This window comes from Chryseobacterium sp. DT-167 (genome assembly GCF_058310155.1).
In genome coordinates, this window is the sequence record NZ_JBZEEQ010000008.1 from 115,344 (window position 1) to 173,014 (window position 57,671).

The 57,671-nt window shown below is 34.2% G+C and carries 56 protein-coding genes (2 of these 56 cut by a window edge); 30 read left to right on the forward strand and 26 right to left on the reverse strand.

The window, feature by feature from the left end:
• Positions 1-561 carry the start of a BamG family beta-barrel-assembly machinery protein gene (gene bamG / locus AC4FQ5_RS12055; RefSeq protein ID WP_491143610.1) on the reverse strand. It extends 732 nt beyond the left edge of the window, so the window shows 561 of its 1,293 coding nt (coding positions 1-561); it begins with the start codon at positions 559-561; its stop codon lies off the left edge, out of view.
• Between the two features lie 226 nt (positions 562-787).
• Here bamG and AC4FQ5_RS12060 point away from each other — a divergent pair, with 226 nt between their 5' ends.
• The 5 genes from AC4FQ5_RS12060 (at position 788) to AC4FQ5_RS12080 (ending at position 7,328) form a co-directional block, all read left to right on the forward strand.
• The gene (locus AC4FQ5_RS12060) at positions 788-1,906 is read left to right on the forward strand and encodes a DNA polymerase III subunit (RefSeq protein ID WP_491143612.1); all 1,119 of its coding nucleotides are present in this window, start codon (positions 788-790) and stop codon (positions 1,904-1,906) included.
• Between the two features lie 680 nt (positions 1,907-2,586).
• Complete coding sequence (locus tag AC4FQ5_RS12065; RefSeq protein WP_491143614.1) at positions 2,587-3,213, forward strand: TetR/AcrR family transcriptional regulator; 627 nt, start codon at positions 2,587-2,589, stop codon at positions 3,211-3,213.
• The gene (locus tag AC4FQ5_RS12070; RefSeq protein WP_491143616.1) at positions 3,197-4,510 is read left to right on the forward strand and encodes a TolC family protein; all 1,314 of its coding nucleotides are present in this window, start codon (positions 3,197-3,199) and stop codon (positions 4,508-4,510) included. Before AC4FQ5_RS12065 ends, AC4FQ5_RS12070 begins: the two co-directional genes overlap by 17 nt.
• 19 nt (positions 4,511-4,529) lie before the next feature.
• On the forward strand, positions 4,530-5,633 hold the full coding sequence (locus tag AC4FQ5_RS12075; RefSeq protein ID WP_491143617.1) for an HlyD family secretion protein: 1,104 nt from the start codon (positions 4,530-4,532) through the stop codon (positions 5,631-5,633).
• A gap of 117 nt (positions 5,634-5,750) precedes the next feature.
• Entirely contained in the window at positions 5,751-7,328 is a 1,578-nt protein-coding gene (locus AC4FQ5_RS12080) for a DHA2 family efflux MFS transporter permease subunit (RefSeq protein WP_491143618.1), read from the forward strand.
• A gap of 74 nt (positions 7,329-7,402) precedes the next feature.
• On the opposite strand, the gene AC4FQ5_RS12085 is transcribed toward AC4FQ5_RS12080, so the two are convergent.
• Positions 7,403-7,912: a hypothetical protein gene (locus tag AC4FQ5_RS12085; protein ID WP_491143620.1), complete on the reverse strand. Its 510-nt coding sequence runs from the start codon at positions 7,910-7,912 to the stop codon at positions 7,403-7,405.
• A 180-nt stretch (positions 7,913-8,092) separates the two neighbouring features.
• On the opposite strand from AC4FQ5_RS12085, the gene AC4FQ5_RS12090 reads away from it, so the two are divergent.
• Complete coding sequence (locus tag AC4FQ5_RS12090) at positions 8,093-8,644, forward strand: DNA-3-methyladenine glycosylase I (protein WP_491143622.1); 552 nt, start codon at positions 8,093-8,095, stop codon at positions 8,642-8,644.
• 30 nt (positions 8,645-8,674) lie between these two features.
• On the opposite strand, the gene AC4FQ5_RS12095 is transcribed toward AC4FQ5_RS12090, so the two are convergent.
• The 5 genes from AC4FQ5_RS12095 to AC4FQ5_RS12115 form a co-directional block, all read right to left on the reverse strand.
• Complete coding sequence (locus AC4FQ5_RS12095) at positions 8,675-8,914, reverse strand: hypothetical protein (protein WP_491143624.1); 240 nt, start codon at positions 8,912-8,914, stop codon at positions 8,675-8,677.
• A gap of 20 nt (positions 8,915-8,934) precedes the next feature.
• A complete protein-coding gene (locus AC4FQ5_RS12100; protein ID WP_491143626.1) occupies positions 8,935-9,300 on the reverse strand; it encodes a glyoxalase in 366 nt (121 codons plus the stop codon).
• Between the two features lie 61 nt (positions 9,301-9,361).
• On the reverse strand, positions 9,362-9,907 hold the full coding sequence (locus AC4FQ5_RS12105; RefSeq protein ID WP_491143628.1) for a hypothetical protein: 546 nt from the start codon (positions 9,905-9,907) through the stop codon (positions 9,362-9,364).
• A gap of 61 nt (positions 9,908-9,968) precedes the next feature.
• Positions 9,969-11,555: a patatin-like phospholipase family protein gene (locus AC4FQ5_RS12110; RefSeq protein ID WP_491143630.1), complete on the reverse strand. Its 1,587-nt coding sequence runs from the start codon at positions 11,553-11,555 to the stop codon at positions 9,969-9,971.
• Positions 11,556-11,717: 162 nt separating this feature from the next.
• Entirely contained in the window at positions 11,718-12,617 is a 900-nt protein-coding gene (locus AC4FQ5_RS12115) for a magnesium transporter CorA family protein (RefSeq protein WP_491143632.1), read from the reverse strand.
• Positions 12,618-12,695: 78 nt separating this feature from the next.
• Here AC4FQ5_RS12115 and AC4FQ5_RS12120 point away from each other — a divergent pair, with 78 nt between their 5' ends.
• A complete protein-coding gene (locus AC4FQ5_RS12120; protein ID WP_491143633.1) occupies positions 12,696-13,718 on the forward strand; it encodes a 3-oxoacyl-ACP synthase III family protein in 1,023 nt (340 codons plus the stop codon).
• Positions 13,719-13,976: 258 nt separating this feature from the next.
• On the opposite strand, the gene AC4FQ5_RS12125 is transcribed toward AC4FQ5_RS12120, so the two are convergent.
• From AC4FQ5_RS12125 to pruA, 4 genes are all read right to left on the reverse strand, one after another.
• Complete coding sequence (locus AC4FQ5_RS12125; protein ID WP_491143635.1) at positions 13,977-15,137, reverse strand: thioredoxin family protein; 1,161 nt, start codon at positions 15,135-15,137, stop codon at positions 13,977-13,979.
• Positions 15,138-15,294: 157 nt separating this feature from the next.
• Positions 15,295-15,552 (reverse strand): hypothetical protein, encoded by a 258-nt coding sequence (locus tag AC4FQ5_RS12130; protein WP_491143637.1) that lies wholly within the window; start codon positions 15,550-15,552, stop codon positions 15,295-15,297.
• Positions 15,553-15,636: 84 nt separating this feature from the next.
• Entirely contained in the window at positions 15,637-15,849 is a 213-nt protein-coding gene (locus tag AC4FQ5_RS12135) for a cytochrome C551 (protein ID WP_491143638.1), read from the reverse strand.
• 177 nt (positions 15,850-16,026) lie between these two features.
• On the reverse strand, positions 16,027-17,652 hold the full coding sequence (gene pruA / locus AC4FQ5_RS12140) for an L-glutamate gamma-semialdehyde dehydrogenase (protein ID WP_491143640.1): 1,626 nt from the start codon (positions 17,650-17,652) through the stop codon (positions 16,027-16,029).
• Positions 17,653-18,014: 362 nt separating this feature from the next.
• On the opposite strand from pruA, the gene AC4FQ5_RS12145 reads away from it, so the two are divergent.
• Positions 18,015-19,043: a L,D-transpeptidase gene (locus tag AC4FQ5_RS12145; RefSeq protein WP_491143642.1), complete on the forward strand. Its 1,029-nt coding sequence runs from the start codon at positions 18,015-18,017 to the stop codon at positions 19,041-19,043.
• Here AC4FQ5_RS12145 and AC4FQ5_RS12150 read toward each other — a convergent pair.
• The 3 genes from AC4FQ5_RS12150 to AC4FQ5_RS12160 all read right to left on the reverse strand — a co-directional run bounded on the left by AC4FQ5_RS12150 (position 19,040) and on the right by AC4FQ5_RS12160 (position 21,618).
• A complete protein-coding gene (locus AC4FQ5_RS12150; RefSeq protein ID WP_491143644.1) occupies positions 19,040-19,564 on the reverse strand; it encodes a hypothetical protein in 525 nt (174 codons plus the stop codon). The two genes, AC4FQ5_RS12145 and AC4FQ5_RS12150, sit on opposite strands and share 4 nt — an antisense overlap.
• 1 nt (position 19,565) lies before the next feature.
• The gene (locus AC4FQ5_RS12155; RefSeq protein ID WP_491143645.1) at positions 19,566-20,891 is read right to left on the reverse strand and encodes a PDZ domain-containing protein; all 1,326 of its coding nucleotides are present in this window, start codon (positions 20,889-20,891) and stop codon (positions 19,566-19,568) included.
• Between the two features lie 88 nt (positions 20,892-20,979).
• On the reverse strand, positions 20,980-21,618 hold the full coding sequence (locus AC4FQ5_RS12160) for an alpha/beta hydrolase (RefSeq protein WP_491143647.1): 639 nt from the start codon (positions 21,616-21,618) through the stop codon (positions 20,980-20,982).
• Between the two features lie 281 nt (positions 21,619-21,899).
• On the opposite strand from AC4FQ5_RS12160, the gene AC4FQ5_RS12165 reads away from it, so the two are divergent.
• Positions 21,900-22,334 (forward strand): hypothetical protein, encoded by a 435-nt coding sequence (locus tag AC4FQ5_RS12165; RefSeq protein WP_491143649.1) that lies wholly within the window; start codon positions 21,900-21,902, stop codon positions 22,332-22,334.
• A gap of 66 nt (positions 22,335-22,400) precedes the next feature.
• Here AC4FQ5_RS12165 and tyrS read toward each other — a convergent pair whose 3' ends face one another.
• Positions 22,401-23,681, reverse strand: a complete 1,281-nt coding sequence (gene tyrS, locus AC4FQ5_RS12170) for a tyrosine--tRNA ligase (protein WP_491143651.1) — start codon at positions 23,679-23,681, stop codon at positions 22,401-22,403.
• A gap of 150 nt (positions 23,682-23,831) precedes the next feature.
• Here tyrS and AC4FQ5_RS12175 point away from each other — a divergent pair, with 150 nt between their 5' ends.
• Complete coding sequence (locus AC4FQ5_RS12175) at positions 23,832-24,392, forward strand: RNA polymerase sigma factor (protein WP_491143652.1); 561 nt, start codon at positions 23,832-23,834, stop codon at positions 24,390-24,392.
• A gap of 102 nt (positions 24,393-24,494) precedes the next feature.
• Here AC4FQ5_RS12175 and AC4FQ5_RS12180 read toward each other — a convergent pair whose 3' ends face one another.
• Positions 24,495-25,127, reverse strand: a complete 633-nt coding sequence (locus AC4FQ5_RS12180) for a hypothetical protein (RefSeq protein ID WP_491143654.1) — start codon at positions 25,125-25,127, stop codon at positions 24,495-24,497.
• 108 nt (positions 25,128-25,235) lie between these two features.
• Between AC4FQ5_RS12180 and lipA the strand changes: the two genes are divergently transcribed.
• The gene (gene lipA, locus AC4FQ5_RS12185) at positions 25,236-26,102 is read left to right on the forward strand and encodes a lipoyl synthase (protein WP_047445627.1); all 867 of its coding nucleotides are present in this window, start codon (positions 25,236-25,238) and stop codon (positions 26,100-26,102) included.
• Between the two features lie 177 nt (positions 26,103-26,279).
• Here lipA and AC4FQ5_RS12190 read toward each other — a convergent pair whose 3' ends face one another.
• A complete protein-coding gene (locus AC4FQ5_RS12190) occupies positions 26,280-27,134 on the reverse strand; it encodes an AraC family transcriptional regulator (RefSeq protein WP_491143656.1) in 855 nt (284 codons plus the stop codon).
• A 131-nt stretch (positions 27,135-27,265) separates the two neighbouring features.
• Here AC4FQ5_RS12190 and AC4FQ5_RS12195 point away from each other — a divergent pair, with 131 nt between their 5' ends.
• Positions 27,266-28,459: an MFS transporter gene (locus AC4FQ5_RS12195; protein WP_491143658.1), complete on the forward strand. Its 1,194-nt coding sequence runs from the start codon at positions 27,266-27,268 to the stop codon at positions 28,457-28,459.
• Positions 28,460-28,491: 32 nt separating this feature from the next.
• Here AC4FQ5_RS12195 and AC4FQ5_RS12200 read toward each other — a convergent pair whose 3' ends face one another.
• Positions 28,492-28,872, reverse strand: a complete 381-nt coding sequence (locus AC4FQ5_RS12200; protein ID WP_491143660.1) for a SpoIIAA family protein — start codon at positions 28,870-28,872, stop codon at positions 28,492-28,494.
• 109 nt (positions 28,873-28,981) lie between these two features.
• Between AC4FQ5_RS12200 and AC4FQ5_RS12205 the strand changes: the two genes are divergently transcribed.
• Positions 28,982-30,187, forward strand: coding sequence for an NAD(P)/FAD-dependent oxidoreductase (locus tag AC4FQ5_RS12205; protein WP_491143662.1), 1,206 nt, complete (start codon positions 28,982-28,984; stop codon positions 30,185-30,187).
• Between the two features lie 224 nt (positions 30,188-30,411).
• On the opposite strand, the gene AC4FQ5_RS12210 is transcribed toward AC4FQ5_RS12205, so the two are convergent.
• From AC4FQ5_RS12210 to AC4FQ5_RS12225, 4 genes are all read right to left on the reverse strand, one after another.
• Positions 30,412-31,605: a vWA domain-containing protein gene (locus AC4FQ5_RS12210; RefSeq protein ID WP_491143663.1), complete on the reverse strand. Its 1,194-nt coding sequence runs from the start codon at positions 31,603-31,605 to the stop codon at positions 30,412-30,414.
• A gap of 58 nt (positions 31,606-31,663) precedes the next feature.
• Positions 31,664-33,259 (reverse strand): mucoidy inhibitor MuiA family protein, encoded by a 1,596-nt coding sequence (locus AC4FQ5_RS12215; protein WP_491143664.1) that lies wholly within the window; start codon positions 33,257-33,259, stop codon positions 31,664-31,666.
• A gap of 117 nt (positions 33,260-33,376) precedes the next feature.
• Positions 33,377-34,516 carry a hypothetical protein gene (locus AC4FQ5_RS12220; protein WP_491143666.1) on the reverse strand — a complete coding sequence of 380 codons (1,140 nt, stop codon included), beginning with the start codon at positions 34,514-34,516 and terminating at the stop codon, positions 33,377-33,379.
• 11 nt (positions 34,517-34,527) lie between these two features.
• Entirely contained in the window at positions 34,528-35,103 is a 576-nt protein-coding gene (locus AC4FQ5_RS12225; RefSeq protein ID WP_491143668.1) for a hypothetical protein, read from the reverse strand.
• A 130-nt stretch (positions 35,104-35,233) separates the two neighbouring features.
• Between AC4FQ5_RS12225 and AC4FQ5_RS12230 the strand changes: the two genes are divergently transcribed.
• From AC4FQ5_RS12230 to AC4FQ5_RS12240, 3 genes are all read left to right on the forward strand, one after another.
• Positions 35,234-37,009: a tetratricopeptide repeat-containing sensor histidine kinase gene (locus tag AC4FQ5_RS12230; protein WP_491143670.1), complete on the forward strand. Its 1,776-nt coding sequence runs from the start codon at positions 35,234-35,236 to the stop codon at positions 37,007-37,009.
• A gap of 51 nt (positions 37,010-37,060) precedes the next feature.
• On the forward strand, positions 37,061-37,795 hold the full coding sequence (locus tag AC4FQ5_RS12235; protein ID WP_491143672.1) for a LytR/AlgR family response regulator transcription factor: 735 nt from the start codon (positions 37,061-37,063) through the stop codon (positions 37,793-37,795).
• 201 nt (positions 37,796-37,996) lie between these two features.
• A complete protein-coding gene (locus AC4FQ5_RS12240) occupies positions 37,997-38,536 on the forward strand; it encodes a lipocalin family protein (RefSeq protein WP_491143673.1) in 540 nt (179 codons plus the stop codon).
• Positions 38,537-38,660: 124 nt separating this feature from the next.
• On the opposite strand, the gene AC4FQ5_RS12245 is transcribed toward AC4FQ5_RS12240, so the two are convergent.
• Positions 38,661-39,137, reverse strand: coding sequence for a DUF7832 domain-containing protein (locus AC4FQ5_RS12245; RefSeq protein ID WP_491143674.1), 477 nt, complete (start codon positions 39,135-39,137; stop codon positions 38,661-38,663).
• A gap of 113 nt (positions 39,138-39,250) precedes the next feature.
• Here AC4FQ5_RS12245 and AC4FQ5_RS12250 point away from each other — a divergent pair, with 113 nt between their 5' ends.
• The 10 genes from AC4FQ5_RS12250 to AC4FQ5_RS12295 all read left to right on the forward strand — a co-directional run bounded on the left by AC4FQ5_RS12250 (position 39,251) and on the right by AC4FQ5_RS12295 (position 52,987).
• Positions 39,251-40,501, forward strand: coding sequence for a CinA family nicotinamide mononucleotide deamidase-related protein (locus AC4FQ5_RS12250; protein WP_491143676.1), 1,251 nt, complete (start codon positions 39,251-39,253; stop codon positions 40,499-40,501).
• Between the two features lie 189 nt (positions 40,502-40,690).
• Positions 40,691-42,745 (forward strand): M13 family metallopeptidase, encoded by a 2,055-nt coding sequence (locus AC4FQ5_RS12255; RefSeq protein ID WP_491143678.1) that lies wholly within the window; start codon positions 40,691-40,693, stop codon positions 42,743-42,745.
• A gap of 361 nt (positions 42,746-43,106) precedes the next feature.
• A complete protein-coding gene (locus AC4FQ5_RS12260) occupies positions 43,107-45,200 on the forward strand; it encodes a M13 family metallopeptidase (protein ID WP_491143680.1) in 2,094 nt (697 codons plus the stop codon).
• A 150-nt stretch (positions 45,201-45,350) separates the two neighbouring features.
• The gene (locus AC4FQ5_RS12265; protein WP_491143682.1) at positions 45,351-45,887 is read left to right on the forward strand and encodes a type VI secretion system contractile sheath small subunit; all 537 of its coding nucleotides are present in this window, start codon (positions 45,351-45,353) and stop codon (positions 45,885-45,887) included.
• Positions 45,888-45,907: 20 nt separating this feature from the next.
• Positions 45,908-47,269, forward strand: a complete 1,362-nt coding sequence (locus tag AC4FQ5_RS12270) for a DUF5458 family protein (RefSeq protein WP_491143684.1) — start codon at positions 45,908-45,910, stop codon at positions 47,267-47,269.
• 221 nt (positions 47,270-47,490) lie between these two features.
• Positions 47,491-48,537 carry an A/G-specific adenine glycosylase gene (gene mutY, locus AC4FQ5_RS12275; RefSeq protein WP_491143685.1) on the forward strand — a complete coding sequence of 349 codons (1,047 nt, stop codon included), beginning with the start codon at positions 47,491-47,493 and terminating at the stop codon, positions 48,535-48,537.
• 310 nt (positions 48,538-48,847) lie between these two features.
• Positions 48,848-49,405 (forward strand): gliding motility lipoprotein GldD, encoded by a 558-nt coding sequence (gldD, locus tag AC4FQ5_RS12280; RefSeq protein WP_491143687.1) that lies wholly within the window; start codon positions 48,848-48,850, stop codon positions 49,403-49,405.
• Between the two features lie 124 nt (positions 49,406-49,529).
• Positions 49,530-50,450, forward strand: coding sequence for a PfkB family carbohydrate kinase (locus AC4FQ5_RS12285; RefSeq protein WP_491143689.1), 921 nt, complete (start codon positions 49,530-49,532; stop codon positions 50,448-50,450).
• Between the two features lie 91 nt (positions 50,451-50,541).
• Entirely contained in the window at positions 50,542-51,909 is a 1,368-nt protein-coding gene (locus tag AC4FQ5_RS12290) for a peptidylprolyl isomerase (RefSeq protein WP_491143691.1), read from the forward strand.
• An 88-nt stretch (positions 51,910-51,997) separates the two neighbouring features.
• The gene (locus AC4FQ5_RS12295) at positions 51,998-52,987 is read left to right on the forward strand and encodes an NAD(P)H-dependent flavin oxidoreductase (RefSeq protein ID WP_491143693.1); all 990 of its coding nucleotides are present in this window, start codon (positions 51,998-52,000) and stop codon (positions 52,985-52,987) included.
• A 156-nt stretch (positions 52,988-53,143) separates the two neighbouring features.
• Here the strand turns inward: AC4FQ5_RS12295 and AC4FQ5_RS12300 are convergent, their stop codons facing one another.
• Complete coding sequence (locus AC4FQ5_RS12300) at positions 53,144-53,509, reverse strand: helix-turn-helix transcriptional regulator (protein ID WP_491143695.1); 366 nt, start codon at positions 53,507-53,509, stop codon at positions 53,144-53,146.
• Between the two features lie 222 nt (positions 53,510-53,731).
• Between AC4FQ5_RS12300 and AC4FQ5_RS12305 the strand changes: the two genes are divergently transcribed.
• Both AC4FQ5_RS12305 and AC4FQ5_RS12310 read left to right on the forward strand, forming a co-directional pair.
• Positions 53,732-53,926: a bacteriocin-like protein gene (locus tag AC4FQ5_RS12305; protein ID WP_491143697.1), complete on the forward strand. Its 195-nt coding sequence runs from the start codon at positions 53,732-53,734 to the stop codon at positions 53,924-53,926.
• A 1-nt stretch (position 53,927) separates the two neighbouring features.
• On the forward strand, positions 53,928-54,971 hold the full coding sequence (locus tag AC4FQ5_RS12310) for a peroxiredoxin family protein (protein WP_491143699.1): 1,044 nt from the start codon (positions 53,928-53,930) through the stop codon (positions 54,969-54,971).
• Between the two features lie 13 nt (positions 54,972-54,984).
• Here AC4FQ5_RS12310 and AC4FQ5_RS12315 read toward each other — a convergent pair whose 3' ends face one another.
• Positions 54,985-55,602 (reverse strand): HD domain-containing protein, encoded by a 618-nt coding sequence (locus tag AC4FQ5_RS12315; RefSeq protein WP_491143700.1) that lies wholly within the window; start codon positions 55,600-55,602, stop codon positions 54,985-54,987.
• Between the two features lie 31 nt (positions 55,603-55,633).
• Positions 55,634-55,933, reverse strand: coding sequence for a rhodanese-like domain-containing protein (locus tag AC4FQ5_RS12320; RefSeq protein ID WP_491143702.1), 300 nt, complete (start codon positions 55,931-55,933; stop codon positions 55,634-55,636).
• Positions 55,934-56,039: 106 nt separating this feature from the next.
• Between AC4FQ5_RS12320 and queG the strand changes: the two genes are divergently transcribed.
• Both queG and AC4FQ5_RS12330 read left to right on the forward strand, forming a co-directional pair.
• Positions 56,040-56,966: a tRNA epoxyqueuosine(34) reductase QueG gene (gene queG, locus AC4FQ5_RS12325; RefSeq protein ID WP_491143704.1), complete on the forward strand. Its 927-nt coding sequence runs from the start codon at positions 56,040-56,042 to the stop codon at positions 56,964-56,966.
• Between the two features lie 382 nt (positions 56,967-57,348).
• Positions 57,349-57,671, forward strand: the beginning of a protein-coding gene (locus tag AC4FQ5_RS12330; RefSeq protein WP_491143706.1) for a TIGR02117 family protein. Its footprint extends 361 nt past the window's final position; only the first 323 of its 684 coding nucleotides appear in the window; it begins with the start codon at positions 57,349-57,351; its stop codon lies off the right edge, out of view.

The following is a 57,671-nucleotide window of genomic DNA, read 5'->3' on the forward strand; positions in this document are numbered from 1 at the left end:
CAGATTTCCAAAATAGTAATTGGCACGTGCACCAACAGCAAATTGAGAGTTTATTTTGTATGATATGGCAGCCTGTGCAGTATTCAATGTTCCACTCCCTGTAAAACGGTTACCGTAAATGGTTTCTTGACCCGTTATTGCATCTGTTCTCGTTTCTGTATTAACGATGTCATAGCTCTTTGAACTGTATGGCTGATACAAAAATCCCATTTTTATTTTCGAAGAAATAGGAAAAGCCAATGAGATATTAGATAAATACGTAGAATGTTTTGTAGACTTTGTATTGTTATAATCAGTTTTAAAGTAATTATTCTCGTTTGTAGCTTCAAGTTTGATACTTGTAAGTTCGAAATTGCTGTTGTTGGCAGGGTTTCCGAAATTAAAGTTACTTGTGAAGTCACTGATATAAGCAGTTGAGATGCCTCCCATAGAGGAAGTTTCAATCGTATTATCATATTTTACATCACCAATTCCATAAGTCGCATAGGGCGAATTGCTCAAACTTTGCGCGTTAAGGAAATACCCAACAGAAATGAATGATAGTACAAAAATTTTTTTCATTCTAGATTTTTAAAATAATGCGCAAATATCTTAAATATTAATGAATTGTAAAAATTTACCGAGGTTAAAGTTTGTTAAGGGGATTTTATGGTGAATAATCAATTGCGAATTGCCAACCGCTTTACTGTCAAATTTTTTAAATTCATAATTTGCTTATGATGTTTTGTATTGCAAAATTCACAATTCATCAATTCCCATTTCCGTAAAATTCTTTTATCTTTGAAACATGAATTGGGAAAACATCGCCGGACAGGAAAATCTTAAAAAACTTCTTCGAGACAGCATTGCCGAAAACAGAGTAAGCCACGCCCAGCTTTTCATAGGAAAAGAAGGTTACGGAACGATGCCGTTGGTTTTAGCGTATGCGAGAGAAATCCTGAAGGGCGAAAATGAACATGCAGCTTCAAAGGTTGAGCACCTTAATCATTTGGATTTACATTTCAGCTTTCCGGTATTTACCGACAACAAAAATTCTTTAAGTAAAAATAAATTTGATCAGTTCCGGGAAATGATGTTGGAGTCGCCGTACGCAAGTTATGATGATTGGACAGCATTTTTAGATTCAGAAAATAAGCAGCTCTTTATTTCTGCAGATGAAATTGATGATCAGAATCAGAAATTTGCCCTGAAAAGTTTTGAAGGCGGAACCAAAATTCTCATCGTTTGGCGAGCTGATAAAATGAATATTGCAGCTTCAAACAAATTCCTGAAATTTCTGGAAGAGCCACCGGCAAAAACAATTATTCTTCTAACGGCAGAAAATACCGACGATATTCTCCCAACAATTATTTCAAGAACACAGATCATTGAAGTGCCCAGAATTGCGGATGAAGATTTGATGAATCATCTGAAAAATCAATTTGCAGCTTCTGACGATCAGGCAAAAGCGATTGCTCATGAAGCACAGGGAAATCTCAACGAAGCAATAAAACTTCTGAATGCCGAGATCAAAAATCCGGAGTTTGAAAGACTTTTTGTACAATGGGTTCGTGATGCGTTTCAGGTAAAAAAGAAACCTGAATTTCTTAAAAATATTATTGTCTGGGCAAAAGAAATTGCAGGATGGAACAGAGAGAAACAGAAGAATTTTCTGAATTACGCTTCCGAGATTTTCAGATTGGCTTTGCTTCAGAATTATCAGTCGGAAGAACTGGTGTACAAAAAAATAGATGCAAACGGCTTTAACTGGGCTGGTTTTTCAAAATTTATCAGTGGTACAAATATCATCAGTATTTTAGAAGAAATCAATGCTGCAGATCTTCATTTGACCAGAAACGGAAATCCCAAAATTGTCTGGACAGATCTCGGGATCAAATTATCGAGGTACATTCATAAGAATTCATAAAAATCTTTGACACACAATTATCGGAGTTTTGTTTTATTTTTTTTTAATTTAACCGTAGATTTTTCAAATTATTCTCAAAGTTTGTCATTCCGTCAGTAATCTAAGTTTACTTCGTAAAAATGCAATTTTTAGCCGCTAATATCACGAATCTTTTTATAATCAAATCTGAAACAAAGTTTGTCATTCCGCTAGAATCTAAGTTTACTTTGTAAAATGCAATTTTTAGCCGCTAATATCACGAATCTTTTTTAATCAAGTCTGAAACAAAGTTGTCATTCCGCTAGAATCTAAGTTTACTTTGTAAAAATGCAATTTTTAGGTGCTAATATTACGGATATTTTTATAATCAAGTCTGAAACAAAGTTTGTCATTCCGTTAGGAATCTAAATCTACTTTTGTAGAGATTCCTCCGGAATGACAAAGATTATATTATTTCAAATACTCATTATTTTCAATTTTTTTCAAATAATTCTCAAAGTTTGATATTCCAGAGGAATTTGGATTATCCTGTTTTATGCTGTTGAGATTCCTCTGGAATGACAAAAATTGTGTTTAACGCTTATACAAGAATAATTTTCAAAATTAAATTAACCAATATTAAAATTAAATTAAAAAATCAATCAATCGTTTGATTTTTTCAAAATCTTGTGTATCTTTGCCCCTTCAAAAATGAAAACATAATGATTTCAAAAGAAGAAAATATATTATTTGCCGCTGAAAAGCTTTTTGCTGAGCATGGTTTTCAGGGAACTTCCACGAGGGAAATTTCTAAAGCGGCAAACGTCAATATCTCGATGATCTCTTATTATTTCGGTTCTAAAGAGAAACTTTATGAGAAATTGGTTGAATACAGGATGAGTGAAGGGCAGTTTTTCTCAAAAGATATCTTAGAACGAACAGATATTAACGAATGGGAAAAAATAGAAAAGATTGTTGATCAGTTTGCAGGTAGAGTAAGGCATCAGAAATGTTTTTACAGAATCATGCAGAGAGAGCAGCTTCATACAGAAAATCCACAGATTGTAGAATTTCTTAAGCAGACAAAACTCGGATTTATCTCTATGTATTCAAAAATTCTGGAAAGTGGTCTCCAAAAAGGAATTTTCACTAAAAATCCACCGATTTATTTACTGCATTCTACGGTAAGCGGAACCTTGTTCTATGCATCCAATGCAAAAGAGATGTACAAAGAATTCCTGAATAATACAGAAGATGATGAAGCTTTTGAGGAGAAATATTATACAGAACTCAATAAACATATAAAATATATTTTAAAAGACCTTTTAGGTTATGAAGAGAATAAATAACTCAGTTATTGCTCTTTCCTTATTTATAGGAATCGCAAGTGCAAATGCTCAGGAAAAAAAACAACTCAGCCTCGATGAAGCCGTACAGTTGGGAATCCAGAACAGCAAAAGTTTAAAAATAGATGCTGCCAGAATAGAAGAAGCTACGGCTGATCTTTTGGCTGCAAAGAACAGACAGCTTCCGGATTTGTCTGTTTCGGGAAGTTATCTTTACCTTCCGCTAAAACCAACGATCGATTTAAAGATTCCCGGAGTTTCATCTGCGGGAGGACCGGAAGTTCATCAGGTTGCTTATGGATCAGCGAATTTAAGTGTTCCGATTTATAGTGGTGGAAGAATCAAATATGGAATTCAGTCTGCAAAATATTTGGTGGAAGCCTCAAAATTAAGCACAGAAAATGACAAAGTAGCCATTGCTTATAATGTTGCACAGGCTTATAATAATTTATTTAAAGCCAATCAGTCGATCAAAGTTTTAGAAGAAAACTTAAGTGCTTCTCAAAAAAGAGACGAAACTTTTCTTAAGCTTGAAAACAACGGAGTGATCGCAAGAAATGACCGTTTAAAGGCAAATCTTCAGACTTCAAACATTGAATTACAATTATTAGAAGCTAAAAACAATTACAATATTGCCAACATCAATATGGATTTGCTTTTAGGACTTCCCGAAGCAACCGAAATTGAAGTTGACCAGCAATATATCGATGAAGCGGATGATGTAAAACCTGTTGATTTTTATCTGAATGCAGCCAGAGAAAACCGAAAAGATCTTCAGGCTTTGGAGCAGCAGAGAAAAGCAGCAGAGCTTGGAACAAAATCTGCAAAAGCCGAAAACCTTCCTTCAATAGCATTTACAAGTGGTTATGTTGCAGCAGATATTCCGAAATTTCTGACAATTTATAATGCAGTAAATGTAGGAGTAGGAGTTTCTTACAATTTATCAAATCTCTGGAAAGAAAATTCTGCATTGAAGCAGTCGAAAGCAAGAGAAATGCAGTTGTCGGCAACCAATGAACTGTTGAATGACAATATCAAATTAGACATCAACAGAGAATTCCAAAATACCGATTATTCTAAAAAGAGAATCGCAGTTTTCGAAAAAGCGGCTGTTCAGGCTAATGAAAATTATAGAATTACCAAAAATAAATATGATAACGGTTTGGCAACAATGACAGAATTGTTGGATGCAGATGCGGCTCAGATTTCTGCAAACGTCGGAGTGATCAATGCTAAAGCAGACGCAGCATTGGCTTACAGAAAACTTTTACAGACTACAGGAACTTTAACAATTAAATAAACAAAGAACTATACCAACAATGGAAAATAATACCACACAAGCGACTGAACCTAAAAAGAAAAAAAGTTTAGTTTTCCCGGTCATATTAGCGGTAATCGTTATCGTAGGAGGGATTTACGGTTACAGAACGTATTCTTACGGACAGATTCACGAAGAAACTGATGATGCACAGATTGCCTCTAACATGAATCCTGTAATTTCTAAAATCTCAGGTTATGTGGCAGAAGTAAAAGTAAAGGATAACCAATTTGTAAAAAAAGGAGATACTTTGGTTATTTTGGATAATAAAGATCAAAAAATGGCTTTAGAACAAGCTGAGGCAGCTTTATCAACTGCAAAAAGTAATATTTCATCAGCTAAATCATCTACCAATGCAACTTCAAAAAATATCAACAGTTCTCAGGCAGCTGTAGCAACTGCAAATGCACAAATTGAAGCAGCAAAAGTAAATGTCTGGAAAACTTCTCAGGATTTAAAAAGATATTCTATTCTTGTGAAAGATCATTCGATTACAGAACAACAATATGAGCAGGCTTTAGCAGCAAAACAGTCTGCAGATAAGCAATTACAGGTTTTGGTTGATACAAGAAATCAGATTGCACAGCAAACAGGTATTGCTTCTTCTCAGACTGAAGCAAGTTCTCAGCAGATTTCTGTTGCAGGTTCTGTGGCTAAACAGAGAGAAGTAGATGTAGAAAGTGCAAGATTAAATCTTTCTTACACTGTAATTGTTGCTCCTGAAGATGGTTTCGTAGGAAAAGTTCCGATTCAGGCAGGTCAGTTTTTACAGGCAGGTTCTCAATTGTTCAGCTTGGTTAAAAATGATCAGAAATGGGTCATTGCCAATTTTAAGGAAACTCAGGTTGCCAAAATGGTAGAAGGTCAGAAAGTGAAAATCGAGATCGATGCTTTTCCTGATACCGATTTTGAAGGAGTTGTAAGTTCATTCTCTCCGGCTACAGGTTCTACATTTTCAATTTTGCCTCCGGATAACGCAAGTGGAAACTTCGTAAAAGTAGTACAGAGACTTCCTATAAAAATCGATTTTGTGAAATTGGATCCAAAGATTGCAAAAAGATTAAGAACAGGAATGAATGTGAAGGCAGAGGTTTCTTTAAAGTAGATTAAATAATTAAAAGATTCAAATATTAAAAGATTACAGGACAGATAAAAATAATAATTATGCGGGTCAGTAATCTTTTAATCCTTTAATTTTTTTAATCTTTAAATTAAATATCAAATGCAAGATTCATTAGTAGAATACGGAGCCCGAAGAGTGATCATTACGATCACGGCTATTCTTTGTGCTTTGCTTGAAATTGTGGATTCCACGATTGTAAACGTTGCCCTCAATGAAATGAAAGGTAACCTTGGAGCCACACTTTCTGAAGTGGGGTGGGTAATCACTGCTTATGCAATTGGTAACGTAATCGTTGTACCAATGACGAGCTGGCTTTCCCAGCAGTTCGGAAGAAGAAATTACTTTGCAGCATCCATCATTATATTTACCATTTTCTCGTTTCTCTGCGGAAATGCAGATAATATCTGGGAACTGGTATTTTTCAGATTGATGCAGGGAATAGGAGGTGGAGCATTGCTCGTAACCTCACAGACCATTATCACTGAATCTTATCCCGTTGAAAAACGAAGCATGGCTCAGGCGATCTACGGTTTAGGAGTCATTATTGGTCCCACTTTAGGTCCGCCTTTGGGAGGTTATATTGTAGATAATTTCAGTTGGCCGTATATTTTCTATATTAATATTCCGATTGGGATTGCAGCTACTTTAATGACTTTACAATTTGTAAAAAGTCCGAAATTCTCTGAAAAAAGGAAAGCTTCTGATGTTGACTGGTTGGGAATTATGCTGTTGGCTTTGACCGTTGGTTCTTTACAGTTTATTTTAGAAAGAGGTCATGAAGAAGACTGGTTTGAAAGCGGAATGATCGTAACCTTTACTACAACGGCCGTTTTAGGATTTATTTTATTCCTTTGGCGCGAATTGACATTTAAATATCCTATCGTAGAGCTTCGTGTTTTAAAGAACGGAAACCTGAGAATCGGAACCGTAATGTCTTTTGTGTTAGGATTTGGTTTGTATGGTTCTACGTTTATTGTTCCGTTGTATACGCAGAGTATTTTGGGTTGGACGGCACTTCAGTCAGGAGCTTTGATGATTCCGGCAGCTTTGACGACCGCATTTATGATGCCGATTATCGGAAGATTACTTTCAAAAGGAGCAAAGCAGCAGATTTTAGTTTCGTTAGGATTATTTATATTCTTTGTTTACAGTTTCTGGGGATATAAAATCTTAACGCCGGACACGAGTAAAGATGCATTCTTCTGGATGCTGATCGTAAGAGGAATGGGATTAGGATTATTATTTATCCCAATTACTTCTTTGTCATTAAGCACCTTAAAGGGTCAGGAGATCGGACAGGGAGCAGCATTTACAGGAATGATGAGACAGCTTGGAGGATCTTTCGGAATCGCTGCCATTACTACATTTATTGCCAATGCAAGCCAAAAATACAGGGTGAATTTAATTTCACACTTAGATGCAGACAGTTTTGATGTTCAGCAAAGATTGGCAGGACTGAAAGCCAGTTTCATAGCAAAAGGAATGACTCCCGATGCAGCCATGAACGCAGCCTACAAAGTTATGGATATGACCGTAACGAAACAGGCAACCGTACTTTCATATATGGATGTTTTCTTATATTTGGGAATTGCATTTTTAGTTTGTATTCCATTTATTCTCTTCATCAGAGAGCGGAAAAGCAAAGAAAAAATAGACCTGAGTGAAGCAATGCACTAAAAATATAAACCTCTGAAAATTTTCAGAGGTTTTTTTGTTAGTCTTTAAAAAAAAGGTTGTCTGATTTGACAATTTTATCTTAAACTTCTCACATTCACTTCAGGTTTTTCTCCTGCGGGAACGATAAAAATTGCATTGTCGCTGATCGTATCTCCGGAATCAAAATAATAACTTCCGATCACAGGAAGAATATTAGTAACCGACTTTCCTGATTTATCATAGGCAGAGTAGCTCACATTGATCATTTGGGTTTTCATTTTAAGCTGAACCTTTTTTGACGTCAGTTTTGCTCCGGTTGCATTTACACAGTCTAGTTCTACAATTCCTGTATCTAAAACCATTTGCGGATAAGAAGTCAATCGGATGTTATAAGATTTGTCTGATGTGTTTTTTACTGAAGCAGAAACCTTGTAGCGGTCAAAATTTTTTCCGCCAACCTGTACGCTTTCTTTATTGGCGATATTAAAACTGACTTTCATACCATTGACATCAACAGTTTCTCCGTCAGCAATTTTCTGAGCGTGCAAGAATGTTCCGAAGCTCACGACTTGTAATACAAAAAATAAAATGATTAAGTTTTTCATACTGATTTTTTTTGGTGATTTATGTTAAACGAAATTAAGTAAATTCGTTTTAAATCAAAATGTATTGTTTAAAATTAATTATTAAATTCAAATAAATTTTACTGCTGACTAACAGTTGTCACAATCACATCTTATCTTTGTGCTTTAAATAAATTTTAGCTAAAACAAAAATCTATTCTCATGAGTTATTGTTCAGTAATCGAAAAAATGCAACCCGAAAGCCGAAAAGAACTGCACAAAAAGTATCACGACAACCATTATGGTTATCCGATTCACGATGATAATGAGTTGTTTGGAAGACTGATTATGGAAATCAATCAGGCAGGGCTAAGCTGGGAAACGATCCTGAAAAAAGAAGAAGGCTTCAGAAAAGCATATGATCATTTTAATATTAAAAAAATAGCTGCTTATAACCAGGAAGACCGTGAGAGATTACTGGCTGATCCCGGAATTATCAGGAATAAACTGAAAGTAAACGCCGCTATAGAAAATGCTAAAACCATTATCGAACTGCAAAAAGAATTCGGCTCATTTGAAAAATGGCTGGAACATCACCATCCTAAAACTTTACAGGATTGGATGAAACTTTTCAAAAAAACATTCAAATTCACTGGCGGAGAAATCGTGAATGAATTTCTGATGAGCATCGGTTTTCTGAAAGGTGCTCATGCTGAAGATTGTGTGGTGAATGAACAGATTTTAAAGAGTGATCCGATGTGGATGAAAAAGTAAAGTAAATTATTTAGGACTTTCTTAATAAAATCATGATGTTTTATTGGCTTTGTAAACCGTTAGGATGATTCCTACGATCAAGAAAATAATGCCAAATATTAAAAATGGAAACCAAAAGACAAAGCAAAATTCGCCTAATGTTATCATGACTTGCGGATAATTACCCGTTGCTGAAAATGTTTTCGCAATGAAAATCAACATCAAAACTGACAAAATCATTAACGACAATCCTGCAAAGAAGAAATATCTGTTAAGTAATTTTTTCTTCATATTTATTACTTGTTTGTCTTTTATATATGACTTTTCAATCTCTCAATCACCATCGTGATGATTCTTTTATTAAAAACTTTACTGTCAGAATGATAGGTTTCCAATTCTTCTAAAGTGAACATTCCGATGGTCATTCCAATGAAAGTGTTTTTCAACACCGTATCTTTTTGCAGACTCTGTTCGATAAACATTTGTTTTTTTAAAGTCGATAATGTACTGAAATCAGCTTTTTGTCGCAATGCATAGTTTGTAAACAGCGACAGATAAAGATCGTTCTGTAATTTTAAAATGGGACGCAGGGTTTGGTTTTGAAATATTTCTGCGGGAGTGGTTGTTTCTGAGTTTTGAATGTTTAAATCTTTTCTCAAATCTAATTTGGTGGTCATGTTTTGTGTTGATTAGTTGCGGTTAATATTTTGGAAAATGGTTTTTGTTTCATGGTGAACATTATTCTGTTAATTTATTTCTTATCTCTACACTATCAATATTAAATGGAACTTCATTGTATTTCCAGCCATTATCAGGAACTTTCAAATCAATCAGATAATTTTCGATGTTATAAAATCCAAGTACTTTGTTGTTTTTAGGTTTAAGAGAATCAAAAATTATTAAAAATGAATCTCCTTTTTTATATGAATAGCTTGTAGTACGTAAATATTCGACTTTTTTAAAATAATATTTATAATCAGTACCAACACCATTATTGTTTTTCTGATGCCAATCTGTAGTTGCAACTCCGATTGTATATCTCGGGTTTTTTAACATTTTTGTAACCCACATTTTTTCATCTATGAATCCAAAAATGATAAATGAAGGTATCAAAAGAAGTATTAAATAATATTTTTCTGTTAAGAATTTTATAACTTTATTTTTTATAGCCATCTGTTTTTTTAGTTTTTTAAATGATGTATTGGATTTGCTATCATTGATTAAATTTTTCCTTTTTAAACGATGATAGTTTTTTAAATAAGCAAAGATTGCAAATCCCCACATCGAAAACTTTATAACGCCAACACGCTCCAACTCTCGAACTCTGTAACTCTCCAACCCAAAATCACCCTACCGTCTTCGTATCTTCCTCCTTCAGAATCTTTTTCTCTTTCATCGCAACCATCATTCTTTCGCACTTATATTTTGCCCAGTCAAATTGATTGAGAAAATCGAGGGCTGCGAGAAATCCGGCGTTGAAGAGCTGTTCTTTTTCATCTTTTTTCATAAAGAAATTGAGCCAGCTGCTTGTTCCGCAATTCACGGTTTTGATGCTGTAAAGATTGTAGAAAGAGTATTTGGTCAGAAATGTTTTATCATTAAAACCTTTTAAAGTACCAATGATATTTCCGGCGTAGGAGAGGGGAGTTTTCAAGATTTGTTCACTTGTTTTTCCTTTTTCGCCTAAAATTTCAGAATCGCTGGTAAGCTGAACTCCAAACAATGGAAGTCTGGGATAGAAAATATCATTCATATGAAAAAGATCAATCGGAAAATTGGAGAGTGTACCGCCATCAATGAAGATCCCGACAGGATAAATGTCTTCTTTTTGAGTATTCATCCAGAATTTCCAGGCATATTTTACCGAATCATCGTCTTTATTGATGAGCTTTTGCATCGGTTCAAAAAAGAAAGGCACAGACATCGAAGCCCGCACAAATTCTGCCGGACTGATGTGTTTCAGCTCTTCTTCCGACCAATAGAGATTGGCCATTGTCGGGAGCTCAACTTTTATTTTGGCATTAATATCTGTCGTGATCACAACATATTCCGTCTGCAAACCATAAAACGGATTGTTCTTGTAATAATCATTGTTTTCGGCACTCTCAAAAAATATTCGGTAACGGGTTTGGTCGATGTGTTCGAGATTATTCATTTTGATATCTTCAATTCCGTTGAGCGCATTGGTATAATATTCCATGCCGTTTCCGTAACGGTAATTGAGATTCATCTGATGTTCTTTCTGAATAAATTTCTGGTTGAGTTCAGCGACGGTTTTAATGCCGAATCCATTCATCACGTCGGTCATTTGTTTCAGAAAAACATTTCCGGGATTCAGTCCGCTGTTGCTTTTCCTGAAATCATTATAAAACTTTTTAAAACAGATAAATCCAAGAATGATGGGAATCAGCGGAACTAAAAATAGAAGCTTTGCATTTAGAATGGTTTCAGACGAAATGACAAACGGCAGCGCAATAAGAATCAGCATGACTATAGAAACAATAATAACATTGATCTTGATGAAATTTTTATTGTTGAGCATCGCATGAATAGTAGTTCTTACATACGGTTTACCATCCATAAAATCAGAAAAATCCCAGTTGAAGAGAATGTTTTTAATGATTTCACCTTTTGCTTCTTCTTTGGTTCTACAGGCAGCAATAAGCATGGTATTGATGGCTCCTGCACTCGTTCCGGCAACTTTAAGGAAACGAATTCCAAAGATTTCAAGTGCATAGAGATATCCGACTAAAGCACTTCCCCAAACACCGCCACCTTCCTGTACAAATTCTACATACTGATTGCCTTCTGCATCGAGAATGTCTGAAAATTCTTTAGTGGAAATGTTTTCATGTAAAGCACTCAGCTTTTCTTTTGATTCCTGAGAAAGTACGTCGTCCTCAAGGATTTTTTGAAGGATTTCGGTTTTCATGATTTTGGTTTGGTGTTTTTATTTAGTTTTCTCTCGCTGATTTAACTGATTTAGCAGATTAATTATTAAAAAATCTGCGCCGCTATCTGTAAAATCTGCGAGAGATAATTTATTTATAACCGCTTACATTTTTAAAGATCGTCTAAACTATTAATAAAATTGTTACCATTGTTTTCTCCTCGCATAAATAAATGTACAAATCACAATGGCAGCCATTAGACCAAGCGTATAATAATATCCGTGCTGTGTACGAAGTTCGGGCATATTATCAAAGTTCATTCCGTACAAACCGGCAATAAAAGTGATTGGTAAAAAATAAACCGAATAGATTGCTAATACTTTCATCACTTGGTTCGCTTTCTGGTCAGACAATGCCAGAAACATCGAAATTAAGTTGGTAATCTGAATATTCAAATGATCAAAATCGGCTACGACATCTTTTTGTTTATCCTTTAAATCAACGACTTCAGAGTCTTCAAGGTTTAGTAATCTAAACTTATCAATTGCGTCATTTGAAATCGTTAAAACCCTTGAGTTTAATCCTGATTTTCTTTTCAATTTATAGAGTCTTCTGATTTGGATGGTATGATTGGTATTTTTAAGGAAAATTTCGTTTTCGATATTATCCATCGTTTCAAAAAGACTTAGGGCTTCATCATCAAAACTTTTCATAATGACCAAAGAAATCATCAGTGCTATTTTATGGGTATGTACTTTATCCTGGCTTTCTGTAAGTGCTTTTTTAGTTTCCGTGATACTTTTTGCTTTCATCCTATGTACCGTGATGATGGTTTTTTCTAAAAGGAAAATCCCGATTTTTGTACTGATGTCGCTGATGCTGTTGAGGTTTTTGCGTTCGAGCTCTGTACTTTCGCGCAGAAGAAAGAATTTCACATTTCCGTCTTCCTCATATTTGGGCAAATGATTGGGATCTAAAGTGTCTTCCAAAAGGAGATTATTGATCTCATATCTCTCATGAAGGTACTTCATATCTTCGTCCGTAGGTGCTTCTACGTCTATCCATTCGCATCCCGAATCTCTGTAAATTGTATTGATAGGCATAAAGTAAAAATACTATAAATTTTAAAAAAACCTATGTGTAAAATAAAGTTTTATCTTTACCAAAATTAAACAAACTATATGATTAAAAGTACAATAAAAGGAATCGGATTTCACGTTCCGGATCATGTTGTCACCAATGATGATTTAGCAAAATTAATGACCACCAATGATGAGTGGATTACAGAGCGAACGGGCATCAAAGAGCGCAGACACAGAATCAACAGAAATGATGCTCAGGAAACAACAGCATTTCTTGGTTTTAAAGCTTCTGAAAAAGCACTTCAACAGGCTGATTTAACGGCAAAAGATATTGATTACATTGTTTTTGCAACGCTTTCACCGGATTATTATTTCCCTGGTTGCGGCGTTTTGCTTCAGGATATGTTGGGCTGTGATACGATCGGAGCTTTGGATGTGAGAAATCAGTGTTCAGGTTTTGTATATGCGATGAGTGTTGCCAATGCTTTCATAAAATCAGGAACGTATAAAAATATTCTGGTTGTAGGAGCTGAAGTTCATTCTTTCGGACTTGATTTTTCGGATGAAGGAAGAGGAGTTTCTGTAATTTTCGGAGATGGAGCAGGAGCCATTGTGCTTTCTGCATCTGAAGATGAAAACGCAGGAGATATTTTAGCCATGAATATGCATTCTGAAGGCAAATATGCCGATGAATTGTGTACACAGTTTCCCGGATCTAAATACGGATGGAGTGACAGAATGAGAAAGGAGCCTGAAAATGTAACCGACAAAGAAGTTTATCCGATCATGAACGGAAATTTTGTATTCAAACATGCAGTTACAAGATTCCCGGAAACAATGATGGAAGCGTTAGATAAAGCAGGGAAGACGGTTGAAGATCTTGATATGTTTATTCCGCATCAGGCGAACTTGAGAATTGCTCAGTTTGTTCAGCAGAAATTTGGTTTACCGGATGAAAAGATTCACAATAACATTCAGAAATACGGAAATACAACGGCGGCTTCTATTCCGATTGCTTTGAGTGAAGCGATAGAACTTGGCAAGGTCAAAAGAGGAGATCTGGTGCTTTTGTCTGCTTTTGGAAGTGGATTTACCTGGGGAAGTATTTTGTTTGAATACTAATTCTCTTCTTTTGTCTTGAAACAAAAGTTCAAGACTGGAAACTCAGGCTAAAAATAAATTTACTCACTAAAAATTCTAAAACTTGCGCAAATTTTAAGTTAGTTCTTCAGTTTAAGATTTGTGTCGCGCTTCAAACAGCAGAATTTTCTTAACGCTTATAAAGTTTATTTTTTTAACGCCTTCGCTTCCTAGGTCAATAAAATAAAAAAATCCGCTGAAATTTATTTCAGCGGATTTTTTTATGATTTAAATTAAAGCTTATAAACTCTTCAATATTTTTTCTGTGTCTGCAGTATCTTGACCTGACGCTTTTCCTAGCGCGATAGACTTTTCAGCCCAAAGTTTAGCATTTTTCTTGTCACCAACTTTGTTGTAAAGATTAGCTAACGTATCTGTGTTAGCATAATTTTCATTTTTCTTTACAGATTCCTGAGCCCATTTTACAGCAGTTTCAAGAGAAGATTTTGTGTTGACGTTTTCAAAGAAATTCCATGCTAATGAATTTAATTCTTCTGAGCTTGCTGCAGAATAATCCTTGTAAAGATCAAGAGTCATTTTCTCATAGGTTGCAAAATCTTTGTCTTTTAGAGCTCTGTTTGATTTTGCTTTCTTCAATAGTTTTTCAGATTCTTCTTTTGTCAAAAACTTCTGAGTTTCAGCATAAAAATAAGCATCGTTCCATTTTTTTGTATCTGCGCTGTACGTTTTTTTCATGATCGTAGTCAGCTTGATATTTTTATCAACCATCTCGTAACGTTCAGCCGGGAAAACTTTGATGATTTCTTCCTTTTTATTCTGGAATATCTTATACAGAGGACTTTCTGTACTTTGAGTACCTGATAGAATCATCTGCACATCATCTGTGTCTAAAGTTGATTTTGCACTGAAATAGCGCTCTAAAACTCTTCCTGCAAAATCTGCATCATTGTAAATCGTAAGACCTGCAAGGTTTTTCAAAAATTCAGGATCGTTTTCTCCTTTCTCGAATTTTTGTTTTAAAGCTGTCAGTCTTTTGTTCGGATCTCCTGCATCCATTGCAAACTGGATAAAGTCTTTCTCTTCAACGTAACCTAAAGTTCTGTGTACTTCTTCACCGTCACCATTGATAAAGAGATAAGTAGGGAAAGCTCTTACGTTATATTTTTTCGCTAGTTCAATTCCTTCACCTTTCTCCATGTCTATTTTAGCATTGATGAAATTTGCGTTGTAATAATCACCTACCGGTTTCAGTGGGAAAATATTTTTCACCATCAGTTTGCACGGTCCACACCAAACTGCATATGCATCTATAAAAATAAGTTTGTTTTCTTTTTTAGCTTTTGCTAAAAGACTTTTAAAATTGCCTTCCTCAAATTTGATTCCTTGTCCGAAAGCAATCACTGCAAAGAAAAGTAATGATAATATTGCTGTTTTTTTCATGAAATATTTTATTGAATACAAATGTAATAATTATGTCAACATAAGGCTTTATAATTATCAATAATTCAATTCATAAAGTTTAGTTAAAATCTCTGGAAATAATCTGGCTGAAATGGTTTGAAAATAATAAATCCACAGATATTCTGTGGATTCTATCTTATCTCGAACCGCCTACTTTAGTATTCGGACGTGATTCTTTGCTTTCATAATCGGTTGGCTTTTTAACGGTATCGTTTGCCAGATTTGTAGTATCAGCAGCATTTTTTTCGGAGTTTGCTACTGCCGAGTCTCCCAGATGATTTCTCATAGAATCTTTATTGTGGTCAGCTTTAAATTCTTCTCTGTTTTCTTTTTTGTCTGCACAGCTTACAAAGATCATTATTCCTACAGCTGCTCCTATCCATATTTTTTTCATAGTATATTTTTTAATGTTTGTCAATCAAATATAAAAAAATCCGCAGAACTTTCATCTGCGGATTTTCCATTTTCTGATAAGTTTTTATCTGGTTGCAGGAGCTGCCGCAGTATCAACTTTCATAGTATCTGCAGGCATTGCAGTTGTCATCGTATCAGCAGCGGGTGGTGCTGCAGCCTGCATAGTGGTATCTACCATGGTAGAATCTGTACTACTCGATGACATCTGTTTTTCTTTTGTTCCGCAGCTCGCTGCAACAAATCCTATTCCTAAGGTTAATAACAATAGCTTTTTCATAATATTTATTTTTATGGGTGTATAACGGTGTATTCAATAACTATTCCGAAATTTTCCATTTTATGATTAATTAATTATAAAAACATTAAATAATTGTTAAATTCAGACAAAGTGAAAGCCCCGAACTATTTCGAGGCTTTACTTATTCTAAAAGAAAATTTCTTATCTAAAAAATAATTATCCTAAATATGGATATTTGTAATCTTTAGGTGAGACGAAAGTTTCTTTGATGCTTCTTACAGATGTCCATCTTAGTAAGTTCATTTTAGAACCGGCTTTATCATTTGTTCCTGAAGCTCTTCCTCCACCGAAAGGTTGCTGTCCTACAACTGCACCTGTTGGTTTGTCATTGATATAGAAGTTTCCTGCTGCATTTTCCAAAGCTTTGAATGCTTCTTCTGTTGCGTATCTGTCTTGTGAAAATACAGAACCCGTCAATGAATATGGAGAAGATGAATCCACGATTTTAAGTGTTTCTTTCCAATCCTGATCTTCGTAAACATAAACCGATAAGATAGGTCCGAAAATTTCTTCAACCATACTTTCGTATTGAGGATCAGTAGTTTCAATTACTGTAGGACTTACAAACCATCCTTTCGAATCATCACATTTACCACCGATGATTACATTAGCGTTGCTTGATGCTTCCGCTCTTTCGATATACCCTTTGCATTTTTCGAATGAATTTTTGTCGATTACCGCATTCACAAAATTAGAAGGATCTTCAGGGGAACCAATTTTGATGGAAGCGATCTGTGTTTCCATTACTTTTTTCACGTCTGCCCAAAGCGATCTTGGAATATAAGCTCTTGAAGCTGCAGAACATTTCTGTCCTTGATATTCAAATGAACCTCTTACTAAACCTGTTGCTACAGCTTCTACGTTTGCGGAAGGGTGAGCGATCACGAAATCTTTACCACCAGTTTCTCCAACAATTCTCGGATATGTTCTGTAATTATGAATATTATCACCAATCATTTTCCACATTCCCTGGAAAACTTTTGTTGAACCTGTAAAGTGAAGTCCTGCAAAATCTCTGTGTGCTAAAACTTTCTCAGCAGTTTCTTTTCCGTCGGTAAAAATCATATTGATAACTCCTGCAGGAAGTCCTGCTTCGATTAAAACATCCATAATTACTTTTGCGGAATAAATCTGCTTATCTGAAGGTTTCCAAACCACAACATTTCCGAGCATTGCCATACAAGCCGGCAAGTTTCCTGAAATTGCTGTAAAATTGAATGGAGTAACTGCGAAAACGAATCCTTCCAATGGTCTGTATTCTACACGATTCCAGATTCCTGCGTCAGAAACTGGTTGCTCAGAATACATTTCTGTCATGAATTCTACGTTGAATCTTAAAAAATCAATGAACTCACAAGCCGCATCAATTTCTGCCTGATGAACATTTTTAGACTGTCCGATCATCGTTGCAGCGTTGATGACATCTCTGTAAGGTCCTGCCAAAAGATCAGCAGCTTTTAAGAAAATCGCAGCGCGGTGTTCCCAACCCAATTCGTTCCATTTTTTCTTTGCAGCTAATGCAGAATTGATGGCATCGTCTACGTGCTGCATTGTTCCTCTGTGATAAAATCCGAAATCGTGAGCGTGATCCTGAGGAGACTGAAGCTGTACTTTATCATCAGTTTTTACTTCTTTACCATTGATAACCATTGGAATCTCAATTTTTTGTGCCCACATTTTTTTGTACTGAGCGATCAGAGATTTTACTTCCTGAGAACCAGGCTCGTAAGAATTTACCGGTTCGTTTACTGCAAATGGTACTTGCGAAATTGCTTTTGACATATTACGTTGTATTATTTTATAGTTTGCTAAGGATACAAATTTACAACTTTTATTCAAGTCTGCTGTCAATTTTGGAAAGACTGAATTGATCTTTATCCTAAAGGACTTCGGTTCCCAAATAATATAAAAAACCATTTCATTTGTTCAGAAGTAACCTGATTTAGAGAATAAAAATCGCTCAACAATATTGTAATATCTGAGTTATTGAAAAACAATAAATTTTAGGAACTAAAATCTTATTTAATCCCTAAAATTTTAAATTTCAATTAAATACATGATGCCGGGAAATATTTTTCTGTTTTGAATATTTTTAGGTCTGATATTTGTATCTCTAGTTCAAACTCAATGACCACTTTATATTTATGAAAAAATTATTTTTGAAACACTCATTCTTTTACACTCTGTTATTTTTGTTATTCATTACTTCTTGTAAGAAAGACAACGAAAAAATAAGCGACCAACAACAAAATACTTCTTCAGAAACTGTATCGGACGATGAACAGTCAGATTCCGTAGCAACAAAAGCTGAAGTGAAAGAATCTGCACCACCTGCAATACAGGAAAATGGTTTTTATAACGCATTTCCAATTCCAAAAAATAAAAAGCAAAGAGATTCTCTATATGCAATTTTCAGTAAGAAATATACTGAAAGAGAGCGTTATGCAATTTTAGCATTAAACAGATTAGACTCAAAAAGCAAATGGAATTCTGATACATTGGTTGTTCCTGCAAAAATAGATACCACTTTGATGGCTTATTCACCTTTTCCTATGCAGCTCGATGTGTTGAGTGATGTGAAGAAATTCGTGGTTTTTTCATATCCAATTCAGGCTTATGCGGTGTATTCCAACGGAGCTTTGGTGAAATGGGGACCTACAAGCATGGGTAAAAAAACAGCTCAGACAACGAGAGGTTTGATGTTTGCCAACTGGAAAAAGAAATTAGCGATCTCCACAGTAAAAAGCGAGTGGAAACTACCTTACAATTTTAATATTCACAATACAGGCGGAATCGGATGGCATCAATATGATCTTCCGGGGTATCCTGCATCACATTCTTGTTTGAGATTATTAATGAATGACGCAAAATGGTTATATAATTATGCAGATACATGGATTTTGAATCCCGGCGGAGCAACCAAAAAAGCAAATGGTACTCCGGTTATCGTTTTCGGAGATTATCCGTGGGGAAAAAGAAAACCGTGGAGAAATCTTTTAAACGACCCGAATGCAAATAATATTTCTGTTGAAGAAATGACTAATCTTATCAAACCTCACGTTGAGAAAATGGTTGCTGAGCAAACTAACCGAGAAAAAGTTGCAGATTCCATACAAGCCGCTAAAGCTATGGAAGTAAAGGCTCCGACTGAAGAACCGGAAGTTTCCAACTAAATTTTCTTTTCAAACTGAAGTGTAGATTCTTCTGCAAATTTTCTGAGTTTTTTCATCTCATCTTTTGCTTTGTTCTGTCCGAATCTTGCTGCGGCGTAGGTTGCAGCAATACAAAACAGCATAACAAAAGAAGCATTCAGAGCCCATGGATATTCGAAGCTTTTGATTTGTTTTTCGACATAATACATAGTGAAAAATGTCATCCACAAAATTGAAAAAAGGAAATAAAGAAACATAAAGAATGTCCAGACTGCAGAGCTCGGGCCAAAAACTCCGCGAATCACAGTTTGGTCGTCTTCAATTTCTGTACGAAGTGACAACCGGGGTTTCCAATAATTATCGTATTCTGTTTCTACACAAATTGTTGCCATCTCTTTGTTGATGTTTCCTGAAAATTCACCTTTGTGTTCTGCAAGATATTTTTTCAGATTTTCTGCGTAGGTTTCTTTACTCAGGTGGGTAAACATCTTGAATCTCGGGCGGTTTCTTATTTTATCTAATGTGGTTTCCTCTGTCTGCATATTATTCTTGGTAAGGGATTGGGTCTTCTAATCTAAAACTCAGGCGAAGTTCCTGATTTTTTCTCAGAATAACCATATTTATTGTTTTGCCTTCCTCAGATTTCATCATTTCCATGATTTTGTGAAGAGTCATTTCCGAAGTTTTTCTTCCGTTAATTGAGACTAATTGATCTTCTTTCTTTAAACCGGCTTTGTGAGCCGGTGAATCTTTCCGCACACCGGCAATAGAAAATAATGGTTTCAAGACAAATTTATATTGTAAACTGTTGTTGATCAATTCAACACCTTTTGTGCCATTGTCTTTTCTTTTGGTTTCCAGATTGACGAGATCTTTTTCCCACTGCATTCCATCCTGCTGAAAATCTAAACCGCTCATGTTAAAATGAAAAGGATCATCATAATTTCCGTTTTTCTTTAGATATAATTTTTGATTCGGATAATCAAAAGCTGCTGTAAATCTTCTCATAATCTCGCCTCCTACAGAACCTTTTCTCTCCCCAACCAAATTCACATGCTGGATGGAGAACTCATCAGGCATTGCTGTCAGTGGTTTCACAAATTGAAAACCGCCTAAATAAAAATTGTGAATCCTGCTTCTTTTGCCATAAATATCTCCATTAAAACCTCTTCCAAGAAAATCATCAATATTGGGACGGTTGTAAACGAAATTTTTGATCAGAGCAGGGAAGAGCCAGATCGCATCACTGTTTCCTAAGTCTATTAAAAGTTTTGAGCTTTTTCTTTCATTTGTCATCTCGACATCAGTAAAAATGTAAGGTTTATTTCTTTCAATAGAAATCGGAAGTTCATTAAACTTTTTTATTTTTTTCCTGAATATTTCTCTATCCTGATAAACCGTAATTTTTTTTGAGGTATAATCAATCACAACCGGATGATTTTTAAAGAAATGGTATCCTATAATGCCATTTACCGGAATCCCGACATGAGACGAAATATTAAAATCCTGATCCAGAATAATAAATAATGTAAAAGAATCATTAATGAAATGCTTTCCGATTTTTCCAAGATTATGATCAGATTTGAATCCTTCAATACTTTCACTTCCTCCCAATCCGGAAAATTTCATTTTTTCTAATGGTGAAAGTTTCATTTCTTTATTTTCGAGACTGAAAATAGTCGTTTCGGCAACTCCGGTATCCAGCAAAAAAGTGAGTTCAGCACCGTTTACCGTGACCGGAATAAAAATTAAATTGTTGATCAGCTTAAATGGTATAACTACTTTTTTAGCATCTTTTAATTCAAAACTATTTTGTGCACTCGTAAAAATGCTGAAGAAAAGAATGAATAAAAGCTGGAAGAATTTCATCTAATGAAAGTAGTAAAATAAATCGTACAGAAATACAAAAAATTCTCAAATTGTTGAGAATGTTTTAAAATGATGAATGAATTTGCTTTTATTTCGAAAAGAATTCCATCAAATCAATATAATTTTTTTGATTGACTCCGTGACCGCTCATGTATTCTCTGAACGTGAAATAGCAGCTTAAATCGTACAAAAGATCGGCAGCTTTTCTTCCCCATTCCATCGGAATAATGGCATCGTCAGTTCCGTGAGAAACGAAAAATCGTAGTTTTTCCAATTTCTTTTTATCTTTTACAATGTCTGTCAACAATTTTTCTTCAGGATAGCTGCTGAGACAGGCAATATAATTGAAAAGATCAGGATATTTTAGTGCTAAACTGTAACATAAAATCCCACCTTGGCTAAATCCGCAGAGATGTGTTTTGTTTTCGGTGAGTCCATATTTGTTGGTGATCGCCATGATGTTTTCCAGAATGCTTTCTAATGCTTCCTTTGCCTGATCAATATCTATAAACTGTTCAGGATTATTAAAATCGATATCAAACCACGAGTAACCTTCAAATTGAGTTGCTTTGGGAGCCCGGAAACTTACCAGAATCCAGTCAGCAGGAAGGCTTTCTCTGAAACTGAACAAATCCTGCTCATTGCTGCCATATCCATGAAGCATAAAAAGAATAGGTGTTTTTGAAGTAATATTTTCCGGTTCTCTTACGATGTAATCTAAATTCATATAATTAGGAATCTATTTTTATTATTATTTGAAATCGCTTTATTCTGAAGATATTTCTGATGGTTATCTTCGGGCGATCTTAAGGGACAAAGATAGTTAATATTGATTTATTTTAGTTTCAAAAGGCAAATGATGAAGATTCAAATTTTAGGATTAAACAGTCTCAGAATCTTTTATTGATTTGATATTGTTTGTAAATCTTTATTGGAAAATTTTCATAAAAGTTATTTTTATATTGATAAAAAACCTATATTTGAAACATTAAAAATCTATTTGGAGAAATGAAGCAAATTTACACATCAAAAAAATTACATAGACTTTCTTTTTTAGTAGTCGCATTATTTTCGGTTATTTCTGTTATGAATTCTTGTAAAGAAGATGACGAAGACGACTTTCAGGAATATTTGGTGCAATTTGAAGTAAAGGCAACAAAAGGAACAGGATCGGGAGATCCGGTTTTGAAAACGATTGTTACACAAGTAGGAGTAAGTCAGAATACGACTTTTGATCCACCGGGAGTAAGTTGGAAAAGTGACGAGTTTTTTGTGAATTCCAGCCAGTCTCAGCTTAATCTTGATGCGAATGCAGTTTTGCCAAATGCAGATTCTCAATTGATCGTTACTCTTTATGTTGATGGTGTAGTTGCTAAATCTGATACTGCTACAGGATCAGGAACACAAGATGCATCTATTGACCACAGCTTCTTAGAATTATAAAAAATAAAAACAAAAATATAAAAACCGCCGATTGGCGGTTTTTTGTTTTGTATATCTTTAAAGAAATTAAATTACTTTTACAATAAATTGGTTTCTCTTACCTTTTTGTAGTAGAAGGAATTTACCATCCACAAAATCGTTTTCACTAATAGTAAAAGAAGCATTTACTTTTTGTTTGTTCACAGAGATTGCATTTCCTTTCAATTCTCTCTGAGCTTCACTTTTAGATTTTAAGAAATTTGATTCGGACAGTAAATCAACTATATTTAAACCTATGATATTAGTCTTTTGCATTTCAGCATTAGGAATTCCGTCAAAAATTTCTGCAAATATTTGCTCATTCATATCATCCATTCCTTTACTGAATAAAATTTCAGAAGCTCTCAGAGCCTTTTCATATTCCTCTCTTCCGTGAACCCAAACAGTGATTTCTTCAGCCAATTTTTTTTGAAGTTTTTTCTCGTGTTCTGCTGTTTTATGTTCTTCGATTAGGTTTTCAATTTCTTCTTTGCTTAAAAAAGTATAAAATTTGATGAATCTTTCAGCATCGACATCAGTTGCATTTAACCAAAATTGGTAGAATTTATAAGGTGAAGTTTTCTTTTTGTCTAACCAGTAGTTTTCTCCGCTTTCAGATTTTCCGAATTTTGAACCGTCAGCTTTTGTAATCAATGGAACTGTCAATGCAAATGCTGTTCCCTGAGCTTTTCTACGGATCAATTCTGTTCCTGTAGTAATATTTCCCCATTGATCGGAACCTCCCATCTGAAGTTTTACGCCATTGCTTTGGTATAAATGTAAAAAGTCATATCCCTGAATTAATTGGTAAGTAAATTCTGTAAAACTCATTCCGTCAACACCTGCTTCTCCGGAAAGTCTTTTCTTCACAGAATCTTTTGCCATCATATAATTGACAGTGATGTTTTTACCCACATTTTTAGCAAAATCAAGAAAAGAAATATTTTTCATCCAATCGTAATTGTTCACCAATTCTGCTTTGTTGGTTTCGTCACCTTCAAAATTTAAAAATCTTGAAAGCTGGTTTTTCAGGCAGTCAACATAATGTAAAAGGGTTTCTTCATCAAGAAGATTTCTCTCTGCGGATTTCCCCGAAGGATCGCCAATCATTCCCGTTGCACCACCAACCAAAGCAATCGGTTTGTGACCGTGTTGCTGAAAGTGAGCCAGAATCTTAATCTGAATAAGACTTCCGATATGTAAAGAATCTGCGGTAGGATCAAACCCGATATAGGCAGTGGTCATCTCCTTATTCAGTTGATCATCGGTTCCGGGCATCATGTCAGAAAAAAGACCTCGCCATTTCAGTTCTTCAATAAAAGAGTTCATTATTTTTTGTTTAAAATTTAAGGTGCAAAGATAAGTAAATTATGGAATGTGAAATAAACGGACTGTTTCTGCAGGGAAGTTTAAATCTCTAATTTTAATTTCTTAAATTTTTTAATTCTTTATCTTTTAATTTTAATAAATTTGTTTATAATGAAAGACGGACAATTATTTTCGCTCATCCAAAAAGCAAAGGAAAAAGACCAAAAAGCCCAGACAAAACTCATCAATGTTTTTTGGGTAGATGTTTTCTCTTTTGTAATGAAAAAAGTACATGATGAAAATGATACTGATGAAATTACCGTCAATGTTTTTTCAAAAGTTTTATCGAAGTTGGATATGTATGATCCTCATTTCCAGTTTAAAACCTGGATTCTGACGATTGCCCAAAACACAATTATTGATTTTTGGCGAAGAAAAAGCAGGGAAAATCAGGATCCTACTGAAAATTTGGATGAAGTAAAAAATCATTATGCAAAATCTCCTGAAGAATTGATGATTTCTGACGAAGAACAGAAAAAAATTATCAAAACTATTGAGTCTTTAGATGGCAATTATCAGGATATCATTAAGTTAAGATTTTTTGAAGAAAAAAGTATCAAAGAGATTGCTGAAGAATTGGGTATTTCTGTTGCCAATACAAAAGTTCGTGTAATGCGCGCTAAAAAGGTCTTGGCTGAATTGTTGAAAGATAACGAGTTTGAGGATAATTAAAGTCAAGATATTATAGTTCTATTTATAAAGTTTGTCATTCCGGAGGAATCTCAATAAAATGTTAAAACAAAATTTAGATTCCTCCGAAATGACACATGAATGTTATAAATATACTTTTTCTTTAGTCTTAGGAAGCAAAATTTCTCTTTGTTTTCTCTGATTTCTGTTTTGAAGATTAATTTTCAATCCCTTTTTTACAAAAGTTTCCTTTTTAGATTTACCGTATTCCGATGTATTTTCAACTTCTTTTTCAAAATTAAGTTGCCCCGTCGAAAGATTAAATTCTACGTTTGAGAAATATTCTTCAGGCTTTCCATAAGTAGAATCATAACCAATTAATTCAAAACGTCCGTTTTGAAATCTGTATTTATCTGTATATCCCCATTTCCAACTGCTTCCGCCGGCTTGGGTTATCTCCAGAATTCCTTTTTTTATCTGGGTGTCCTGATAAGGATCGCCCATCATTCCGCCGCCATTGCTTTCAATAATTGCATTTCTAGATTTTTCCAGGATTGTCCATTTTCCGTTATTTATTTTCAGGATCTGAATTTCACGGATATTCCCTATGTCGGTTGTATCTTTTGTATTGTAAATAATCACTTTTTCAGGAATTTTATCGCCATCCAAATCACCGTCAATCGATTCAATTATCGTTGAACCTGCGGGTTGAAATTCTTTTTGAGCAAAAAAAAATGTACTGAAAATAACAGATAGAAAGCAGAAGGTTGTCTTCATAAGAAAAAAGTATGGTCTAAAATTACGAAATTATATGTTTCATCAATGTCTGTCTTCGATTGTTTCGATAAAAAATTCACTAACTTTGAAGCTCAATTTGAGAAATAAATGGAGAATTTAGTGCAGGATACTACCGTTCAGAAACCAAAATGGATTCGTGTAAAACTTCCTACAGGAAAGAATTACAGAGAACTTCGCACCTTGGTTGATAAATATAAATTAAATACCATTTGCCAAAGCGGAAGCTGCCCGAATATGGGAGAATGTTGGGGAGAAGGAACGGCAACTTTCATGATTTTGGGGAATATCTGTACCAGAAGCTGCGGATTTTGTGGGGTAAAAACCGGAAAACCAATGGATGTTAACTGGGACGAACCGGAAAAAGTGGCTCGTTCGATCAAATTAATGAAAATCAAACACGCAGTTTTGACTTCTGTTGACCGTGATGATTTGAAAGATATGGGTTCAATTCTTTGGGGTGAAACTGTAAATGCTGTAAGAAGAATCTCTCCCGGAACTACAATGGAAACTTTGATTCCTGATTTTCAGGGATTAACAAAGCATTTAGACAGAATGGTTGATGTAGCACCGGAAGTAATCTCTCATAACATGGAAACAGTGAAACGTCTGACTAGAGAAGTAAGAATTCAGGCAAAATATGAAAGGAGTCTTGAAGTTTTACGATATTTGAAAGAAGCCGGACAGAATAGAACGAAAACCGGATTGATGCTTGGCTTGGGAGAAAATAAAGATGAAGTTTTTCAGACCATTGAAGACATCAGAAATGCGAATGTAGATGTGATTACAATGGGGCAGTATTTGCAGCCGACTAAAAAACATTTGCCTGTGAAAAAATTCATTACTCCTGAAGAATTCGATGAGTTTGGTGATTTTGCAAGAAGTTTAGGTTTCAGACACGTTGAAAGTTCGCCTTTGGTAAGAAGTTCTTATCACGCAGAAAAACATATTCACTAAAATATAAATCGCTTCAATTTTTGGAGCGTTTTTTTTATGGTTAAAGATTAAATAGAGTCAAAGGTATGTTTGTCATTCTTTAGGAATCTAGACTCCTTTTATTCAAATTATTATTTTAAAATCATTGCTTAGATTCCTAGGGAATGACAACTAGAGAAATTATAGTTTTATTTAAAATCAACCCTCGACTTTATTCAAATGCTTTTTCTTAAAAGCTGTTGGTGTTTCTCCGATATAATTTTTAAATAATTTATTGAAATAAGAAAGACTTTCAAAACCTACCTGAAAAGAAACTTCAGAAATACATAAATTCTGCAACAGCAACATTTTTGCCTGATTGATTCTGTAATGATTTACAAAATCTGTAAATGTCATATTGGTCTGCTTTTTAAAGTACCGGCAAAATGCAGGTGTACTTAGGCTTACCATTTCGGCAATTACATTCACATTAGGATTTTTATCGTAGTTTTCATTGATGTAATCATAGATGGTTCCCATTCTTATTTTATCATTTAAAAACCATTTTACACGCGTATCTTCCTTATTCAGCTCCTTTACTTCGGTCGACTGTGAGAGAATCTGCAAGACTTCTATCAAAGCAATAAGAGATTCAAAATGATTTTTTTGTTTAATGAGATGAAGTTTTTTTGCAACATTTTTTTTCGTTTCTCCAAAAAATGATAATCCTAAGTGAGAGCGGTCTAGAAGTTTTTTAATATCATCAAATTCAGGAACCGGAAGAATGATTTCCTGCATAAAATTTTCTTTAAGCTGTAAAACGACCTGTTTGTATTCAGTTTCAATTCCATAATCAAAATTCAGGTGCGGTACATTAGATCCTACCAAAAGAAGATCACTTTGCATAAAAGCTGAAATATCTTTTCCCACATGACGGATTCCGCTGAGAGCTTCTACATAAACCAATTCAATTTCGGGATGGTAATGCCAGAAAAAACAATGCCTCATTGAAGGTTCAAAAATTTTAAAAGACTTTCCTTCTTCAAAATCAATGTTTTCTTTTTGAATTTTCATTACGTTCTATTTTGATTGATTTGATACTGTAAATTTATTCAAAATTGTCAATATAGAGCAATTATTTATCATCTCAGAACAAATAAAAACCATTATTTCTCTCGAATTTTGCATTTTGAAATAGGAAAGAGATGTTTGATAAAAGAATTTTGCCATTGGCAATTGGTGGTTTGGCGATCGGGACTACAGAATTTACAATTATGGGATTGCTTCCAGATGTAGCAAAGACTCTGCAGATCACCATTCCGCAAGCGGGACATTTGATTGCTGCATATGCTTTGGGAGTCGTTATTGGGGCGCCTGTACTGATTGGGTATTCGGTAAAGTTTCCCCCTAAAAAAGTTCTGATTGTACTTATGGTTATTTTTACCGTTTTTAATGCACTTTCAGCAATTGCTCCGGATTATCATTCGATGTTGATCATCAGATTTTTATCAGGTCTGCCTCATGGAGCATTTTTCGGAGTAGGAACTGTAGTTGCGTCAAGAATGGCAGGAAAAGGCAGAGAGGCACTCTACATTTCATTAATGTTTACCGGGCTTACTGTTGCTAATCTTGCAATGGTTCCTTTGGTTACTTATATTGGTCATGAATTTCACTGGCGCTGGTATTTTGCGATTGTGGGCGTAATTGGTCTTGTTGCTTTATTGGCTTTAAAACTCTGGCTTCCCGTAATGGAAAAAAAAGAAGACAGTCATTTCCTGGAAGAATTAAAATTCCTGAAAGGTAAACAATCGTGGTTGATTTTGATGATTACGGCAATCGGGTTTGGCGGATTGTTTACATGGTTCAGCTACATAACGCCTTTAATGACTGTCGTCTCAAAAATTGAAAGCAGTTACATGGCTTACGTAATGATTCTTGCAGGTAGTGGAATGGTTGCAGGGAATTTGGCCGGAGGTTTTCTTTCAGATAAACTTGGTCCGGAGAAAACGTGTGTACTGTTGCTTTTTCTGATGATGTGTTCTTTATCAGGGGTGTTTTTATTTTCAGAATATCAAAGTATTTCTTTGGTTTTAACCTTTATCTGTGGAGCATTGTCGATGTCTGTTGCAGCTCCTATTAACATCATGATGATGAAAGCGGCGCCAAAAAGCGAAATGATGGCAGCTGCTTTTATGCAGGCAGCATTCAATATTGCCAACGCAATTGGTGCGTTTTTGGGCGGGATACCTTTAGAATACGGTCTGTCCTACAATTATCCGGCACTTGTAGGAGTTGGTATGACGGTGATAGGATTAGTGATAAGTATTGTTTACATGAATTTATACAGGTCATCAAAAGAAAATAAGATTGCAACGGAATGCATTACCTGTGATCAATAAAAAAGAGAAGCTCTCACTTCTCTTTCTGCTAACTAACTTTCAACTTCATTTCCGTTTTGACACCAATATAAAGCATTATAAAGGTTTTCTTTCGGAAAAGATTTAAATTCTCCGGGCATCAGAACACTGAAAATGTCAGTAAAATTCTTTACGCCTTCTTTGTCTGTTACAATGGCTGCTCTGTTCCATTTGGTGATGTTTTTTATTCCCAAAAGTGCATCCTGAAGCCATGCTCCCATCGTGAAATTACTCAGATCTGTATCCAGGTAAAGCAGATAGTTCAATTCATCAAATTTTTCTACTTTGCTTTTCACATAAGGAATTACAAGATTTTCAAAATCTTCTTTGGTTACGTCACCGGTTGCATTGAATGCGGCTACATTTTCCGGAGCATCATTAATAATTGATATCATATTTTAGATTTTAAATGGTTTGGTGATTTTAATTTATCAATAATTAAACCAGAATCAAATAATTCCCTATTAAGGCGCAGTTATTGATTGTGTTTTTAAAAATATTTCTATGGACCTGAAATCTAACGAACCTTTCTGGCTTTTAAAAAATGGCCTTATTTCTTCTTATCCCTCCCTGAAATTTGATGAAGAATGTGATGTTCTTATCATTGGTGGCGGAATTACAGGAAGCCTCATTGCCCATCAAATGATAAAAGACGGATACCAAACCATTTTGATTGATAAGCGTGAAATCTGCAACGGCAGTACATCGGCAACAACTTCAATGTTGCAGTATGAGATAGACACTCCGTTATACGAATTGATTGAAATGATAGGCGAAAAAGGTGCGGTAGAAAGTTATAAAGCGTGTTCGAAATCCATAGATGATCTTGAAAAAATAACGAAAGAAATAAAGGCAAGATCAGGTTTTAAAAGAAAACAGTCTTTATATTTTGCATCGAAAAAGAAAGATGCGATCTGGCTTGAAAAAGAATATGAAATAAGAAGGAAAGCAGGATTTGATGTAAACTGGTTGGGAGATAAAGATATTGAAGAAAAATTTGGTTTTCAAAATACCTATGGAGGGATTTTATCTAAACAGGGCGCAAGTATTGATGCCTTTAAATTTGCGCATGAGCTGTTAAGATTTAATACCAATAAAGGTTTGAAAATTTTTGACAAAACAGAAATGAAATCGGTTAAATATCTTAGAGATCATAATCTTGCATTGACGACCGATGGATTTAATATCAAAGCGAAAAAAATAATTTACTGTGTAGGCTACGAAAGTAAAGCAATGATTAATGAGCATTTTGTTAACCTGAAAAGCACCTTTGCAATTGTTTCTGAAATTGATAAAAATAAATTTAAAAATATTGAGAATACTCTCGTCTGGAACACCGATGATCCTTACATCTACATGCGTTCCACAGATGATGAACGACTTTTGATAGGTGGCGGCGATGAAGACTTTTCTGATCCTGAAAAACGTGACGAAATGTTGCACAAAAAAGAAAAAGAAATTCTCAAAAATCTTAAAAGAATAAAGCCAGATTATCCGTTCTATACCGATTTTATCTGGGCAGGAACTTTTGGTGAAACTAAAGACGGACTTCCGTATATCGGCACACATGAAAAGTTTAAAAACTCCTATTTTGTTTTAGGATTTGGAGGGAACGGAATTACTTTTTCAGTAACCGGAATGGAAATGACTTCTGCTTTTATGAAAAATAAACAACACAAACTTTCTGAATATTTTAAATTTGGGAGATAATTTACTTTAAATTTTTCCGGGTTAAAAAAATCACTGAAAAAGTTTCGGGGCTAGGCGAAGCCTAGCCCCGAAACAAAAAAATAATAAACTAAGCATTTTATTTACAAATCTAAGTTTGTACCCAGTACCAGAATCGAACTGGTACATCTTACGATACTAGAGTTTGAGTCTAGCGCGTCTACCAATTCCGAGTATTCTTGGCTAAGTCGCTATTTAAGTAGAAACTAAAAACTATACCCGTTTTTCTTACCCAATTCCAAAATAGATCTCTCGATTGCCTTTCCCAAATCATCACTTTCAGTACTTCCACGCTTTTTCATTTCAGCGTCGATGAAAGATTGTCTTTGTTTAGCAAGAATTTCAATTTCTCTCTGAATTTTATCCCGGTCTGCAGATTTTTGAGCTACAATTTTATTAATTTCATCTCTGCTTTTTCCTTTCAGTTCAGAAGGTAATTCTTCCTCTTTTATTGATGAAATATAGCTTTTGTCTTTTTCAACTTTATCCACCAAATCCCAATGATCGTTTTTGTACGCATTTTTCTTAGACTTACTTACGGCTCTTTCCACAGCATTAGAAGCCGACTGAGATTCTGCATTCACGTCCTGAACAGCCTGTTTGTTTTTCATTTCAGAACCACGGTTTCCGTAAGAAATGTACGTGTCATTCAGTTTAGAATTGTATTGTGAAATTTTCACATCATAAGGTGTCTCAATATAAATTACTTTTCGATCGCTGTCAATATTGAAAAATTTTCCATCTCCGAGAATTGCCCCGTTTTGCCAGAAGGTTTGAATTCCTTCATCACGGCTTCCGCAGAAAATTGTATTGGTGTAAATATTTTTACTTTTCGCTTTGGCAATCACATCTTTGTAACTGATTTTTCCCTGATCGAAAGGCTCATTGCCTGCAATATAAATCAACTTCATGCTTTTTTCGTTTCCGTCCCAATTCAGATTCATGGAAGCGTCACGAATGACAGCACCACAATATTCATTTCCGCCATTGGTTCTTAAGGCAAAAAGTTTTTCTGAAACCAGATCTAAATCTTGAGTCAATGCTGTAACCTGTCTGATATAATTTTCATCTTTCAACCCATCATTTCCGTATTCGTAAAGAGCAATTTCTACTTGCGGAGCTTGTCCGTTGTATTTTAATGTGGTCAAAGTATTCACGATGTTCCAAAGTCTTGATTTTGCCTGATCGATCAATCCATCCATACTGTTTGACGTGTCCAAGAGCAATGCGACCTGAATTTTATTATCTTTTGAAACCGTAATTGGTGGTTGAGCAGAAATATTACTTTCTACAATTTCTCTCTCGTTGGCTTTGTTGCTACAACGGATGTCTGATATTCTTCCTGCACTTAAAAATGCGGCTACACTTGTGGTGATTGTTAAAAATTTTAAGGTATTCATAACGTATGTTTTTAATAATTGGGAAATATTTTATTTAATTTTCTCTAAAACTCTAAAACTATCTGCTGTAATACTGAATCTGTATTTCCTTCGGATATTTTACCTCATAAGAGAAATTGATTTTATCTGAAGCTCCGCTGTTAATCTTTCTATTCCAAAGAATGCTTCCTGTTTTTTCATCATAAATTCCGTTGCCGATTTCTAAAGATTTCACGGTAATTTTTGAGTTTTCACTTATAGGAAGTTGGTCAAGAATTTCCAGTTCGATGTTTTCTTTTGTATTGTTTCTCACGGTAATTTCATAAGATTCTGTTTCCCATTTGTTGGAGTTGAAAGTTTTCTGTGAAGTTTTATCCTCAAGCTTAATTCTTTTTACAACAATTCTTTCGTTAACGCCCAGAGAAATAGGAAATTCATCTTTTACATAAGTACTTGTGATATTGGTTTTTCCGATATAATTATCTTCAAAATAAATATTGGCTTCACCTGAAATCAAATTTAAATTCTGCCAGTTTTTTACAAATGCCATTAAGAAAACCTGATTGTTCAGCTTTGGAACGGTGTGATATTTATAGTTTGCATCGACTTCTTTCTTATCCAGAATCACATATTGTTCTTTTTCCTGACTGACGATGGTTTGGTTAAATTTCAGTTCGTACAAAATATTCATCTGATTATCAGAAACAGTTGCAACGGGAATCTGACTTGTTGATGCAACTTCTGCACGCATTTGGTAAGAATTGGCAAGAGCAGCTTTTTCTTTTTTCAAATAACCAACGGTTGCATCATCGTAATTGTGAGCCGTATATTCTGCAACATAAAGCGGTAATAAAATCGGCCTGTCTTGATTGTAAGACGGTCGATAAGTGGAAACAAAAAGTTTTACATTGTTCCAGTCTTGTCCGGTTTTTTGATAAATTTTTCCTTTGTAGACAATTTCAAAAGGTTTCTTTGTTGATAAAGCTCTCAAATCGTAAGAGGGAACCCATCCTGCATTAGAAACGATGTAACTTACGCCAAGATTCAGATTCATCTCGTTTTCAGCTAAAATTTCAAGAATAAGCTCTTTTTTATTTTGATTTTTATGCGTTTGTTCTTCGGTAAATTGCTTGTTGATTTTAGCAATACTTTCATCCAATACAGTTTTTTGTTCGTTTAAAAGAAAAACCTGATTGTCAATTTCCAGCATTCTTTTTCTGTAAAATTCTGTTAGTTTGATCAACTGTTCCTGCGGTGTAGATTTATCGTTGGTAGAAACTTTTAAATTATCATTAATGATATTTTGTTCACCGGAAAGATTTTTAATCTGAATAGTAAGCAAATCTACTTGTCTCTGAAATTTTTTCTTTTCATCATTCAGTTTTTTTTCTTTTTCAGAAAGCTCATCATCTTTCAGATAGTTGCTTTGCGGAGTGATCGATAAAAGAGTTGTATTCTTTTCGAGATTTATTTTGTAGGTGTTTTCGTCAAGATCATTGGGAAGGTTGATGATTTTTACAGTGTTTCTTCCTTTTTGCAGAGTCACATTTGTGCTTCCAAAAACTTTTGCACCTTGTAAGAATACAGTTGCCTGTTTTACGTCGATTTCTTTTCTGATTTCCTGAGATTTTAAAAAGGAAACCGAGAGAATTAGTATTAAAAAATAGTGTCGCATTGTTTATTATTTTTTTTGATTTCTAAAGTAAAATTACCTTCTAAATTTTTCGAAATTTTACAGACTTGGTGAAAACGAGTTTTGACTTGGTGAATGGATTATTTGCTACGATTACCATTAATCTGTCAAAATGTGAAATCTTTCTTGTAACACATTCATTTTTTTAGAATCAATCGCTTTAGCATTGATTATCTGGTTTTTAAAAGAAAATGTAATAGTGTTGTTTCTCTGATTTTTCAATAGTTCATGTTTGGAGATATTGTGTTGATCATCTTCGAGAATGATTTGGTTGTCAGCAGAAATAGCGTAATGAAAGGCGGTCATTTTTTCCGAAGATTTTTCCATGAAAATCAGGTATTGGTCTTTATGAAAAAATAAATATTGATATGGACTTTCGGAAGAAGTCACATGATAAGCTCCAGCTAAATTCAGTGATTTTTTTTTGTCTTCATTATTGAAATAGGGTATTCCTATTTTGATAAATAAAATCCCTAAAATCAGGATTTTAAAAAAAGCTTTATAAGGCAGAAATGTAGCTTGATCAAAAAAAGTTTTTTTCGGAAGACTGATAATTTTCAGAATGAGTTTCCATCCATTTTCTCTTGCAAGAAAGATGCTCATTAAAAGTAAAATCAATGAAAAGAATTTCACTGAAATATCAAACCCGATATTGATGATAAAAATTTGACTAAAACTGATTATTGCCAATAACAATCCGAAAAACTGAAAACGCTTGAATAACAATAAAATTCCCGTGAAAAACTCAATAGATCCAATAATCAAATTGTAGACTTTTGAAGTTCCTATCGTACTCCAGAATAAAATATCTTTATCTAAATTTCCAAATCTTGTAAACAAAATATTAGATTCAGGTTCAGGAAATTGGGTTTTAAAAATTTTGTCTGTACCGTATTTTATCAGAATTACAGAAATATATAAAACGCATAAATATTCTATGATCAATAAAAAATTATTTCCCCATTTCTTCTTTATAATGAAACTGAAAATGGAAGATGTGAACAACAAGATGATGATTAAAACCAACATTGAACAGCTGTCTGAACTGTAATCAATTCTGACATTATTTTTATTGAAAAAATATTCTAAAAGAAATTGAGTAAAATCTCCAAATATAAAATGAGTAATTTTTAGCTGAAAATCATTCACAAAACTCAACGGAAAAAAAAGAATAAATTGTAGAAAGAAAACACCCAAAAAAGCAGTAATCTTCTTTAAAATAATTGATTTACGGTACACTTTTTAAAATTTTAATGATGTTTTTTATAAATATAAAGAGACGCAAAAACGGCGATGCTTAAAACCAACAAATACATCATCTCCTCTTTTGATTTAGAATTTTTTATCTCAGCTGATTTTAGTGCTTTTTTAATAGAAATTGTTTTGTATTTTTTAGTTTTGCTATCATATTTAAGAAATACGGTACTGTCGATATCATTTTGAAAATTGTAATCTTTTCTAAGGATATTTTTTACACTATCTACATTATCGCTGGAAAATAGAATATGATTATAAACTGTATCTCTTCCGGCTTTCCATTTTTCGGTATTTCCGTTTCTTCTGTTTTTGCAGAATAATGAAGTTACCATTACGCTTTTTTTGTCATCGATGATAATGACGCTGTCTAATTTTGAATTGGTCACAAATCTTTCCGGTGCAACCCCAAGATTAGAATAATTGGTGTTGTAACGATCTTCAACAATACTTTTCTCAAAATATTCCATATCACCGCTATGACTTTTATAGGAAATTAATTTGGTTTGAGATTGAATTTTAAAACCCCAGAATAAAAGAACAAAATGAAATAAGTAGAATAAATTTTTCATGAGAATTAAGTTTAAATTATAATGCAAACTTAATAGCCTTTCAAGAGAAATATAAAGTCAACTGGGTAAATCATACCTTTCACTTGGTGAATCATTTTCTGACAATCAATTATATGTATATCTTTGTTTTATGAATCTAGTTCGGGTTTTTGCGTTTATTTTTTTAATTTTTGGGAGTAATTTGTATTCTCAAAGCCGAGACACGAAAGAAATTGTCGCTGCAACATCAAAGCTTAAAAAAGCAGTTGATACTAAAAACGAATCTGCCGAAGCAGACTCTTATTACAATATCGGAGAAACATTCTTCAATAACGGAAACTTTCCGAAAAGTGAAGAATATTTTATTAAATCTAAAAACATCTACGAAAAATTAGACGACAGACAGAATCTCGAAAAAGTAATTCGTAAGATTGCACAGTCTCAGGAAAATCAAAATAAATTAAAATCTGCTCTTACTAATTATGAAACTGCTTCTAAAGTGGGGTACAGCAACAGCAGCAGAGCTGTAAATTCCAATGACGCGTCCAGACTTTCATCACCATCAGTTTCTCAAAAAGCAGAAGCGATTCAAAATAATATCAACATCAGCGAAAAAGAAAATAATACAGAAGATCTCGCAGCAGGTTACAGCCAAATGGCGGACGTAAATATTGAAAATAAAAATATTCCGAAAGCCGAGGAAAATCTAAATAATGCCTACAAAATATCAAAAAAAGATGCACCGCAACAGGCTTTGGCAATCAATCAGAAACTGACCGATTTTTATATTGAAAATAAAAATTTTGATAAAGCAATTGAAGCGAAAAAATCAGTTTTAAAAGAAGATTTTGTAAAAGATAATTCTCAGAAAAAAGTTGAGCAGATTCAGGAATTGGCTGAAATTTACATCAAGAAAAATGATCCGAAAGAGGCGATTGTTTTATTAAAAAATGCCTATGATATTGCTTTAAACAAAGGCCATACATTAGAAGCCCAGAAAAGTGTGAAAAAACTCGACAGTTTATACTCGATTTCTGAAAATACAGCCGCTTCTGTGAGTCTTTATCGTGATTTTTTAGGAAAACTTCCTGATTTGGTTTCGAAAGACCGAAGTTTGGTTGATAATAAAATCCTTGAAGATACAGAACAGCGAATTTCACAGCTTGAACAAGAAAAAAAGTTGAAAGATGAGTTAATTCGCAAGAAAAATATTTTCAATTACAGTCTGATTGCGGCTTTGGTGGTTTTGTCGGCTTTAATATTTTTCATTTTTAGAACTTTAAAGAAAGTTCAGATCAAAAATAAGAAAATTGCTTTACAATCATTGAGAAGAGAAATGAATCCGCATTTTATTTTTAATAGTTTAAATTCTGTCAATCAGTTTATTGCCACAAATAATGAATTGGAAGCCAACCAATATTTAACAAAATTCTCAAAACTGATGCGTGGTGTGATGGAAAATTCTGCCGAAGATTTTATTCCGTTTCAGCAGGAATTAGATTTATTGCAGAATTATCTGGCTTTAGAAAAAACCCGTTTCGCAGACAAATTTGATTACGAAATTTTTGTTGATGAAAATTTAAACCAGCAAAATCTCCAAATTCCCGGAATGTTGGTGCAGCCGTTTTTGGAAAATGCGATTTGGCACGGATTGCGTTACAGAACTGAAAAAGGATTTTTAAAACTCAGTTTTGAAAAAGAAACTCAGTATTTAAAAATCTCCATCGAAGACAACGGAATCGGAATTGAAGAAAGTAAAAAACAGAAAACCATTCATCAAAAAAACAGAGAAGGTCGCGGAATGAAAAATACGTTGGAAAGAATCAGACTGCTCAATGATTTGTATAAAAAAGAGATTTTGTGTTCTATAAAAGATTCTGAAAATGGAGTTTTGGTCGAAATTACATATAAATTAACCAGTTATTAAATTGATTTTCTCAACAATCAGCTTTGAATTTTGAAACATAAATCTGCAAATATGAAAATAAAATCCGTAATCGTAGACGACGAAAAAATTGCGAGAGATGTTCTCAGAAATTATCTCACAAAATACTGTCCGCATATTGAGATTTTGGGTGAAGCCGAAAACATCAAAGATGCCGTTCCGTTGATTGCTGAAAAACAGCCGCAATTGGTTTTTTTGGACGTTGAAATGCCTTTCGGAAATGCTTTTGACGTGTTGGAAGCAACCAAAGAGTTTTCTTACGAAACGATTTTTATTACCGCATTTTCACAATATTCTTTACAGGCTTTAAATAAATCTGCGAGTTATTATATTTTAAAACCGATTGACATTCAGGAGTTGATTTTGGCGGTCAGTAAAGTTGCTGAAAGTATTGAAAAGAATGAAGAACTCAATCGAAATAAAATTCTCCTCGAAAATTTAAAATTAAAACCTGAAAAACAACAGTTGATTCTCCCCACTTTACAAGGTTTTGATGTGGTGAAAACAGAAGATATTGTCAGACTTCAGGCGGATGGAAATTTTACGCAGGTTTATCTCAAAGATCATTCTAAAAAGATGGTTTGCAGGTTTTTGAAACACTTTGATGATCTGCTCGAAAATCCCTTTGTACGCGTTCATCGTTCCCATATTATCAACACCACTTTTGTGAAATCTTATCACAAAAGTGGTACGGCAACATTATCTGATGACACAGAAATTGAAGTTTCCTCAAGTTTCAAAGATCAGTTTTTGAAAGTTTTTTCTTAAAATTTTTATGATAGTTTTTTTCATCTGAATTATCTTAGAATCCCCGGAAAATATCTGATCAACCTCATTAAATTTATTTCATTTACAGAATAAACATAGTCTTTGTCATTCCGGAGGAATCTAAATTTAAATTTTAAAAACCTGTAATACCAAAAGCCAAAGGCATTATTTTTGAACTTTCATTTCAATAAAAAATATAATATGAAAGCGTTTCAGAAAATAGCCATTCCAATTTCTTTAGCTGTTGTCGGTTTTTTAATTTTCAATTCCTGTTCTGTTGGAATTCCGAAAGGAGCTACGGCTGTCAAAAATTTTAATTCAGAAAAATATCTCGGTAAATGGTACGAAATAGCTCGTTTCGATTATAAATTCGAGAAAAATATGGATAATGTAACAGCAAATTATTCATTGAATTCTGATGGAACAATTAAAGTTCAGAACAGAGGGTACGATTATGTTAAAAAAGAATGGAAGGAATCAATCGGTGAAGCAAGATTCGTGAATGATAAATCTGAAGCGAGGCTTAAAGTTTCGTTTTTCAAACCGATTTGGGCTGGTTACAATGTAATTGATATTGATGATGATTACCAAAACGCATTAGTTGTAGGAAACAGCACAAAATACATCTGGATTTTATCCCGAAATAAAGAAATTCCAAACAGCATCAGAGAAAGATTTTTAGCAAAAGCTCAGAAATTGGGTTATAATACGAATAATTTAATTTGGGTAAAGCACAATTAGTCATTGCGAGAAGCGAGGCAACGAAGCAATCTCAGAAAATGTATATACAATTTGTCATTCCGGTAGGAATCTAAGCTATTACCTGGATTCGTTGTCGAGATTCCTACGGAATGACAAAATATGGTTAATTTAAACTTCGATACTCTTTCCATTCCAGAAAACGATGATCAATAATCTGTTTCATCAGATCATAATTTTCATAAGTGTCTTCAATATGATAAAAAGTTTCATATTCAAAATCGCTCTCTTCGGCTACGCTGTCAAAGATATTGATGTAATCTGTAGCAAATGAGCTGAATTTATCTCCAAAATCTGTCTCATCAACATAATAATCTGTCGCAAAAGCATTTCCTATATCATTCAGATCATATTCAGAAAATTTTCCGTCTAAGGCATCAATGACAAAATCGGCTCCGGTGATTTCACGTTTTTTTAGACTTTCAATTTCATTTTCATGGTCTTCATTGAGTTCATTAGAATGTAAATTATTGTTAATGCACCAATTGAGGAACATTCCGGTGTGTGTTGCGCTGTTTTTCTCAGGAATTCCTTCTGGGAAATCTCCGCCATAATGCCACGAAGCATCATCATATTTAGTCATATTCTTTATTATAGTTGTAGACAGTTCAAATCAAAGATATAAAAAATCATTTTCTTTTGTTCACTAACGGGATTTTTACGTCATTTGTAGGGAATTTATTCAAAATTATACACATGCAAAACGCAGTTCTTATTACTATTGGTGATGAAATTCTTTCCGGAAATACCGTTGATACCAATTCAAATTTTATTGCAGCCGAACTCAAAAATATCGGAATCAAAGTGGTGCAGATCTTCACCATTTCAGACGAAATTGAAATCATTAAAGATACTTTGAAATCAGCTTTTGAAATCGGAGATTTAGTTATTACAACCGGAGGTTTAGGACCAACAAGAGATGATAAAACCAAAAAAGCTTTAGCCGAATTTTTTGATGATGAAATTGCACTGGATGAAGTGACTTTTGAACATCTTAAAAGATATATGGAACGACGTGGACGCATCGAAATTTTAGAAAGAAACCGCGAACAGGCTTTTGTGCCGACAAAATCTACCGTTTTTCAAAATCATTACGGAACTGCACCTTGTATGATGATGGAACAAAACGGGAAATTGTCTTTCAGCTTACCCGGTGTTCCTTACGAGGTAAAACCTCTGATTAAAGATCAAATCATTCCTTATTTAAAGGATAAATTTAATCTGAATTATATTTCTACAAGAATTGTTTCAGTGGTCGGTATTCCCGAAAGCATTTTGGCAGATCAAATTGAAAATTGGGAACTTGCTTTACCGGAAAATATCGCTTTGTCGTATCTTCCTGTCGGAACAAGGGTGAAACTGAGATTGACAGCAACCGGAACTGATGAAAATTCATTACAGGTTCAGTTGGAAAACGAAATTCAGAAATTATTTCCGATTATCGGTGAAAATATCATTGCAACATCTGAAGATAAGATTGAGAAAATTTTAGGTGAAATTTTAGCCCAAAAAGGACTCACAATCTCAACGTCCGAAAGCTGCACAGGTGGAGAACTATCACTTTTATTAACCGCAGTTCCCGGAAGCTCAAACTATTTCATCGGTGGAATTGTAACGTATGCAACACAGAAGAAAATTGATCTTCTTCATGTTTCGGAAAGCACAATTGAACGTTTTACTGTCGTCAGCGAAGAAGTTTCGCGCGAAATGGCAGAAGGTTGTCAGAATTTATTTAAAACAGATATTTCGCTTTCCACCACAGGAGTTGCAGGTCCCGGAAAAGGGGAAGATGGCAAAGATGTCGGTTTAGTTTATTATACAATCAAAGTCAAAAACGAATCTGAAACTTTCAAACTTTATCTTCCGCATCTGGAAAGGCAGGATTTTATCTATTTTGTCTCTCAGAAAATCATTCAGGATCTGGTGGGAATTTTAATCCGTAAATAAAAGGAATTCAGTTATTATTTTTTGGAAATTCAATTCATAAAATAAAATTAACTTTACCGTAACAAAATTTAAATTAAATATACTTATTGTATAAAATATTATCATAATGAAATCGCTATGTTTTACGGTGAAGAAAATCACAAAAATATTGGCGATTGCATAAGACCTTAAAAAAATAAAAGTTTTCTTATGAAAAAATTAACGCTTTCTTTGTTTTTATTGGCAGGGATTTGTTCGCAAAATACGCTGAACGCTCAGGCTAAATCTACCAAAACAGCAATTACAACTGACAAAGGTTTAGACCTCAGTTTGATGGATAAATCTGTTCGTCCGCAGGATGATTTCTACAATTACGTGAGCGGAACGTGGATGAAAACGGCTAAAATTCCTTCTGATAAACCAACATGGGGAAGTTTCAACAAATTGGCAGACGATACGGATAACAATTCGATGACGATTTTAAATTCTCTTCTGAAAGACAAGTTTGCAGAGGGAAGTGAGGGTAAAAAAATTCAGGATCTGTACGCTACGTACATGAATATGCAGAAGAGAAATGCTGACGGAATCAAGCCTGTTCAGGAAAACATCAGTAAAATTGATGCAATTAAAAATCTGGCAGATTTACAGAATTATCTGGCTTCTGTTACCAAAGACGGCGACAATACATTCTACAGTTGGGGAGTATATTCAGATTTGAAGGATTCTAATATGAATGCGGTTTATCTGGGCGATGCTGCACTGGGAATGGGAAGAGATTACTACCAGAAAGTAGATGTGAAAAACACTGAAGCTCTTGCAGAATACCAAAAGTATGTTGCTTCAATGTTGAAGGAATTAGGCTACAAAAATGCTGATGCAGCTGCAAAAGGAGTTGTAGACTATGAAAAAAGCATAGCAAAACATTTACTGACAAATGAGCAAAGCAGAGATAATACACTTCAGTATAATCCAAAAACAATTGCTGAGCTTTCTACTTTGGTAAAAAATGTAGACCTTGCTTCTTATCTTAAAAAAGTAGGCGTAAATACAGACAGGGTAATCATTGGTGAAATCGGATATTACAAAAACTTTGATCAGTTGGTGAATGAGAAAAATCTTCCTGTAATTAAGGATTATCTTAAATTTCACATGATCAATGGCGGTGCTTCTTATTTAAGTGAAAAATTAGGCGATACAAAATTTGCTTTTTACGGTAAATATTTAAGAGGTCAGCAAGAGCAGAGAGCTTTGAACAAAAGAGGGTATGAGTTGATCAACGGTTCTTTGGGTGAAGCTTTCGGTAAATTATATGTTGAAAAATATTTCCCTGCCGAGGCTAAAGCTCAGATGGTTGAGTTGATCGATTATTTAAAGAAAAGCTTTGCAGTACACATCAACGGTTTGACGTGGATGTCTTCTACTACAAAAGAAAAAGCAATGACCAAGCTGAATAAATTTACAGTAAAAGTTGCTTATCCTGATACCTGGAAAGATTATTCTAAATTAAATATCGTCCCAGAATCAAAAGGTGGAAATTTATATGCAAACCTTCAGAACATTGCAGAATGGCAGTACAATAAAGATTTGGCGAAAATCGGAAAACCTGTTGACAAAACAGAATGGGGAATGACTCCTCAAACTGTAAATGCTTATTATAATCCGGTATATAACGAAATAGTTTTCCCTGCTGCGATTCTTCAGCCGCCATTCTTTAATCCAAATGCTGATGCTGCTGTAAATTTTGGTGGAATCGGTGCGGTTATCGGTCACGAGATCAGCCATGGTTTCGATGATTCGGGTGCGCAGTTTGACGCAGAAGGAAACCTGGTTGACTGGTGGACCCCGGAAGATAAGGCAAACTTCGAAAAAGCTACAAAAGCTTTGGCTGCGCAATATGACAAATATGAGCCTGTAAAAGGAACTTTCGTAAACGGAACTTTTACAAACGGTGAAAATATTGCAGATTTAGGTGGTGTAAACATCGCTTATGATGCACTTCAAATGTATTTGAAAGATAAAGGAAATCCTGGTGTAATCAGTGGTTATACTCAGGATCAGAGATTCTTCTTAAGCTGGGCAACTGTTTGGAGAACTTTATCAAGCGAAAAATATATGGTAAATCAAGTAAAAACAGATCCGCATTCTCCTGGATATTTCAGAAGTTTTGGTCCGTTAACCAATGTTGATGCTTTCTACAAAGCATTTGATGTAAAACCTGGTGATAAATTATACAAAAAGCCGGAAGAAAGAATTAAAATCTGGTAATCAATATCAAAACCGTTCAGAAATGAGCGGTTTTTTTATTTTAAATTTTAATAAATAAGAAATATTTTCAAATAGATCAAATTTTAGTTCAATGTAGGTTCAAAAAAATATTCATATTGTTTATCATTCCGCAGGAATCTCAATGATGATAAAATTCGATATTTAGATTCCTACAAAATGACCAATCTTATTATAAAGTATAAATAAAAAATAATTTTTGAAACTGCAATCCAATTAAAATATTATAAAACTTAGCCTGATTACCGCAATGTAGAGTTAACATTAATCTATAAAATCATCATATTGATTTAACATAATTTCTTATATTTGATCAAACTGATTACAAATCAAAATTAATTTAATGAAAAAACTAAATATTGCAGTACTTGCATTCTCAGGTATTGTACTTTTAAATTCTTGTGGGACAGCAAAAAATATGGAAACTCCGAAAACCGAAACAGCAGTTGCGGTTGCAGAGCCGGTAAAACAGGAAACTAAAGAGGAAGGACTGAATTTATCTTACATGGATACCACAGTCCGTCCACAAGATGACTTCTTCAGTTATGTAAACGGAAACTGGGTGAAAACCACTCAGATTCCATCTGATAAAGCAAGTTGGGGATCTTTCAATGCATTGAGAGAAAATGTAGATGATGCTTCTTTGAGTATTTTAAATAAAATTCTAACTGAGAAATATCAAGAAGGTTCCGAAGGTCAGAAAATCCAGAATCTGTACGCATCATTTATGGATGTTGAAAAAAGAAATGCAGCAGGAATTGCACCAATAAAATCTGATTTGGCAAAGATTGATGCCATTAAAAATGTAAATGATCTTCAGAAATATCTTTTGGAAGCAACAAGATTAGGCGATAATTCGTTCTATGGGTGGAGAGTAAGTGCCGATATGAAAAATTCTAAAATGAATGCTGTATATCTTGGCGGTCCGGATCTTGGTTTGGGAAGAGATTATTACCAAAAAGTGAATGAAGCCAATACCAAAACTTTGGCAGAATATCAAAAATATGTAAGTCAGTTATTTAGCGTTTTAGGGTACAAAAATTCTGATACCGCAGCAAAAAATGTGGTTGATTTTGAAAAGCAACTGGCAAATTATCTGCTTACTTTAGAGCAGAACAGAGATGCAAATTTAAGATACAATCCTAAAAATGTAGCTGAATTATCCGGGTTGGTGAAAAATGTAAATCTTGCAAAATACCTCACAGATGCAGGAGTAAATACCGATAAAGTGATCGTTGGTGAAATGAAATATTACCAGAATATGGATCAGTTCATCAATCAGAAAAACCTTCCCCTGCTGAAAGATTATCTTAAATATCATTTAATTAATAGTAATGCTGGCAATTTGGGAGAAAGTTTAGACAATATCCGTTTTGACTTTTATTCTAAATATCTTCAGGGGCAAAAAGAGCAGAGAGCAATGGATAAAAGAGGACTTGCCCTGGTCAACGGAGTTTTGGGAGAAGCTTTCGGGAAATTGTATGTAGATGAATATTTTACTCCGGAATCGAAGCGACAAATGGAGATCTACATCGACTATATTTTAAAATCATTCAAAAATCACATCAGTGAAATGGATTGGATGTCTCCCGAAACTAAAGTGAAAGCTCAGGAAAAGCTGTCGAAATTCACAGTAAAAATAGCCTATCCCGATCAATGGAAAGATTATTCTAAATTAAAGGTGGAAGCTCCGGCTCAAGGGGCAACCTTATATTCAAACTTACAGAATGTTTCTGCTTGGCAATATCAGAAAAGCCTTGAAAAAGTAGGAAAACCTGTCGATAAAACAGAGTGGGGAATGTCTCCACAAACGGTAAATGCATATTACAGCGGTTCAAATAACGAAATTGTTTTCCCTGCCGCAATTCTTCAGCCGCCTTTTTATAATCCAAAAGCTGATGCAGCGGTTAATTTTGGTGGAATTGGAGCGGTAATCGGTCACGAAATTTCTCACGGTTTCGACGACAGCGGCTCAAGATTCGACGGTGACGGAAACCTGAATAATTGGTGGACAGAGCAGGATCGCAAGAATTTTGATGCAAAAGTCGGACAATTGGCAGCCCAGTACAATACTTACGAGCCTGTAAAAGGAAGTTTTGTTAATGGTAAATTCACAAGCGGAGAAAATATAGGAGATTTAGGCGGAGTAGCAGTTGCATATGATGCACTTCAGATGTATCTTAAAGATAAAGGAAACCCTGGATTGATCAGTGGTTTTAGTCAGGATCAGAGATTTTTCATGAGTTGGGCAACGGTCTGGAGAACCAAATCTACTGATCAGTATATGATTAATCAGGTAAAGACAGACCCTCATTCACCAGGTTATTTCAGAGCATTCGGACCTCTGGTGAATCAGGATAGCTTTATGAAAGCATTTGATATCAAACCAGGAGACAAGCTGTATAAAGCACCCGAAGAAAGAATTAAAATCTGGTAGATTTTTAAACAAATGTTAATACACAAAACGCATCGAAAGGTGCGTTTTTTATTTATTTTTGATAGTTTAATAGTGACAAAAATTCAGTAATCATTAAATTATCTGTTGCAATTTTGATTTATTTAAAGAAATATCATCACAAAATTTTGTATGTTACAGTTTTTTTATAAATTTAAACAATGGATTGGTCATAAATTTGCTAATTCAAACCAAAATCAACAATCACAAAACAATAATAATATGGCAATGTTTAATTACGGTGTTGGCGGTAACGAAGTCAAGGTCGACGCTAATGAAGCTATTCAGGAAATCCAGGAAAACAAATCCCTCATCGTAAGTCAGCTTACAACCGATGAATCTTATGTTCCGGAAATTGTAACCGGACTGAAAACTGTAGATGACGTCTTCAGGCATTTTCAACCAGCTGTTTCTGTGCAGCACGAGACAGAAGACGGAAACGTATTAGAAGAAGAATTCCGCTTTCAGAATCTTGCAGACTTCACTCCCAAAAATCTTGTTCAGAAATCAGACTATCTCCAAAAGCTTAGTATGGAGCAGGAGCAGTACAACAAAATTGTACGGCAGCTGAAAACCAATAAAATCCTGCGCAATATGCTTGAAAATGAGCAGTCAAGGGCTGCATTTATTGAAGCGTTAAAGGAAGTGGCTCAAGAACTTGAAAAATAACAAACACCTACACAAATATTATGGATAGTAAGTTACAGGCTGCAGAAAGCCAACAGCATAATCAACAGCAACAATCTGGAAAACCGAAAGGAAACCCGGTTGAAGAATTAAATAAAATAGGAGGTTTTGGTTTTATTGAATCTGTCGTAGACGGAATTGCCAATATGAACCCGACCAGAAAAGCCAGAAAGGAGATTTTTCTCAACGATGCAAATAAAGCTGAAGAAAGAAAAGAGCTTCTTCAGAAAATAAATCTTTGGGTAGAGCTTTTAGAAAGCAATGAATCTGCAGAAAAAATGGCAGATACCTGCAAAACAAAAGCACAGGCTGCAGAACAAAACCTAAAGACAAATCTGAAAAATACACTTGATGCAGTTCGTCAGTTAGAAACAAACTATAGAACGGTTGCACAGTTCTATAAAAATACCGAGCTCGATAAAGTTGATAACGTGAGTATCGTCAATGCAAGTCTTGATCAGGTTTCAGATCTGGATAATCCTTTGTTTATTGATGCGATTGCTGAAGAATTTAAACAGTATTATGACCGTTTGGATCTTCGTGATAATTACTCAATCTTAGCAATTCCGGGATACTTGGGATCAAATAAAGTAATCGAAAAATGGGCGAAAATATGTAACGAGAACAAAGTAATGATGGTTACCGATTTTGCAAATCTTGACAAACCGGATGATGTGGTAGATTTATTCCATTCTGCAAATCTTACGGGTGGAGAGTTGCACAGAAGTAATGTGATCATGACCTGTAACTGGCTTGTAGGCCGCGGAAGAGCTGAAGAAGTTGGTGAAGAAGAGAACGTAGAACTTCCGCCTTCAACTTCTTTGGCAGGAAAAATTCATAAGACGTTAATGTCTCAGGTTGCTGCAGGTAAAAAACATGGTAATATCAACGAAGTTGACGCCGTAAAATTCGAGTTGAAGAAAAGTGAAATTTCTCAGTTAGAAAAAATGGGATTGGTTCCTATGGTGAATGAATACGGTAAAATCATGGCGTTCTCTGCAAAAACCTTATTTACAGGAGATAACATTGGTCTTCAGACGTATTCTGTAGTTCGTGTTTTCGATTATGTAACTAAAGTTTTATTGGATTTCTTAAACAGAAGAGCTTTCGAAAACTGGAATGCAAGAAATGAAGATGATTTGAGAAGACAGATCGTAACATTCTTAGATGGTATTAAAGGCGCAGATAAATTGATTGAGAAATTCAAAATCGTTCGTTTTGAGCAGGATAAAGTGAATAAAGACAGAGTATGGTTAGACATTCGGTTGACACCCTATTTTCCGACAAAAAGTTTTGTAATCAAGCTTGACGGTCACAAAGGAGATGACGGAAACGAGTGGGATGCTGAATATATTCAGGATTAATCATTTAAAAATAATGACAAAACCGATGTTTCAAAAGCATCGGTTTTTTGATGGGTAAATTTCAGATAAACTTTCAAAACTTTTCAGCTCCGTAGGAGCGACACATTTGTAAGCCTCGTAAAACTACAAAATTCACCCTTTTTTCATGTTTTCAAATTTCAAATAATAAAAACACGACAAATAAAAATTTATCTTTGCGAATATAAAAATGAGACGGCTTTTTGGAAAATAAAAAAAAAACATCAGACTTTCTTCATATCGGCAACAAACTTTTGAAGTGGTATGATACAAATGCAAGAGATTTACCCTTCAGAAATACAAAAGATCCTTACAAAATCTGGATTTGTGAAATTGTATTTCAGCAGACCAGAATCGCTCAGGGACTTAATCATTACAATAATTTCATTAAAAGATTTCCCGATGTCCAGACTTTGGCAAAAGCTGAAGAAGATGAGATTTTATTATATTGGAAAGGTTTGGGTTATTATTCAAGAGCGATTAATATTCACAAAGCTGCGCAACAAATCATTAACGATTACAACGGAGTTTTCCCCTCTGAATATGAAGAAATTTTAAAACTAAAAGGGGTAGGGAAATATACTGCGGCGGCAGTTTCAAGCATTTGTTTTAATGGGAAAATACCGGCTGTTGACGGAAATTTCTACAGAGTGTTAAGCAGAGTTTTTGCGGATGATTTTGATATATCAAATTCCAGAGCTTTTAATTATTTCTCAGAATTGGCACATTTAATTATGCCCGAAAATGTCGGAGATTTTAATCAGGCGATGATGGATTTAGGCTCTGAAATCTGCAAACCACGGAATCCTTTGTGCGGAGAATGCCCATTAAATGATGACTGTCTCGCATTTTCTTTAAATAAAGTTTCAGAATTTCCGGTAAAAACTAAAAAAGCAAAAGCACAGGATTTAGAATTAAAATACTATTTCGTTCACAGAAACGGAGAATTTTTAATTCAGCAGAGAAAAGACGACTTCATCTGGAAAAAACTGTTTGAATTTCCGCTTAAAATTTCGGATGAATTGATGCCCTTTATTAAAAGCATAAAAACCGTTAATCACAAATTGACTCACAAAAATTTAAGTATAGAAATTTTTAATGTTGAGGTTGATTCAGAAGAGGTTTGGAAGAATTTTACGGTGAAAAATGATTATATCATCACAGATTTTGAAGGATCTCATGAAAGATCTTTTCCAAAACCTTTAGAGATCTATATCCAAAACTATCATACGGCATACAGAATTCTTTAATTAGAAATAAAAAATAACCATCATGTTTGTCATTACGGAGGAATCTAAGCACAGTAATTAAGCTCTGTGATATTCCTTCAGAATGACAAGTGAGTCTAAATAATAGAGTCTTCCTTCGTCAGAATGACACCATTCCTTTGCTAAGTGAAATGCCTTGCGACCTTAAAAACAGTCAGTAGTCAAAAAAATCTTAGTGTTTTTTGCGTTTAAAACAGATAAAAAAAATATTTTAAAAAAATCAAATTTCAAAACACATTGAAATGCTGAAATTTGTATAATAAAATCTAAATGTAATTTGTATTTTTGCAAAATGATTAGAAAAGTCATTTTTATTTTCGTTTCATTACTCCTAATTTCTTGTGAGAAAGAGACTCAGCCCAAACCTTATGGTGAATTGAGATTAGAATATCCCGCACCCAAATATCAGAAATTTGACAAAAATTGTGCTTACACTTTTGAATATTCAGATTTTGCTACGATTGTTGATGCAAAAAAACCTTGTTGGTACTACATGAATTACCCGAAGATGAAAGCAAAAGTTTTCATCACCTATTTTCCGGTAAAGGGTGATTTTGCAGATCATGTGAGAGAATCTGAAAAAATGGTTTATGAGCATACAATTAAGGCAAGTTCTATTGATGCCAAATCTTTTCAATATCCTGAAAAGAAAGTTTACGGAAATTTTTATGAACTGAAAGGACAAAGTGCTTCTAATCTTCAGTTTTATGCTACAGACAGCACGAAACATTTTGTGACGGCATATTTGTATTTTGATACACGTCCAAAGCCTGATTCTCTGGCGCCGGCAGTTGATTATATCAAAAAAGATATTAAGCACATGCTGGACACTTTTGAATGGAAAAATTAATATTTAAAAAATACATTGGTAATAATATGAATTGTAAAGATTGCATATGACCATTAAAAAAATATAAAATACACATGAAATCACCAAGATTTCATGTGACCTTAAAAAAAATAAAAAAATACATATGAAACTTTTAGTTGTAGGAAGTGTAGCATTCGATGCAATAGAAACACCATTTGGTAAAACAGACAAGATTTTAGGAGGAGCTGCCACATATATCGGAATCACGGCATCTGTAATGGGAGTAAAATCAGGAATTGTTTCTGTTGTAGGAGGAGATTTTCCGCAGGAACATTTGGATATGTTCACAAAAAGAGATATCAACATTGAAGGTCTGGAAATTGTAAAAGAAGGAAAAACTTTTTTCTGGTCCGGCAAATATCATAATGATTTAAATTCAAGAGATACGTTGGCAACGGAAGTCAACGTTCTTGAAAATTTTGATCCTAAAATTCCTGAATCTATGCAGGATGCAGAGATTTTACTTTTAGGAAATCTTCATCCGGGTGTTCAGCTTTCAGTTCTTGAAAAAATGAATCAGCGTCCGAAGCTTGTCATTTTAGACACCATGAATTTCTGGATGGATTCTGCAATGGATATTCTGAAAGAGATGATTGCTAAAACCGATGTGATCAGTATTAACGATGAAGAAGCAAGACAGCTTTCCGGTGAATATTCTCTGGTAAAAGCAGCGAAAAAAATTCATACAATGGGTCCTAAATTTGTGATCATCAAAAAAGGAGAGCACGGCGCAATTCTTTTCCATGATGATAAAATATTTGCTATTCCTGCGCTTCCGTTGGAAGAAGTTTTTGATCCGACCGGAGCCGGAGACACTTTCGCAGGAGGTTTTGCAGCTTATTTGGCTAAAAAAGGAAAATTCGATTTTGAAACAATGAAGTCTGCACTGATCGTAGGTTCTGCGATGGCTTCTTTCACCGTTGAAAAATTCGGAACAGAGAGAATTGAAGAAGTAAATGAAGCTGATATGTTGAAAAGAATCAATGAATTCAAAGAATTGACGACTTTTACCGTTGAGTTGTAATCAATCGGGCTTTTTTAAGAAATATTTATAATAAAAAATTGAGTGTAATTCGCTAAGAATTATAAATTTGCAACTCGTTTAAAATAGTAAAATGATAAATAAATTAAAAATCGCTTTTCTTTTTGGAGTTTTTGCTTTGTTGTTTTCAGCAAATGCACATGCTCAGCTAAAGCAGGGTCAGTTGATAGACGGTATTGCGGCAGTGATTGGCGATGAAATTGTTCTCGAATCTGATGTAGAAGAACAGATGAATTATGCAAAACAGCAAGGTGCTGGTACAGCAAATAAGTGTGAGTTTTTAGAGAATCTTATCAACAACAAATTTCTTGTTTTTGAGGCTAAAAAAGATACGTTGATAGACAATCGTTCTGCAGCAATCAAAGAACAGGCAAATGCTAAATACAACCAATTGCTTTCTCAGTTTCCTGACGAAAAATCAATGTTGACGGCGTATAAGTTCAGAACCGGATACGAAATGAAGAATGCTATCGAAAAGATAGATACGGATACCTATTACGGTCAGGCAAAATATCAGAGGATTACAGAAAAAGCAGATGTTACTCCAAATGAGGTGACAGATTTTTACAATATCTACAAATCTCAGTTGCCGGAAATTAAAGATGAAGTTTCAATTTCTCAAATTGTTATGAATCCTAAATTGACGGAAGCCCACAAGGATGAGCTCATTAATAAGCTGAAAAAAATAAAACAGGATATTGCAGGAGGAGAAAGTTTTGAGAGCCAGGCAAGAATTTATTCTGAAGATCCGGGTTCTGCACCAAACGGAGGTTTGATGAAAAACGTATTCAAAGGTCAGATGGTAAAGCCTTTTGAGGCTGCTGCATTGAATCTTCAGGAAGGAGAGATTTCTGATCCTGTGGAATCTGAATTTGGATATCACATTATTCAGCTGGTAAAAAAATCAGGGAAAGCTTATGATGCAAGACACATTCTCCTGATGGCAACACCTACTGATGACGAAATGAAAACGGCAAGAAAAAAACTAGATAGCATCAGAGGTTTGATCTTGGCTGAAAAAATGACTTTTAAAGATGCTGCTTTTAAATTTTCTGATGATAAAAGAACAAAATTCAACGCAGGAGTAATTGCAGGAGCTGATGGTTCAAATAAGATCGAAAGAGAAAGCGTTCCGGGAACAATCAGTTATGAATTGGCAGGTTTGAATAAAGGAGATATTACTGCAGCTTTTGATGATAAAGATGAGAGAGACAGAAAGGTAATAAAGATCGTGAAGATTGAAGATGTGATTCCGTCTCACCAGATTACTCTAGAAACAGATTACGACAGAATAAAACAGATGGCACTGAGAAAAAAACAGGGCGAGATGGTTGAGAAATTTGTAAATTCAAAAATATCTACAACCTTTATCTCCATCGACGGTCGGTATGACAATTGTGATTTTAAAGGAAACTGGAAAAAAGAGTCCATTAAAAAATAAAAAAAAACCTTCAGAAATTCTGAAGGTTTTTTTATGCAATTATTATTCAGAACTATGGTAGAATCTTAGTTTTTACTATTTTTACATCATGAGCAATTTTATCGATTTCAATTCAGCCAAAAAACTTCAAAAGATGCAGGAGAGCAAAAACAGAATTTCCGAACTTTTTAACATTCAGTACCCTGTCATTCAGGCAGGAATGATTTGGCATTCGGGCTGGAAACTCGCTTCTGCGGTTTCTAATTGCGGAGGATTGGGTTTGATTGGCGCAGGAAGTATGTATCCGGACGTTTTAAGGGAGAATATTCAGAAATGCAGGAAAGCTACAGACAAACCTTTTGGAGTGAATGTTCCTATGTTATATCCAAATTTGAATGAAGTGATTCAGATTATTCTCGAAGAAGGTGTAAAAATCGTCTTCACATCTGCAGGAAGTCCTAAAACCTATACAGAGACTCTTCAGAAAGAAGGATTAAAAGTTGCTCATGTCGTTTCTTCTACAAAATTTGCGATGAAATGTGAAGATGCAGGAGTTGACGCTGTGGTTGCTGAAGGTTTTGAAGCCGGAGGTCACAACGGGAGAGACGAAACTACCACTTTTTGCCTGATTCCAAATGTCAGAAATCATATTTCTAAACCATTGATTGCTGCTGGTGGAATTGCTTTGGGCTCACAGATGAAAGCAGCAATGATTCTGGGTGCAGACGGAGTACAGATCGGAAGCCGTTTTGCTGCTACCGTTGAAGCAAGCGCACACGAAAACTGGAAGAAAAAAATTACCGAACTGAACGAAGGTGATACTCACCTTACTCTGAAAGAATTGGCTCCTGTAAGAATGGTTAAAAATAAATTCTTTAACGAGCTTGAAGAAATCTATAATGTGGGAAGAAATTCCGAATCTCTGATTGCTGCATTGGGAAGAGCTAGAGCAAAGCGAGGAATGTTTGAAGGGGATATGGAAGATGGCGAACTGGAAATCGGTCAGGTTTCTGCTTTGATTGATGAGGTTTTACCTGTTGAAACGGTTTTTGCGAATCTTCTGAAAGAGTTTGAGGAAGCCAGGATACCTTCTTTATAATAATAGAAATAACGCTTTCTGATTGGAAATGATACATCTTAGAATTAATGCTCTGTTTGTCGTTCCGGAGAAATCTCAACAGATTTTTCACTAAATTGCTTAGGATTCCCCCGGAATGACAAAGAAGATGTAAATTATATTGATTAAGAAAACTTTTTATTCAGATTTTAAGCGTTTAATTTCTTCTTTTAAATCCTGAATTTCCTTTTTCAGAAGATTTATATATTCCTGTTGATTTTCAAGAATATAATCAGGAATGTTATGAAAATAGTTATTACTTGCAAAATAATTTCCAGAGTTATTGTCGTAGTGATTAATTTGAAGTTTAGAATCATCTTCTTTTATATCTTCTACTTTCGTATCCAATGCTTTGGCTATACGTTCCCATTCTTCATCAGAGATTTTAATCTCTCCTTTTTCTCTTCTTTGATATTGAGATTGTGTCATATGTAATATTTTAGCCATGTCTACCTGAGTGTATTTCGCCTTACGGACTTCTTTAAGCTTATTTTTTACCATCATTGAAATTTTGTGTACTACAAATATATTATTTATGTTCTGATATTCACATAAAATTCACATAAAAACCTTGAAATTATTTCGGTGCAGATTTATATTTTTGAATTGTTGATAGTAACAAAATTATTTTTTATTGTGCGCACTAAAAAGAAATAATAATTGCTGATCAGCAAACCCATGTCAGGGATATATGGCAAAATAGTATTAATTTAAAAAATTCAAAAGATGAAAAATCTTAAAAAACTTTCAAGAAGAGAATTGAAAAATTTGGCTGGTGGAAAACTAGCACTTAACTTAGGAGCTTCCATAATAGATGAAGTAGAAGCACCAGATAAAGAATGTGTATTAAATTGGATTAAATGCCCAGGAGCGGGACTGGCTAAAGTAGGTCCACCAAATGTAGGCTTAATATGTTGTTAAAATGATAAAAATTGTAAAATATATTCTCATATTTTGCTCAACAGTTGTATTTTCTCAAAATACAACTGTTTTCTATGAAGTGAAAAAATCTTGTCAGGAGATTTCTTTAGGGGCAGCTGTCGATCAGAAGTATTATAAAGGATATACAACATTAAAAGAAAATGTGGTGAAAAATTTATCGGATGGAAGATTTGATTTGAAAGTTAATGAAAAATTCCCACTCCCTTATTCTTTTGTATGTTCTGGGAGTACAGGTTTTAAACCAAGCGCTTTGTTTACTCTTTCTAAAGAAAATTTAAAATTTAAGTTAGATAGCATTGGTATGTTTATTCAACCATTACCATTAGAAGAAAAAAAAACGTCATTGATAAGTGATCAATATAAATTTAATACTACTTTTTCTAATCTATTAAATATATTCTACAATTCTGAAAAAGACAATTTAAAATTAGATACTTTATTGATAAAATATTCCAAGGAAAATCCTAACAGCTATATGTTATTTTGGACTCTGGTTCAGCATTTTCAATACAAAGGATTCAAAGAATCTTATATAAAATCTTTTAAAAATCTATCGCCAAAAATAAGGAATTCTGAATACGGAAAAATTTTTTATGATGATATAAAGAGGTCTGGTAAATTGAATAAAAATTCTATTTTCCCAAATTTAGAACTTAAAGGGAAAAATATATTTTCTTCTTTAGGAAAAAAATATACATTGATCGATTTTTGGTTTTCATTTTGCCAACCTTGCTTAGAAAAAATTCCTGAGTATAAAGACTTGTATTCAAAATATAAAGATAAAGGTTTTGAGCTAATAAGTATTTCTACTGATCGTACTGAAGACATTGGAAAATGGAAAAAAACTATTAAAAATAAAGAATTACAATGGCAACAATATTTAGATGAAAATGGAACGGAAGCTAAATTTTATAATATAAACAGTTTTCCTACTACTTTTTTATTAGATTCTGCCGGAGTTATCATTAAAAAAAATATTTCTTTAGAAGAACTGGATAGTTTTTTAGAAGACAATTTAAAATGATTTTTTTTTAATATTATAAAATGACAATTTCAAGCGCAATGTTTTTCCTTGCCTGAATTTCGTATTTTCCTTTGAAATACTCAGTTATAAAAATACTTTCGAGCTCCAAAAAATGCTTCAAAACCTTTTTTCTTCCCGGTTTGTAAAGGAAATCAGGATAAATTGAATATTCTTTTCTAACGCTTTGAGTATAATCTAAATAAGTTTCAGAGTCTTTTCCCAGAACAGACAAATCTGCATCCAGCAAATAATTGATGTCATTGTTTGGTGACTTCTGATGAGATTTTGTTGCTAAAATCTGTTCTGAAATTTCAGCAAGATCAGTTTTATTTAAACTTAACTTTTGAAGTCTTGATTCAGCAAATTCTGCACTTTTTTCCTCATTCAGTTTTGAAGTTGGATCATAAATCACGTCATGATAAAAAACAGAAAATGAAATAGTATTAAAATTCCGGATTTTATCTTTCACCAATTCCAATTCAGAAAATATATTTTCCAGATGAATCAGGTTGTGATAATGTCGTCCTTTTTCAGAATATTTCTTTTCAATTTCTGTCCAAAGATTTCCAATGAAAATATGATCTTCATTAAATTGTAGACAAAGGTTGGTGAAATTTTCTTTAAGACTCATGATTAAGAGATATTAAATAAAAAAAAGGAACTTAAAAAGTTCCTTGAGTTGCTTCCAAATGTGCTTTCAGCTCAGCCCATCCGCCACCGTTGTAGCCTTCTTTCAAACCCTGAGACTGGAGAAAATCTAAAGCTTTTCCGCTTCTGTTTCCGCTTCTGCAGAATAGAACTACTGGTTTTTCAATAGATAAAATTTCTTCTTTTCTATCTTCTACTTCACCTAACGGGATATTTTGAGCACCGTCAATACTTCCGTCCATCTCAAGTTCCATGGGTTCACGAACGTCGATTAAGTGGTAATTTCCTGATTTTAAAACTTCTGCTAATGACATAATATTTGTTTATTTAGAGTTAAATGGATAAATGGAGTGCGAATTTTTTCACAAACCCAAAGACCAACAAATTTATAAAATAATCTTAGTTTTGCAATGTAAAATAATGAATTCAACTGCCGAAAAATATTCTCAATTAATAAAAGCCAAAGCCAAAAGTTTTGGGTTCCAGAATTGTGGTATCTCAAAAGCAGATTTCCTCGAAGATGATGCCCGACATCTTGAAAAATGGCTCAAAAACAATTACCATGGCGAAATGAAGTATATGGAAAATCATTTCGACAAAAGACTCGATCCGAGGTTGCTGGTTGAAGGTTCAAAATCTGTGGTTTCACTATCTTATAACTATTTTCCAGAGGAAAAGATTTCGACTTTAGAGAATTTTAAAATTTCAAAATATGCTTACGCGGAAGATTATCATGAAGTGATCAAAGAAATCCTTCGGGAGATGGTTGTCGAATTACAACAGGAGATCGGCGATTTTGGTTTCCGGGTGTTTGTAGATTCTGCGCCGGTTTTAGAACGAAGCTGGGCAAAAAAGTCAGGAATAGGTTGGGTAGGGAAGAATGCCAATTTGATTACAAAACAAAGCGGCTCATTCTATTTTTTAGCTGAGATCATCTGTGATTTGGAATTGATTGCTGACAACGAAACAACGGATCACTGCGGAAGTTGCCGGAAATGTATTGATGCCTGTCCCACAGATGCGATTGTTTCGGAAAAAATTATAGACGGAAGCAAATGTATTTCTTATGCAACGATAGAGCTGAAGGATGACATTCCTGATTATTTTAAAGATAAGATGGAAGACTGGATGTTTGGCTGCGATATTTGTCAGGATGTCTGTCCGTGGAATCGTTTTTCGGCTCCGAATCTTCAAAGCAGATTTAAACCTAACGAGTTTTTAAAAAACTTCAAAAAAGGAGAATGGAAAGAGCTTACTCAGGAATTGTTCTCAGAAATTTTTAAAAAATCTCCTGTGAAAAGAACTAAATTTGAGGGACTGAAAAGGAATATCAGATTTTTAGACTGATTTTAGATTTTAATTTAAGCTAAAATTTTTTGGTTAAATATCCTGTTCGGAATTTTCGGTTCCAAAAATAAAGAGGGTTGTTGATCATGCCCTAAAGTTTGAGCTTTAAGGAGATTGAAAGATTACAGTCAGCAGATTGATAAAAACTCTTTCCTATAAAAGAAAAAAATGACTTTCAGGAGATAAAATCTCTCAAAAATCAACGTTTTTTTGGTACTCTTTTAGGCGCTGTTTTTACTCTTACTTTGAATCTTTTCTGAGATTTCGTGTTTTTGTGCATATTTGTGAAAGTTTACTATCTAAATTTACTTATTTTTCCGATTAAAACAAATACTTTTACGAAAAATTGAAAATTAAATTTTATTAATCAACAATCAGACACATGACTGCGAAAATTATATTGATTTATATTTTAAAAACACTGGGAATTATTATTGGGATTATTGCTGTTTATGCTCTTTTGGGCTACTTTCTTCCCTTCATAGAAGTTTCTGCAAAAGATGATGGCGAGAAAAAAGAAATTCCTATCTATATTTACACCAATGGCGTTCACACAGACATTGTAATGCCTGTAAAAAACGATTTGTATGACTGGAGTTCTAAAATTCCTTTTGCGGATACGAAATCTAAAAGAACAGATTATAATTATGTAGGAATCGGGTGGGGCGACAAAGGTTTTTATCTGGATACACCGACTTGGGCAGA

Excerpts from the sequence above, each read along its gene's own strand:
- AC4FQ5_RS12060 (WP_491143612.1), top strand. The coding sequence starts at position 788 with ATGAATTGGGAAAACATCGCCGGACAGGAAAATCTTAAAAAACTTCTT.
- AC4FQ5_RS12065 (WP_491143614.1), top strand. The coding sequence starts at position 2,587 with ATGATTTCAAAAGAAGAAAATATATTATTTGCCGCTGAAAAGCTTTTT.
- AC4FQ5_RS12070 (WP_491143616.1), top strand. The coding sequence starts at position 3,197 with ATGAAGAGAATAAATAACTCAGTTATTGCTCTTTCCTTATTTATAGGA.
- AC4FQ5_RS12075 (WP_491143617.1), top strand. The coding sequence starts at position 4,530 with ATGGAAAATAATACCACACAAGCGACTGAACCTAAAAAGAAAAAAAGT.
- AC4FQ5_RS12080 (WP_491143618.1), top strand. The coding sequence starts at position 5,751 with ATGCAAGATTCATTAGTAGAATACGGAGCCCGAAGAGTGATCATTACG.
- AC4FQ5_RS12085 (WP_491143620.1), bottom strand. The coding sequence starts at position 7,912 with ATGAAAAACTTAATCATTTTATTTTTTGTATTACAAGTCGTGAGCTTC.
- AC4FQ5_RS12090 (WP_491143622.1), top strand. The coding sequence starts at position 8,093 with ATGAGTTATTGTTCAGTAATCGAAAAAATGCAACCCGAAAGCCGAAAA.
- AC4FQ5_RS12095 (WP_491143624.1), bottom strand. The coding sequence starts at position 8,914 with ATGAAGAAAAAATTACTTAACAGATATTTCTTCTTTGCAGGATTGTCG.
- AC4FQ5_RS12100 (WP_491143626.1), bottom strand. The coding sequence starts at position 9,300 with ATGACCACCAAATTAGATTTGAGAAAAGATTTAAACATTCAAAACTCA.
- AC4FQ5_RS12105 (WP_491143628.1), bottom strand. The coding sequence starts at position 9,907 with ATGTGGGGATTTGCAATCTTTGCTTATTTAAAAAACTATCATCGTTTA.
- AC4FQ5_RS12110 (WP_491143630.1), bottom strand. The coding sequence starts at position 11,555 with ATGAAAACCGAAATCCTTCAAAAAATCCTTGAGGACGACGTACTTTCT.
- AC4FQ5_RS12115 (WP_491143632.1), bottom strand. The coding sequence starts at position 12,617 with ATGCCTATCAATACAATTTACAGAGATTCGGGATGCGAATGGATAGAC.
- AC4FQ5_RS12120 (WP_491143633.1), top strand. The coding sequence starts at position 12,696 with ATGATTAAAAGTACAATAAAAGGAATCGGATTTCACGTTCCGGATCAT.
- AC4FQ5_RS12125 (WP_491143635.1), bottom strand. The coding sequence starts at position 15,137 with ATGAAAAAAACAGCAATATTATCATTACTTTTCTTTGCAGTGATTGCT.
- AC4FQ5_RS12130 (WP_491143637.1), bottom strand. The coding sequence starts at position 15,552 with ATGAAAAAAATATGGATAGGAGCAGCTGTAGGAATAATGATCTTTGTA.
- AC4FQ5_RS12135 (WP_491143638.1), bottom strand. The coding sequence starts at position 15,849 with ATGAAAAAGCTATTGTTATTAACCTTAGGAATAGGATTTGTTGCAGCG.
- pruA (WP_491143640.1), bottom strand. The coding sequence starts at position 17,652 with ATGTCAAAAGCAATTTCGCAAGTACCATTTGCAGTAAACGAACCGGTA.
- AC4FQ5_RS12145 (WP_491143642.1), top strand. The coding sequence starts at position 18,015 with ATGAAAAAATTATTTTTGAAACACTCATTCTTTTACACTCTGTTATTT.
- AC4FQ5_RS12150 (WP_491143644.1), bottom strand. The coding sequence starts at position 19,564 with ATGCAGACAGAGGAAACCACATTAGATAAAATAAGAAACCGCCCGAGA.
- AC4FQ5_RS12155 (WP_491143645.1), bottom strand. The coding sequence starts at position 20,891 with ATGAAATTCTTCCAGCTTTTATTCATTCTTTTCTTCAGCATTTTTACG.
- AC4FQ5_RS12160 (WP_491143647.1), bottom strand. The coding sequence starts at position 21,618 with ATGAATTTAGATTACATCGTAAGAGAACCGGAAAATATTACTTCAAAA.
- AC4FQ5_RS12165 (WP_491143649.1), top strand. The coding sequence starts at position 21,900 with ATGAAGCAAATTTACACATCAAAAAAATTACATAGACTTTCTTTTTTA.
- tyrS (WP_491143651.1), bottom strand. The coding sequence starts at position 23,681 with ATGAACTCTTTTATTGAAGAACTGAAATGGCGAGGTCTTTTTTCTGAC.
- AC4FQ5_RS12175 (WP_491143652.1), top strand. The coding sequence starts at position 23,832 with ATGAAAGACGGACAATTATTTTCGCTCATCCAAAAAGCAAAGGAAAAA.
- AC4FQ5_RS12180 (WP_491143654.1), bottom strand. The coding sequence starts at position 25,127 with ATGAAGACAACCTTCTGCTTTCTATCTGTTATTTTCAGTACATTTTTT.
- lipA (WP_047445627.1), top strand. The coding sequence starts at position 25,236 with ATGGAGAATTTAGTGCAGGATACTACCGTTCAGAAACCAAAATGGATT.
- AC4FQ5_RS12190 (WP_491143656.1), bottom strand. The coding sequence starts at position 27,134 with ATGAAAATTCAAAAAGAAAACATTGATTTTGAAGAAGGAAAGTCTTTT.
- AC4FQ5_RS12195 (WP_491143658.1), top strand. The coding sequence starts at position 27,266 with ATGTTTGATAAAAGAATTTTGCCATTGGCAATTGGTGGTTTGGCGATC.
- AC4FQ5_RS12200 (WP_491143660.1), bottom strand. The coding sequence starts at position 28,872 with ATGATATCAATTATTAATGATGCTCCGGAAAATGTAGCCGCATTCAAT.
- AC4FQ5_RS12205 (WP_491143662.1), top strand. The coding sequence starts at position 28,982 with ATGGACCTGAAATCTAACGAACCTTTCTGGCTTTTAAAAAATGGCCTT.
- AC4FQ5_RS12210 (WP_491143663.1), bottom strand. The coding sequence starts at position 31,605 with ATGAATACCTTAAAATTTTTAACAATCACCACAAGTGTAGCCGCATTT.
- AC4FQ5_RS12215 (WP_491143664.1), bottom strand. The coding sequence starts at position 33,259 with ATGCGACACTATTTTTTAATACTAATTCTCTCGGTTTCCTTTTTAAAA.
- AC4FQ5_RS12225 (WP_491143668.1), bottom strand. The coding sequence starts at position 35,103 with ATGAAAAATTTATTCTACTTATTTCATTTTGTTCTTTTATTCTGGGGT.
- AC4FQ5_RS12230 (WP_491143670.1), top strand. The coding sequence starts at position 35,234 with ATGAATCTAGTTCGGGTTTTTGCGTTTATTTTTTTAATTTTTGGGAGT.
- AC4FQ5_RS12235 (WP_491143672.1), top strand. The coding sequence starts at position 37,061 with ATGAAAATAAAATCCGTAATCGTAGACGACGAAAAAATTGCGAGAGAT.
- AC4FQ5_RS12240 (WP_491143673.1), top strand. The coding sequence starts at position 37,997 with ATGAAAGCGTTTCAGAAAATAGCCATTCCAATTTCTTTAGCTGTTGTC.
- AC4FQ5_RS12245 (WP_491143674.1), bottom strand. The coding sequence starts at position 39,137 with ATGACTAAATATGATGATGCTTCGTGGCATTATGGCGGAGATTTCCCA.
- AC4FQ5_RS12250 (WP_491143676.1), top strand. The coding sequence starts at position 39,251 with ATGCAAAACGCAGTTCTTATTACTATTGGTGATGAAATTCTTTCCGGA.
- AC4FQ5_RS12255 (WP_491143678.1), top strand. The coding sequence starts at position 40,691 with ATGAAAAAATTAACGCTTTCTTTGTTTTTATTGGCAGGGATTTGTTCG.
- AC4FQ5_RS12260 (WP_491143680.1), top strand. The coding sequence starts at position 43,107 with ATGAAAAAACTAAATATTGCAGTACTTGCATTCTCAGGTATTGTACTT.
- AC4FQ5_RS12265 (WP_491143682.1), top strand. The coding sequence starts at position 45,351 with ATGTTACAGTTTTTTTATAAATTTAAACAATGGATTGGTCATAAATTT.
- AC4FQ5_RS12270 (WP_491143684.1), top strand. The coding sequence starts at position 45,908 with ATGGATAGTAAGTTACAGGCTGCAGAAAGCCAACAGCATAATCAACAG.
- gldD (WP_491143687.1), top strand. The coding sequence starts at position 48,848 with ATGATTAGAAAAGTCATTTTTATTTTCGTTTCATTACTCCTAATTTCT.
- AC4FQ5_RS12285 (WP_491143689.1), top strand. The coding sequence starts at position 49,530 with ATGAAACTTTTAGTTGTAGGAAGTGTAGCATTCGATGCAATAGAAACA.
- AC4FQ5_RS12290 (WP_491143691.1), top strand. The coding sequence starts at position 50,542 with ATGATAAATAAATTAAAAATCGCTTTTCTTTTTGGAGTTTTTGCTTTG.
- AC4FQ5_RS12295 (WP_491143693.1), top strand. The coding sequence starts at position 51,998 with ATGAGCAATTTTATCGATTTCAATTCAGCCAAAAAACTTCAAAAGATG.
- AC4FQ5_RS12300 (WP_491143695.1), bottom strand. The coding sequence starts at position 53,509 with ATGATGGTAAAAAATAAGCTTAAAGAAGTCCGTAAGGCGAAATACACT.
- AC4FQ5_RS12305 (WP_491143697.1), top strand. The coding sequence starts at position 53,732 with ATGAAAAATCTTAAAAAACTTTCAAGAAGAGAATTGAAAAATTTGGCT.
- AC4FQ5_RS12310 (WP_491143699.1), top strand. The coding sequence starts at position 53,928 with ATGATAAAAATTGTAAAATATATTCTCATATTTTGCTCAACAGTTGTA.
- AC4FQ5_RS12315 (WP_491143700.1), bottom strand. The coding sequence starts at position 55,602 with ATGAGTCTTAAAGAAAATTTCACCAACCTTTGTCTACAATTTAATGAA.
- AC4FQ5_RS12320 (WP_491143702.1), bottom strand. The coding sequence starts at position 55,933 with ATGTCATTAGCAGAAGTTTTAAAATCAGGAAATTACCACTTAATCGAC.
- queG (WP_491143704.1), top strand. The coding sequence starts at position 56,040 with ATGAATTCAACTGCCGAAAAATATTCTCAATTAATAAAAGCCAAAGCC.